Origin of the sequence: Tolypothrix sp. VBCCA 56010 (genome assembly GCF_050875635.1) — a bacterium.
Lineage (GTDB): Bacteria > Cyanobacteriota > Cyanobacteriia > Cyanobacteriales > Nostocaceae > Hassallia.
In genome coordinates, this window is record NZ_JBPAOH010000010.1 from 1 (window position 1) to 57251 (window position 57251).

A 57251-nucleotide genomic window follows, 5' to 3' on the forward strand; every position below is an offset into this window, starting at 1 on the left:
CTTAAAAGACGGGGCGTATGTTTCCCACTGGTTGTTGGGGCTATCTCTTTCCCTACACCCCACACCCCACACCCTACACCCCGCCCCAACGGGGCTTGGTCAGTCCCGACTGCTATGCTGTAGAAGCGCAAATTAATGAAGCTTTAGTCTGGCATCTATTCGATCAAGAGACTTTAGATAGTTTGTTGATGACTGCACACCCAGATTGGCTGTGTGCGCCATCACATATTGATTTAGGACGAAAAATGCTCCTACGCTCTTTTGAGAAAGCGACAGTTACCAAGAGTTAGGAGTTGTTAGTGGGCATTGGGCAATGGGCATTGGGCATTGGGGAGGCAGTGCGGTCTTGGGGATCACCTGCGTGGAGCATCTGCCGTCATTGGTAATTGGTAATTGGTAATTGGTAATTCCTCCTTGTCCCCTTGTCCCCCTTGTCCCCCTTGTCCCCCTTGTCCTCCTTGTCCCCTTGTCAACAAAGTCCCCTCTGAAAATTCCCACTATCCACTAACTACTATCCACCAACCACTAACCAATATCGTCTCATCGTCGCAGATTTAACAATTCTTGGGGAGAAGCTAAAAGTTTGATTTTAGTAAATTGAATTTGCTGTTGTTGGTTGAGGATAAACAGCCACATGACGTTGACACCGCACCAAGTAGTTTGTGCTTTGCCACTGACCTGAAATTCGATTTGATTATTATCCAAATTTTCGGAGATTCCCTGCCGAGGTTCGGCTTTAATGCCTTGAGCTTCTTGTTTTAAATAGGCAGCGATCGCGTTACTCCCCACTATACCAGATTCAAACGGCGGATGCATCACGCCATCAGGAGCAAACAAGCTTGCAGTCTCATCAAACTCTCCTGCGTTTAAACTTTCAAAATAACGCAGTATCACAGGTTCGCTAATTCCCTCAATCTGGAATTTCTCAGCTTCCGTAGTCGCAATAATTGAGTTTTCTGAAAGCATATGTTAAATACGGTATTGATATCAGTGAATATTTCATCAATTTAAAATTAAAAGCTACATAAAACCTGCTACTAAAGAAGTATTTTAGAGACTGAAAAAAGCAGCGCTTCAAAGCACCCCTAGCTGAGGTGTTAGGATATTCTAGTCGGCGCTCTAATTTCCGCTGTAAATGGACAAAGCATTAGATGAAACGCTTTCTATTAAGATTGCTCAAAGCGTAAAAAGCAAGGCTAGAACTCCGTTTGACAATGCTTACAAAGCAGCATTAGCGACTGAGGGAGCAACTTACGTGCAAGGTTTTTTAGTTATTGGTCGCAAATCTTACAAACCGATTGAACATGCTTGGATTGAATTAAGCGATACTTCCGGCAACGACTCCGTAGTACGCATTATCGATCCTACCCTACCGCACCTGAATAAAAACGAGCAAGAATTCTGGTACTTTCCAGCACAAAGCTTGAGCGTGAAAAAACTGAAAGCGATAATCGAAGAATCGAAAGAAGATTATCCAGAAGACGAACCGCTACCAGTTTATGGTGCAGCACCTTATGAATATTATGGTGATGTGATGTTAGGTGGTAAAGACTACTTAGATGCATATCAAGCAGCAGAAGCTAAATCTCAAGAATTCAACCACTCAAACCCTGACCTTAACTAAGCTGTGATGCTTTTAATTTTCTCTTTATCGGCAGAGAGGGGGAGGGGGGGAGGGGGGGAGAGGGAGAGGGGGAGAAAGTTTGAGGCTTTGGTTGCAAATTTTAAGCGCAACAACTTAACCAATTACCAACCACCAACAACCAACAACTAACAACCAACCACTAACCACCAACAACCAACAACTAACAACCAACCACTAACCACTAACCACTAACAAATTTTTAATTCGATTTACCATCACTACCAAAATATTCTCGATAGCCACAAATTTTGTCTCCCCGCACATCAAAAGCAACAGCTATGCGATTTTTATAAGGTTCTTTGTACATCATTCCCTCATCGCGGAACTCAAAAACTACCGTCTTTTCATTGCTGGTAACGCTGTCTAAAGTCAGAGTTAACCCAGAACTGAAGACTTCACTAACATACTCAAAAAAAGCTTCTGCTTTCTGTTTGCCGACATTTAAACCGTGAAATTTTCCCATCGGAAACCAAAAGCTAAAGTCTTCAGTAAGCATATCTAGAAACGAGTTCCACTCCCCCGTTGCCAAAGCGTGTTGAAAGTGGGTAAACGCTTGATGTGCAACTTTCAAAGTATTTTCTGATTTTTCTGTCATTGTCACCACCTATTGACTAAAATCTGACAACTACTTTGCCGTAATTCTTACCAGTAAGTAGATATTGCCTAGCTGCCAAATCTGTAAATTGATTATTTACCGTCATCGAAGTTATGAGCTTACCTACACGGTTCGGTTGCTTCTAATCAAACAACATTTTATAGAAAGATATAGTTAACTTTATGAAAACTTCAATTAATCTTTAATTAATCTTAGTTTAAGTGCAGATTAAGTATGGATTAATAAGAAGTTAAAGCAGGGATTTACTGGACTTATAATTCCAAAAAAATAAAAAAACTTAACAGTGCACTACTTGATCATCTTCTAGAAACGTAAGTTATATTTCCTAGTCCTTAATTTAGAGACTTATTAAAAGGCAGTTGTACTGTGAATTTTGAAATTTCCCCAAAACGAATTGCTCGAATTTTAATTTGGATCACCCTAGGTCTTGCCTTTGCAAGCCTTACTGGTCAGTTTTATATATACTTTTTTGGTAATGAAAAACTTTTAGGATTAGTCAACTTTTTTAATGTAGACTCCGAAAACAATCTTCCTACTTTGTATTCAGCACTCTTGTTGCTGCTGTGCTCAGTTCTTCTTACCCTCATTGCTTTAACTAAGCAAGAAAATAGCAATCGGTACACTCTTCACTGGCAAGGTTTGTCAATTATTTTTCTGTATTTATCTTTTGACGAATGGTTGCAAATACATGAAAAATTTAATTCTAGGTTAAATACATTAATAGAATCGGCTTCAAATAAAAAGTGGGATGTATTAAACTTCATTTTTATTTCTGTTTTTGTCTTAATTTATTTAAATTTCTTTTTTAAGTTACCTGCAAAAATCAAGCGCTTATTTGTTGTTGCTTGTACTCTCTTTGTTATAGGTGCTTGTGTTATTGAAGTAATTGGTGTACATTATTTTCCAAACATTTACCATCAGCGAATATTATTAGCAGAGGTAATCTCAACGATTGAAGAGGGGTTGGAAATGATAGGTATAACGATTTTTATATATGCTCTGCTTACATATATGAGTATGTTCATGAAAAATATCCATATCAATATTGTTGACAATGACAAAAAAACTGTTAATCATTAAAGCACATTTGCCAAAATTAAAGGTAAGTATAAAAAATAACTGTTTGAAATGTGTAAACGCTTGATGTGCAACTTTCAAAGTATTTTCTGATTTTTCTGTCATTGTCACCACCGATTGACTAAAATCTGACAACTACTTTGCCGCAATTTTTACCAGCAAGTAAATATTCTACAGCAGCTGGGATAGATTCTATGCCGTTGAACACAGTTGAGTCAATGGCAACTTTAAGTTTATCTGTGTAGAACAAGTTTAACAGGCGATCGCGTGCCTCTGGTATATATTCTTTATAATGCGGCATCAAAAAACCTCGCACAGAAGCAGCTTTCCACATCAGTTGATGATAAATCCGAGGTTGTAGCACCTGTTCGACATTTTTTGCATATTCGGAAATGTAACCAATAGTAACTAAACGTCCACGAATCGCTAAATTATCAACGCAGCTATCGAAAACTTGTTTACCGACACATTCAAAAATTAAGTTAATGCCGTTGTTAAATTCTTGTTTGAGGATTTGGTTGAGGTTTTCTTTGTGATAGTTGATAATGCGATCGCACCCTAATTTCCTCAGTAAATTTGCTTTTGCTTCAGTGCTACAAGTACCAATGACATGATTACCTGCTAACTTTGCCAATTGCACCGCAATATGACCGGTTCCTCCTGCTGCTGCTGTGACTAAAACCACTTCATTACTTTTCATTTCCCCCACTTGTTCCAATGCAACTAAAGCTGATACACCTGTAGGCATCAGAGTTAGCACTTCAGGTGTAGCTTCGCGCACCTTCACCGCTAAGTTTGCATCGATAACCTGATATTCTCGATAACCACCACCAAGCGCTGTAGTTATGACAGCATCACCCATTTGAAAATCTTTGACATTTTCACCTATAGCGACAACTTTTCCCACTGCTTCCACACCCAAATCAAAGGGAGGGGTTAAGTTAAAGTAAGGAATTTCACCACGACAAACTAAAGTGTCAAATCCACCGTTAATGCCAGCGAATTTGTTTTGAATCAAAAGTTGACTACCAGCAGGTTTGGGAATAGGCAGTTCGACAATTTCAACAGCAGATTTAAAATCTTGGTTAAGTTGCTTTGTTATTAACTTTCTGTAGGTTTTTGTGTTCATTTCCAATTCTTAAATTTACCTTACACCTCAATTATTATTTTTCAATAAGAACTTGTGAAGGGCACAGATACCCGACTTATTTGATAAGTCAGGTATCTTGTTTCATTGTGGAGATTATATTAAGCTTTTAAAGCTTTATCCCACTCTAACTGATGAGTTAAACCATACTTGATAAAATCTTCTAGTTTAGCTTTATCGCTTTCACCAAAAACACCTAAACTGTAAGGATTATCTTGCATACGTTGTGTGACTTGCTCTTTTTCAAATTGCATCACTTCCTCTCTAGGCTTATCCGGTTTAAAAAAGTCTACAACCAAGACGGTTCTATCATAATTGGTGTAATTATGCGGACAGTGTGGATAGCTGTGATCTAAAATCAGGAATTTTCCTTCATGCCAATAAAGCTGCTCATGGCATATTTTCATAGCCACATCTCCCTCTGGTACAATCAATCCTAAATAGCCACGATTCATGTGAGGGTTATAGTTCACATGCAGCTTGATATCCAAGCCGGGATGGAATGTACCAAAATACACATTTCTGATGATATTATCATCGTTCAAGTTAACTTTTTCTATCACCTTAGCCAAATTTGGGAAATATTTCTCTCTTAATGCAAGTGCTTTTTCTGATGCATCATCTGATTCATAATCAGGATATGGTATTTGATGGACTTGAATATATTCTTCAATAAACAAACCTTGAAATAAAATACCAAAAGCACTGTATTTCGCATTCTCCTTGGTTTTAATCGTTTTACTTTTAGGACCCAAAACATCGGAAGTGAATTTTAACTCTTCATTAGATGCATTATTCATAAAGCGTGTAAACTCATCTCTAATCACTTGCCAGTTATCTTGAAAGCTTTTGAGAAAAGGAAATTGCTTTGGATCCATATGATACTCATTAAAACTTTCCATTGTCTTTTCTCCTGAAGATGATTTCATAAAAAACCGTTACATGGTGATGGGATTTGGTCTGCGTCCCGGTACGATGTTGGAATTCCTGACTAAACCAGGGTATTCATCCATCACTAGCTATTTGGGTTCTGTACTTATTTTAGTGTGAGGTCTACTGTGTCTGAAGCTTCTGTATTAGATCAAATTATCAAAAATGTGCTGGTAGTTCGTCCCCATCAGGATGCTGTCGAACTGCTTGACTTGGGAATTAAGGATGGTAAATTTGCTCAGATTGCCCCTAATATTAGCCCAGACAAAGGCAAAAAGGTATTTGATGCCAAAAACCTGCTGGGCTTTCCTGGGGTCGTGGATGCCCATATGCACATCGGTATCTATCAACCCCTCGACAAAGATGCTGTGACTGAAACCAAAGCAGCGGCAATGGGAGGTGTGACTACCAGCTTAAATTACATCCGTACAGGACAGTATTATCTCAATAAAGGCGGCTCTTATAAAGATTTTTTCCCAGAGGTGTTGGCATTATCCGCAGGTAATTTTTTTGTAGATTACAGCTATCACGTTGCACCTATTGCCAGTCAGCATATTGACGAAATACCTTTACTGTTTGAAGAACACGGTGTATCTTCGTTTAAAATCTTCATGTTTTATGGCAGCTATGGGTTGCATGGTTTGTCAGACCAGCAAAACCTCTTTTTGATGATTAATAAAGAGGAAAGGTACGACTTTGCCCATTTTGAATTTATCATGCGCGGTCTAACTCGCTTGATGGCAGAACATCCAGAAGCGCGAGATACTATCAGCTTGAGTTTGCACTGCGAAGTTGCAGAAATTCTCAACGCTTATACTAAAATAGTTGAAAACGATTTCAGTCTTAGCGGACTACATGCCTACAGTGCAGCGCGTCCTCCTCATTCGGAAGGTTTAGCAATTTGCATTGCTTCGTATTTGGCACATGAAACTAACTGTGCAAATATCAATTTATTACACTTGAGTTCGCGTAAGGCAATGGAAGCAGCTTTGACTATGCAAACTGCTTTTCCCCATATTAACTTTCGGCGAGAAGTTACTGTTGGACATCTGCTATTAGATGTTGATACCCCCACTGCTACTTGGGCAAAAGTAAACCCCCCTATTCGTCCTCGTGCTGATGTAGAATACTTATGGCAAGCAGTACTTAACCATCAAGTAGATTGGATAGTTAGCGACCATGCTTGCTGTTCTGCCGAACAAAAAAGAAGTGCTAAAGACCCAAATAATATTTGGTTGGCAAAGTCTGGTTTTGGCGGTACAGAATATTTGCTTTCTGGTGTCTTTAGTGAAGGTAGCAAGCGGGGGATGTCTTACAATCATATGGCTAAATTGCTCTCTTGGAATGCATCCCGGCGCTTTGGTTTGTTAGAAAAAGGTGACATTGCCATTGGCTATGATGCTGACTTGGTGTTGTTAGACCCCAATGAAACTTTTGTGGTACGTGCGGCTGAGTCCAAGTCACAACAAGGTTATACGCCGTTTGAAGGAGTAGAGTTAACTGGAAGAGTCAAAACTACCTTTTTGCGGGGAAATCTGATTTACAATAACGGACAAGTTTTGGGTTCGCCTACTGGACTTTATTTAAAAAGATTTTAGAGCAATTAACTTGAGCATTTGATTACTGCGATCGCGGAACATATTTAGGGCTTGCTGAATAAGTCTCTAACTGGGCGATCGCTGATTTTGAAACTCTAAGTTGAAAAAACCATTTCGGCAGACTCAAAAACCATTTCGGCAGACTCAAAAACCATTTCGACAAACTCAAAAACCATTTCGGCAGACTCAAAAACCATTTCGACAGACTCAAAAACCATTTCGGCAGACTCAAAAACCATTTCGGCAGACTCAAAAACCATTTCGGCAGACTCAAAAACCATTTCGGCAGACTCAAAAACCATTTCGGCAGACTGAAAAACTCAGCACTCAGCACTTTCAAGTCAGGGAGTATAAAAAAATGAACCAACGTATCAAGAGAGCCTTTTTAGACACAGAAGATGGACAAATTCTTTACCATATAGGTGGAGAAGGCGAACCGATACTTTTACTGCACATGACTCCCCGCAGTAGTGATGAATTCCGAGAATTGATGCCTATTTTAGCTCCCAAAAAATTAGTAATTGCAATGGATTTAATGGGGTTAGGTGATTCTGACAAGCCCCCCAGAGTTTATTCAGTTGCAGACTATGCCAAAAGTGCGATCGCGCTTTTGGACGAATTAGGCATAAAAAAGACAAGCATTCTCGGTAGTCTTACAGGGGGTTATATTGCCGGAGAAGTGGCGGCAGCTTACCCAGAAAGAGTTGAAAAACTTATCCTCTGCAATGTATATGGATTTGACGAAGAGGAAAAAGACAAGATTTTCAAGAGTTATTCTCAAGGGTATCAAATTAAAGAAGATGGCTCTCACCTGATGGAAAGATGGTTAGCTCGTGTTAGTTACGCCGGCACAGGGGAGTTAAATCACCGTTGTGTTTTGGATGATTTAAAGGCTTTTAACTCTCCTGTATATCCCGGTGTAGCTGTGGCAAACTACTGTCTTTCTGCCCAAGAAAGATTTCGTTTGATTAAGTGCCCTACTTTGATTTTGTCAGGGGAAAAAGCGTTAGAACCATTAGAAAAAGCTGGTTTAGCCAAAGCTGAGAATCAACTTTGGCTTCAAGAAGCAATTTCTGATAGCCAAAGTGTTGAACTCGAAGGCGGAACCCTTTGGATGATTAATCAAATGCCGGAAGAAATATTAAAAGTACTTACTGATTTTCTGGAAAAGCAGTAAGTACTTGTGGAAAATTAATTAGGCATTTTTGTATAGAGGGACAGAGAACAAAAATATAATTCCCTAGTAAATATACAAATAAATTTGCCTACTTACTTAGGAGGAATATAATGAACGACCAATTACCACTTATTATCGAGTGTCGTTGTAACGAAATAACCTATCGGGAGGACAATCCTGCTTTACCCTACTCTCCAAAAGAGATCATCCGCGAAGCAGTTCGTGCCTGGGAAGCAGGGGCTTCGATTTTCCATTGGCACGGGCGAGATCCAGATAGTGGGAAACCACGCAACGAAGTTGAACTCTATCTCGAAGTGATACAGGGAATTCGCGAACAGACGGATCTCCTAATCCATCCGACGCTTGGCTACATTACACAGAATCAGGTAGAGGATCGCGTCCGGCACATTTTGGCAGTGAACGACGATCCAGTGCTGCGGGTTGACATGGTGCCAGTGGATTTCGGATCGCTCAACGTGGACTTCTGGAATCCCCAGGCGAAACAGTTTACTAGCTACGACCAAGTGTACGTTAATACTCGTGATAACCTCAGGGCGGTGCTTGAAGTATTCAAAAAGCACAATCTCTACGTCAGTTCAGTCTGTTGGGACGTAGGGCAAATGCGAACAGCGCGTTGCTTCCAGGAAATGGGACTTCTGCCACGGGAAACGCTTTGGGAGTTTGTCTTTACTGGGGAAGTGATGCCTGCTGGAGCTGCGGCGACTATACCGGGTTTGCAGGCGTTCGTGGCTGAGGTTCCTGCGGGTAACCAGTGGCTAGCACTTTGCTGGAATGGAGACGTAATGAGGGTGGCAGCCTGGGCAATCACGCTTGGCGGACACGTCGGAATTGGACTTGGAGATTATTCTTACACTCGCTTTGGTAAGCCGCATAATGGCGAGTTAGTAGAAAAGGTTGCGAAGATGGCACATACACTCGGTCGGGAAGTTGCAACGCCAGCGCAAACCCGCGAGATCCTGAAGATGTCGCCGCGAGCTTTTCTGCAAAAAGAACTACAGGCAACTGCTATCTAATAGCATTTCACACAAACCCTGATACACATAGCTTTCAAAGTAGGGGCACATGAGCATTGCTCATTGGTGTCAACTTAAGGTAAAACCCAGTCCCGCAAGGAAATGAATTTCCTTGCTAATAGCTAAAGTCATCTAAAGATGACTAAAATAATGTGAAAAATATAATAGTAAACTTCAGTTTACTTTAGCTATTAGCCCGGAAATTTATTTCCGGGCGGGTGAGAAAGCCAACACAAATGTAGGATGGGCAATGCTTGTCCTACAGAAAAATGTAACTGCGATCGCTCAAAAATCATGAAACAAAAGATTAAACGAGCTTTTTTAGACACAGAAGATGGACAGATTCTTTATCGCATCGGTGGTGAGGGTGAACCGATACTTTTAATGCACATGAACCCCCGCAGTAGTGATGAATATCGCGAACTCATGCCTATCCTTGCTGAACACAGACGAGTCATAGCAATGGATTTAATGGGGTTTGGTGATTCGGATAAGCCACCAAGAATGTATACAATTGCCGACTACGCGAAAACAGCGATCGCTCTTTTAGATGAATTAGGTATAGAAAAAACGAGCATTCTGGGAAACCATACAGGTGCTTTTGTGGCTGGAGAAGTAGCAGCAACTTATGGCGATCGCATTGAAAAACTAATCTTAGGTAACGTAGCTGGTTTTGGTGAGGGAGGACAAGCAGAGCTATTCAGAAGATTTGATGAAGGTTTTAAAATCAAAGAAGATGGCTCTCACCTCATGGAAAGATGGTTAGCCCGTTCTCGATACGTAGGCTCTGCCGAATTAAATCACCGTTGGGTTTTAGACGATTTAAAATGTTTTGGTCATCCTTTGTACGCAGTTTGGGCTGTAGGCAATTACTGTCTAGATGCACCAGAAATATTTCGTGCCATCGAGTGTCCAACTCTGATTATTTGGGGAATTGATGATGTCAAAGAATTTGAAAAACTGAGTTTAGCAAAAGCTGGCGATCGCTATTTTCTTTCTCAAGCAATTCCTCATGGCAAAGTCGTTGAATTTGCACAAGGAACAATTTGCATGATGAATCAGATACCTGAAGAAGTAGCGAAGGCAGTAATCGAATTTCTGAACAATTCGGAATAGTTCAGCCTCTATTCCAAGATTGCTGTACACTTAATCTCTACGATTAGTCCTGGTGTAGATAAAGCAGTTATCCCAAATCCCGTCCAAGTAGGAAAGTTATTAGTGAAATAGCGATCTTTTACTTTCATAAACAGCGGCAGGTGTGGAATGGTAAATTGTTGCTCTGAAGCACCAGAAGACTGAACTTGCAAATTACCGAGATTTCCCCCTGTCACATGGTAAGTAATCATCTCTACCACATCGTCAAAAGTCGCTCCTGCTGCTGAAAGTACCTTTTTCACATTCTCGAAAGTCTGGACAAATTGGGCTTCTATTCCCTCTACTACCTGTAAATTTTCATCGCGTCCTACCTGTCCTGAGATATATAATGTATTGCCTACCTTAATGCCAGGGCAGTAGTGATACTTTTCATATAAAATTTCCATTCCTTTGGGGATAATGACTTCACGGGTCTTCACCATCTAAATAGCTCCACAATTTTTAAACTGAAATTTTAACCTCTCATGGCAGTGACAATCGAGCGTGCAGCATCAGTCAGCAACCAACCATCAGCAGCAGGTATCACGAAATCATAACCCTTAGCGAACAGTTCGCGACCTCCGGCAGCATAACGACTGACACCCCCAAGCCAACAATCGGGGGTGGAGCGAACTATCGCTTCAGCTTCCGCCATCAGTCGGTTAAGTTCTGAATTATCGTAAGTTCCTAATTTAGTCAGTGCAGCAAAATCGTCCACGATGTCTGCCATCAGATCGCCTGCTCCTAAAACTACCATATCGATCCCGTCAACTGCGGCAATTTCCTTAACATTCTCGAAACCCCGACGGGTTTCGGCGATAACGGCTAGAAGTAGGTTCTCTCGATAATTGGCAGGATACTCTAGCTCTGCCAAACCCCAGTTGGCTACTCGGGACTCCGGATAACCAACACCTCGGTGTCCGCCATGAGGTCGATAGCGGGTTGCAGCAACGATTGCTCGCGCTTCATCTGCTGATTCTACAGTCGGAACTAGTATACCTTCCACGCCCATGTCCAAGGCTCGCTTGATATAGACTGGATCGTGTGAAGGCACACGCAAAATGCAGGTGACATCTGTTGCCTGAGCAGCACGGAGTTGCTCTACTATAACGTGCATATCCGTAGCGCCATGTTCGTGGTCGAAGATAAACGCATCGAACCCACACATAGAAAGAAGTTCGATTGAGTCACTATCTGAGAAAAAAATCAAGCAACCGATTGGTTGGGAATCGGTTTGGAGCATTTTCTTCAGCCTATTAGGTCTGAACATAATTCGCTATACTATATATCACCTCTAACGCCTCAATAATTGTATAATAAATATCCACCCAATCTCCTTGATGACGAACCAAAACGGATATTTCTTCTCGGATGAAAGTTGCGATCGCACTTTTTTTATTTACAGTATTTTGTTAATAAATCGTCACTTGCTAAAAGTTAGACAATATTTAGATATTCGCATTACCGAGTCACAATCTGAGGATGCGATCGCTTCTTTCTACTTTTTAGTCTTTCTGCTGTTCGTTCAACAATGTGAAAATCTAAATTTTCGTCTCCTAAAAACTTCAAGAAACTTTCTTCTCCAAATCAGCTTAATCACTGAAGCCTCCGTTTCACTTCTTCAGCCAAATTAGCCAATTCTACTTCTACTTGTTCGCCTGTTTTTAAATCTTTGAGCGAGGATTTTTGCGCTGCGGCTTCTTCAGAACCAATAATTATACAGAATTGAATTCCTTGCTTTTCTGCTAGCTGGAATTGTTTACCCAATCCTCGTTTGTCAAAACTAGTTATAACATTAATGCCAGCCTTACGGAGCATTTGAGACACATTTAAATAAATCGGCATCAAATCCTCTTGCATATTTACTACCATCACTTGTGCTGGTGTGGCAGCTAAGGTATTGAGAATACCAGCTTTTAACAATCTACTAATTAAGCGAGTTAAGCCGATAGAAATGCCAACACCTGGCATTTTCTCACCGATAAATGTCCCGACTAACTCTTCATATCTGCCACCAGAGCAAATACTGCCTAAAGCTTCATGTCCTAATAAAGTTGTTTCATAAACTGTACCCGTATAATAATCAAGACCGCGAGCGATCGCTAAATCTATACAAAACCTATTTTCAGCAACTCCAAGATTACGTACACCTGCAATCACCGTTTCTATTTCAGCAACTCCCAGACTAAATTGCTCGGCTTCTGGCAGATTTTGCGCGAGATGTTTGAGTTTATCTAATACCTCATCAACTGTACCGTCAATTTTAATAAAATCAATTATTTTTTGGGTTTGGTCTGCTAAAATCCCTTCTTTTTCTAATTCTTGCTTAACTTTAACTTCGCCGATTTTTTCTAAATTATCAATGATGCCAATACAGGATTTAATTTTATTCTCTGCAATACCTACTGACTTAAAGAAACCTGTAAGAATTTTCCGATTATTGATGCGAATTAAGAAATCACCGATATTCACAGCTTCAAATATTTCAGAGATAATTGCAGGCATCTGAGCATCATAAAGTAAGCTGAGTTCCCGACGAGCAACTACATCAATATCGCACTGACGAAACTGACGAAAACGCCCATCTTTTGCTCTTTCCCCACGGAAAACTACATCCATTTGATAGCGGGCAAAGGGAAAGGTTAATTCATTTAAGTGACGGGCAATATAAGCCGCGAGGGGGACTGTTTGGTCAAATTTTAATGCTCTGGCTTCTGAACCGGTTTCACCCGCTTTATCCCTCTCTGCTTGTCGATTTGGTGGCAGGATGGGGTCAATCCCATAAATAATATTGTCGCCTTGATTACCTTTGGCTTGCAGAACTTCTAAGCGTTCTACAGCCGGAGTTTCAATAGGTGTAAATCCATAACTTTCAAAAACTCTACGGATGGTGTCTAGCAAATATAATTCCAAGCGCTTTTCGCTAGGAAGAAATTCGGGAAATCCGCTAGGGGTGGAAAAATTTATTTTATCAGCTTTTGCCATGCTTTATCCTTGCTAAATTTAGTTCGAGAGTGAAAAAAATGCTAATAGTTTAAAATATTATCAAGTAGCGATAAGCATTTCTCAATTAAGAATCACAGTTAAAAATATTACATGATTAAGCGGAATTATCTCAGTAGCAACACTCCAAGCGCATATCTACTAACCCAAGTTGAGTTTTGAGCTTTAGACGACTGAGTAAAACTTCTGTTAATCCTTCACCAGCGGGATAACTGGCATTTTCCATTTTTATATCCTAATGAATAAGTTGCTGCTAAGTCATTAATCAGAGTTTTTTTATGATAGTGAATTCCAAGATAGAAGAACAAGCAAAACAAACGGCGCTCCAACCTGAGCAAAATCAAGAGTTTGATTGGAGGCAATGCTGGTATCCTGTTTGCTTTGTGCAAGATTTACCAAAAAACCAACCCTATAGCTTTTCTTTGTATGACGAACCGTTCGTTTTATTTAGGGATCAAGACGGGAAGCTTGTCTGTCTGGTAGATCGTTGTCCCCACCGTGCAGCCAAATTTTCTGATGGACAAATAATTGATGGTAAAATTGAGTGTTTGTACCACGGTTGGCAATTTGGCAGCGATGGTCAATGTTTGCATATTCCGCAGTTACCAACAAATGCCAAAATTCCGGCTAATGCTTGCGTAGAGTCATTTGAAGTTGTGGAACGCCAAGGTATCGCTTGGGTATGGGCTGGAGAATCTGAAACGGCTGCTGATGAGCGCATTCCTACTATTGCGGAGTTGGACAAACCGGAGTTTGTCTCCATAGACTATATGCGTGACCTTCCTTACGACCAAACCTATTTTATAGAAAACGTCATCGACCCAGCTCACGTTAACATCATCCACGATGGGATACTAGGCAAGAGAGAATACGCTCGACCGCTAGAGATAGAAGTCCTAGAAAATTCCCTTGCAGGCATTCGTTCTAAAGTTCGGGGGATAGGAAGATCCGATAGTAGTTTGGTACAATTGGATTTTATTAGTCCCAACTTAGTTCTCTACACATTTAAGGTTGAACTACCGGGTAAGTCTATCGCTGCCGGAACCGCTTTGTATTCAATTCCTCTAAGTAAAGATAGATGCCGTATTCTACACAGGAATTATTCTAACACTTCGAGCTGGTTAAATAAACTCAAGCCTCAGTGGTTAGATCACATTATGGTGAAAAACAGAATATTGGAGGAGGATTTGCAACTTGTTGTCCAACAAAAGGCAGAAATTGAGCGGTTGGGACAAAGTTTGAAACAAGTTTACTTGCCGCTGAAAACATCTGATACGTTAGTCTTGGAGTACCGCAAGTGGCTGGATAAATTCGCGTCATCTTTACCTTACTATCAAGGCTATTCCACCTCTAAAAATATAGGCAAGGATGAGAATTCTGTGAACCTAATGCCACTAGACAGGTTCTCGCAACATACACAACTGTGTAGTTCTTGCTCTGGCGCATATCAAGTAACAAATCGAGTGAAACAAACGTGTGTGGGAGTGGCGATCGCTTTTGCAGCTTTAGCGATACTTTCCGAAGGGTGGATACAAGTCGCGGCAGTTTCGGCATCTCTTGGGGCAGTTGGTTTGGCAGTTGCTGCTAATAAATTCAAAACCTACTTCGAGCGTTCCTACACTCGTCATTAAACGAATCATATCAGTAGGGTGCGTTACACTCCGTTAACGCACCCTACTAATTGAAGATTGATTTTATCAATGATCTGTGAACGCTCAACTTATTATCGTTGCCGTTCTTCTTGGATCAGGGTGCGTTGGTAGATTTGATGGTTCTTAAACCAGTGCCAAGTTCGAGCGCGATAGTTATTGTCAGGGCTAATTTGGATCATTTCATATAAAGACATTTCTGGCATTGTCTTATAAGAAAACCACAAAATCACGGTGGAATCGTCTGCTTCCCAGGCTTTTCCTTGAATGCGTTCTGTATCAAACCAGAGTTTTTTATCTTGGTAGGTTGCGGGAAACTGATGTTCTTCGTATTTACCGTCAGACCACTTGTAGCGATTAACTTGGTAGTAGGGATAAGGACCGGTTTCTGGAAACTCACAGGTTAAGTGAGATTCATGCTTGTTGAGGATTTTTCCTTCTGTATCAACTAGTGTATACGTTCCTACCCAATCTCCTTGATGGCGGAAAAGAACGGGCATTTCTTCTTTGATGGTAGACATCCACTACTCTCCTTCGTATACAACTTTATTGGCTATTAAACCACCAAGGGTCGCTAACAGTGTTAGTTTTCACCAAAAATGCTTTTTTCCGCATGAATCGTGTCAGTGCGGCTGGTCCCATGCGCGAACCTCCCATACCTGAGAATTTAAAGGCGTTTTTTTCTCCCTCGTGCATTAAGGCAGTGAGTGCAGCATCGTTGATACTGATTGCTCCTGCATCTATCTGCTGGGCGACTTTTAATGCTTCTGCTTCCGAGCCAAAGACAGCAGCACTTAACCCATAAATGGTATCGTTGGCTAATGCGATCGCTTCTTCAACTCTAGAAAAAGCCATCACTGGCATAATTGGTCCAAAAGTCTCTTCGGTCATCACTTTCATCGAATGGTTAACACTTGTGAGAACTGTAGGACGACACCACCAACCACCACTCAATTGCTCGACTTCCCCACCGCAGTGAATTACCGCTTTCTTTGACACTGCGTCTTGCAAATGGTCTTTAATAATTGCTGCTTGTCTTTCGGCAATAATCGGACCGATTTCGCCATCTTCAATTTTAGGATGAGCCAACCGCAGGCGATACGCTTTAGTTACAAGTTGATGGTAAAACTTATCAAAAATTGATTCAGCAACATAAATTCTCTCAATCGACAAGCAAGACTGTCCGGTGTTGACGACGGAACCCCACAAAATTGCTGATGTGGCTAATTCTATATCCGCTGATTCTAAAATGATCGCCGGGTCTTTTCCGCCTAATTCCAAAAAAGCAGGAATAAACTGTCTCGCTGCTGCTTCTGCTACTTTTCGTCCGGTGGCTACACTGCCCGTAAAGCACACCAGATCCACATTGTCAATTAATGCGGCTCCTGTTTCGCCGGCTCCCTCAACAAAAGTTAATATATCGCGCAATTTAGGAACAGTGTTAAGTGTCGCTAACAAAGGTGTCACGAAGCGAGGAGCAATTTCACTCGGTTTGACGATGACGGCACAACCCGCTAGCAATGCGGGAATGGTATCAATTGTAGACAGCAATAAGGGAAAATTCCAAGGGCTAATCACCCCAACTAAGGAATAAGGAACCGCTGTTTGTTGCAGTTCGATAAAAGGTATTGCTGTGTCTTTTTCAAAGTCTTGTAATAATTTTGGCGCTAATCCACACCAGCGATCGAGGCTGGAGAGGAATGAGTCAATTTCCAGCACCGAGATTGATAATCTGCCAGTATCAGCAACTAAAGCTTCAGTCAGTTTATCACGTCCAGATAATATCGCTTGCTTCCACTGCTGTAAGGCTTCAATTCGCGCTTCTAGACCAAGTTGCTGCCAGCTTTTTTGCGCCCTCCGCAAGCGGCTACATTGTTGTGCCAGAAGCTTGGCGGGAGGCGGTATAATTACGTAGTCATATTTTCCGGTTCGGGGGTTGCGAACTTCGATTGGTTTGGTCATTGGTCATTGGGCATTGGGCATGGGGCATTGGGCATTGGGCATTGGGCATTGGGCATCGGGCATTGGGCATTGGGCATTGGGCATTGGGCATTGGGCATTGGGCATCGGGCATTGGGCATAGGTAATTCCTCTTTGTCTGCTTGTCTCCTTGTCTCCTTGTCCCCTTGTCTCCTTGTCTCCCATTGCCCATTCCCCAATCTCAAATTATCCCTAATTTGCCTAGACGCTCGATGGTTTCTTGCTGTGTTTGGATAAAATGTTTGCGGTCTACTTCTTTATCCAGCATAGTGTTTGCTGGGTAGAAATGCGACTGGCGGTAACTTTCTGCGTATAGCTCAAATCGCTGCCGTGAAAGTAAATTATTTAACCCAGGTCGCTGGCGATCGCGTCGTAAAGCTGCCAGGTCAATTTCGGCAAAAGCTGCCATGCTCTCACCTGCATCAGCTTGAGTTAAAACAATTCCTCGATAATCAATAATTTTAGAACCACCATCAACGGATGCAATAGGAATCGGGATATTTGCAATGCCTGCTGTATTTGCTGAGACTACGTATGCCATATTTTCTACTGCACGGCTGATTTTTGCGGCGTCTTTAGGCGTTAACATTTTGCTATACACTTCTGATGTCGAATGCAGAAAAATTTCTGCACCGCGCATTGCTAGACACCGCGCTACTTCTGGATATAAAATTTCTTCTGACGCCAGAGCTGCCAAATTACCGATCGCCGTCTTCGCTACCGGAAAAACACCCTCTAACCCGTAGCAATCTAGATACTTATCCCAGACATCGTGGGGTGTGGGAGCAAACATCGAATTCAGCCGTCGATACCGCAAGACAATTGACCCTGAGGGGTCGATAACAAAGCAGGTTTGGAAGTACAATCCTGGAAAGTTCGGATCGAGTTCGTAAGCGTTGCCTGCCAAGAAGATATTATGCTTTTGGGCTATTTTACCAAGAGCTTCATACTCAGCACCAGCCATTTCCAAACAAGCTTTTTCTGCCCAGACAGCTAAAGATTCTCCCATCGGAAAGCCTGTGAGAAAGTATTCCGGCAGGACAATTAAACGGCAGTCAAAGCCAATAAAAGCGATACTGCCAGCGATTTGTTGCGCCAAGCGGTTGATGGTTTGCTGCATGAGCGATCGCGCTTGGGTTCGATCGCTGGCTTGGTTAACTGCGTGGCACGTTACTTGAAGTGCCAAGGCACGAAATGAGTCTGTATTATCCGTATTAGCTGCCATGCTACTTGCTTTGTTCAATATTTCATGACGTTATTTCTTGGATGTGTAGACGTGTAAGGGCTTGTCGTTAGACACCACCCCAAAGCGCCCGAATTAGTTTGTTAGTCAATTCCGTACCCAGCATCTGCGCTGCTAACTTGTTGCCTGGATCGCGTTCAGCGCTGCTACGGCGCAAAAACAAGTCCCGTTCAGCCAAGCTAGCCCGCGCATCTTCTTTTATTGGTTCAGCCTCGTCTACCCACGTCAGCCAGCGATCCAGCATTTCGTGTGCAAGTGTGCGAATCAGGTTGAGTGTGTCATCCGTAGCTGAACAGGTGTAGCAGAGGCTGATAGGCGATTGAAACTGGCGGACATACAAGCTCTTGCTAGTAAATAATGACAGACTGGGATTGTTGTGCAAACTCAGGAATGTTTCATTAATTGGCTCATAGTAGCGATCCAGATATTCCAGGTCAATCAAAATATCAGTTCGGGGGATGTAATCAATGTAAAAAAAAATATTTGGAAACGTGCCAAACTCAAACGCCAGATGAGGAACCCGGATATGCGATCGCAACCAGGTAGTCAGACGCATCGTGCTGAAGCTTGATTGTTCGGTCTTGGCAAACCACCCATGCACTAACCAATCAATTTCTTCTCCAGAGAAGGTATTGAGCGAACCGTGTGCCTCTCCTGTCGTGGCAGAATAGCTCTGTAAGCTTTTCGTAGAAGGTTCTGGATGTAGCGTAAAACGAGCATCCAACTTCTGCTTGAGTTCGTTTGTAATACCCCATAACTGTTCAAATACAGTTGTATTGTCTACATTAGGTTGTTGCGAAATCATTGTTTGTCTTTGCTTTGTTTGTATAAACTTAATGTAAACGAAGAACTCCAGGTAATAGCATGTCAGATGGTGCTACAGAGTCGAAAGTTGGTAAAGTTCTGCTCATCGGCGTGACTGGTGGCACCGGCGGTAATGTGGTCAAAGGATTTCGCGAACAGGAAGTTACTAACCTGCGTGCCATAACGAGAAAAATTGACCTGAACCGCCCTTCGCTGTCGAAAATGAGCGAAGTTGGAGTTGAGTTGGTTGAAGCTAACTTAGACGATGAAAACTCCCTCGCAGCAGCTATGGACGGCATTTCGGCTATTTATTGTCACGCTACTTCAGCGGACTCTGCCAAACCTGACCCGCTAGAAGTGGAGAGGGCAAAGCGCGTTGCACAAGCGGCAAAAAAAGCCGACATTAAGCACTTTGTTTATAACTCCGCAGGTGGTGCAGACAGAAATTCCGGAATTCCCCATATTGAGCAAAAGTACAAGGTTGAGCAAATTCTCTCTTCAGCTGGTTTACCGACAACGATGTTGCGTGCGTGTTTGTTTATGGAGGAGTTTTGGAAAAAGTACACGCGACCGTCGATACTTAAGGGAACTTTCCCATTTTCGATTCAGCCTGACAAGCCTTTACATCTGATTACAACTATAGATATGGGTCGCGTTGCTGCTTGCGTGATGAAAAATCCTGACAAGTACATCGGTCAAGAAATTGAACTTGCTGGGGATGTGCTGACTCCAAAGCAACTTGCCGAGGCATTCTCTAAAGCGCAGGGGACAACTGTTGTTCACAAAGAAACACCCGCGTGGATATTCTTACTTTTATTTCAAAAAGAATTGTACGCTTTGATTCAGTGGTATCGCCGCAAGGGTTATCAAGCTGATGTGCAGCATTTGCGGCAAGAGTTTCCCGGACTTTTGACTACTTTCGATGAATTTCTGCAAGAAACGAACTGGGGAAATAAAGAACTGACTTACGATAGTCTTTCAGGATTGAGGGATGCTTAATCACTCTCGTGATTAAGCAAAAAACTTTTTAATGAGTATCAGCGAAGGTGTTGAAGCGATCGCTGTGGTAAATTTTGAACAGTGCTGTCTGCTTGCCCCATATCATCAATATCCATACTATGGAAATCGAACGATTGCAGGAACTCAAGCAAAAACTGACTAATGAAGCAGACCTTTCTCATATCTGGTCGTTTTATATGGATCATTTTGCGGATCATCCGGAATTTACTGACTTGGGTGAGCCTGCCTATAATCAATACCTAGATACTGTTATCCACAAAACTTGTCAGCAAATCTTTGGCAAGGCAATAAAAATTAATGGTTTTTTCTCGATCTACATTGCAAAGTATCAGTTATTTCATGGACCTTTCCAAGTTGAAGGACGTATTGGAGGTGTAATTTATTTCGAGGATATAAAAATTGGCTTACTTGCAGTGTCGGTAAATTATCCTCTTACTGATGCGGTTAAGTATTCACGTTTTTCTGAGATAATTCAACTTTCGACATCTAATCGCAACGATCGCAATTAAAAGCAGCACAACTCATAAATTAATGAATGAGTTGTGAAAAAACAAGATCCCCGACAACTATATGCGAAGTCGGGGAGTTGACGAATAAAGAAGGTAATAATGAGCGATCGTCTATTATCTAGATGTGATAATTACTTAGAAAGATTCGGTTCTCCAGTTTCCGGAAAACTAGCAAAATTGCGTCTCACCCAATCCATCCCCACTTCATTATTCAGCTTAATTTTCTGTGGCGTATTTGGGTAAATCTTCCCTAAAATATCTGCATCTTGTTCGACAACAACTTTGGCAAAGTTGAGAAACTTCTTACCCAACGCTTTAAATGCTGGATGTTTCGCTTGCCCAAACATTAATACATAAGTGCGTGTCCGCATCTCCGACTCTGGGATAAACAGGTGGCATTGTGCAACTTTAGCTGCCCAGTTTTCAACATGTGAAATTATTAAAGACGGAAAGTGATTTTCTAAGTGCGGTTTCAGGACTTTTGGTAGTAGCAATAAGTCAGGATTGCTGATTTTTTCTCTTAAACTTGTAGGTGCTGTAGGCATATCAAAAAAAGCGTGCGATTCATGCCCGTTGTCGATAAACTTCTCAAATTGCACTTCTTCAATTTTAAATAAAGGGCGATGCGTACCGTTTTGATGGTTGTAATCGTGCATATTTAGCAGCATGGTGAGCAAGTCTGTCTCCACGCTGGTGTCTGCTGTATGTCCAATAAAGTCATACTTAGCAGTTATTTCCTTCAAAATTGTCGGAATTGGTATTTTGGGTTCATATCCGCCATAAGACCAAATAAAATCATCTTGAATAATCAGTTCTAACGGTTGCAATTGTGGTAAAGTTTTCTTATTTGAACCGGGCAAAATAGTACAACCTTCACTGTCAAATTCCAAAGCATGAAATGGACAAACTACAACACTAGTTTTATCTTCACGTTGCTGACACCAACCAGAAGATAACATTGCTCCCATGTGTGGACAAGCATTAGGTAAGGCGCTTATTTTACCTGCTGCATCTTTCCACAGCACGTAATCACAACCGTAGAGGGAAACTTTTCTCGGTTTGTTTACCTCTAACATCGATTTGTGTGCTAACAGCCAAGGTGCGCCAAAAAGCATAGACATTGTTATTTTCTTCCTTTTATGACTACAGCAAAATCTTGTAGATTAAGTGAGCTTACGGGAATTCGCTCGCGTAAGCTTTTGTACTTATAGCAATTATTCTTTCATGGCGAATAAGAGCCTATTTGTAGGGACAATTCATGAATTGTCCCTACATTCGCTGTGATAATCTCTGAAAAATGAGTTAACTAATTTTTTAGTTAGTTATTAATTTAACCAATTTGATTTAGTCTGTCAACTACTAACCAGTCTTGAAAACTTTGATCCCCGGAAGTCGGCGCTCAAAGTTTTCGGTTTTTTCGTTAAGATGATGTTCGTCTCTTTGATGGTGAATTGTGGGTCGTTCAACGAAATCAAAATCTTCATCTAACAAACCTCGACAAGTGCGCGATGCTGAAGCGACGAAAGCGCAGATATTGGATGCAGCAATGGGGGAGTTTGCCAAGCATGGTCTTTCGGGTGCGCGAACTGAGGCGATCGCTTCGGGTAGTGGCGTAACCAAAGCCATGATTTACTACTATTTTGAGAGTAAGGAAAAGCTGTATCAAGCAGTCTTGCATCGGCTTGACTTTCCCATAAACGACATGCTTCGGGAAACTAACTTGGATAATTTGCCACCAGAAGAAGCTTTAAAGCAGGTTATCCAAGCAGCTATTGCTTATAGAGTCCAGCATCCTCACTTAGGCATGATTTTATTTCAAGAAGCGAATCAAAATCAAGGTAAGTTTTACAAACAGACAAACTGGCAACAAGGTTTCGAGCAAGTTATTAATATCTTAGAACGTGGTATAGCGTCCGGTTGCTTTCGTTCAGTCGATCCGTTTCTAACTGCAATTCATATTGCCGCAGTTTGTACTTTTTATTTCGATGCCTACGAAAATCTTAAGTATGCAAAACCGGATTTAGACTTGCGAAGTCCAGAAATGATTGAGGAATACACCCAACAAGCAATTAATTTGATTTTAGCTGGTGTGCGATTTCATACTCAACAATAGCATTTATGCAATCTGACAATATGAACGAAGTTCACAATACAGCATGAAAATTTTTCTTTCAAGCGTCCAAGCGTCCCTATAAAAGCAAATTCATCTTCAACAAATATATATTTTGATTGACATTTTTCCGGAACGACCTACTTCACATGATTAAAAACTTTAAAAATCAAATTTAAACACTTGTGTCGATTCAATAAAGATTTTGTAAAGACGACCGAGAAAATCTGACAATCTGATTATTTCATGTATATATACTGATATAACAGATGTTCTAGTTTCTTTTAACATCAATTATTCTAATTGGATGTATCTACTCTTGACTATTAATTAAATCTTAATCTAGGTGTAATTGATAACTTAACAAATGAAAATAGAGTAAACACTTAAGTGACAGTGTAAATAATATGTCTGAATAAAGCATTAATATTCAGTCCACATCAAATTTTATTGTATCATAAACATGGTCGATCAATAATTACTAAATTGGCATTTATCAGAAGCCATAACTGCGGCAGAAACAAAACACCGTCAAAAGTAACAATCACAGAATGCAAATGTTTAATCAGCACATCAAGAATTTATTTTTGTCAATAAATGATCGGCGGGGTAAGGTTATCAGTTTTTTACTTAGTCTGATAGCTGGAATTATTATTTCAATTGGAATTGCAACATATTTAACTGCTAATGTAGCGTCAGCAACCACCTACAAAACCTCTTGGATAGGTAATACATTTGGCGGTGGCGATAAGTGGGTACAAAACCAGATTGAAGCGATGTATGTTGCCCCAAACGGTACAGTTTATACTAACAGCGGTTGGGATGAAGCCGGCAGAGAAGCCGGAATATACAAGGATGGCGATGTTATTGGTTCTTCTGTGGAAACCCACGGTTGGAGTCGTAGCGGGGGCAAAGCTGTCACAGGAAATAGCAAATACATTTACCTTGCCATGATTCAGGGGTCGATGGGCAACATAAAAGCTGATTATCCCCCAGAAAAAACAACTTGGTACTGTGTAAGACGCTACGATTTATCTGGCAAACCTGCTGCTTTTAGTAAAGGACGCGGCTACGATCGCAGCATGTTAATTGTCAGTACTAAAGGCGAAGTTACTGGATTGGCAACTTCAGGAAACGAGTTGTATGTTAGCGATTCCGCTGACAATAAAATTCGAGTTTACAACAGCGAAACTCTAGACGAAATTCGCAACTTTAGCTTTAGCAATCCCGGACAGATAAGCGTTGACCGTCAAGGAAATTTATGGATTATTCAGCCGAAAAAAAATAGTAATCCGGCAAAGATTCTACATTATTCGCGACAAGGAAAACAGTTACCAGAACAGATTGCCGATGTAGTTGAGCCAAAAGCGATCGCCATCGATAATCAAAATAGACTTTTAGTAGCAGAAAATGATTCGCGCCAGCAAGTATTAATTTACAATATTAAAAAAAAGCCAGTATTAACCGGAACTTTCGGCAGCAAAGGTGGTATATATCAAGGTACGGCTGGGGAAATCAGTGATTTGAAATTTTACGGTATTACTGGAGTCGGCACAGATGCCGCAGGTAATATCTATATAAATAGTAATGGTTTCAATTATTCAGGCACGGATTTGCGGAAGTTTTCACCTACCGGAAAACTACAGTGGCAATTGTTAGGTTTGCATTTTGTCGATAATGCTGATACTGACCCAGCTAGTGATGGAGTTGAGGTATTTACGAAGCAAGAACAATTCGTCATGAATTATAACAAGCCTGCTGGTCAGCAAGCGACTTACAAAGCTTACACAATAAATCCTTTCAAATACCCACAAGATCCGCGTTTGCATACAGCGCCGACTTCAGCCTTTTTTCGGCGCATTAAAGGCAAGCCTTTTATGTTTCTCACAGATATCTTTGCCAGCTTTATAGAGATTTATCGTTTCAATCCGAACAGTGATGGCAAAATTGCCATACCAGCGGGAATGTTTTGGGGAACACCAGAAAAAGATGGAAAACCAGTAGCTGTAAGTTGGCTTCCTAATATACCCAAAGAAGGAGAATGGATTTGGGGCGATCGCAATGGTAACGGCGCCTTTGACAAAGGCGAATACGATTCTTTACCAAAAGATTATCCCTACCTGGGGGGATTGTGGGTAGACAGCAAAGGAGATGTTTGGAAAACCTTGCGAACTCTAGATGGTATCGGCATTCGGCATTATCCGTTACAAGGACTAGATAAAAACGGCAACCCAATTTATACTTCTAGTTCGCTCCAAAAACAAAACACACCAAGTATATTCACTGATATCAGGAGAATCGAATATTTCCCGGAAACAGACACTATGTATTTGTCTGGCTTCACTAAAGATCACCCCGCAGTCGGCGACGATGCCACAAATGCTGGATCGGAAATTGCCCGTTTTGACAATTGGAGCAAAGGAAATGGCACTCCCCGTTGGCGAACTGTGATTCCCTACGACACGACTGGCAAACGCGAAGTGTCTACAGCCGCAATGAGTGTGGCAGGAGATTACGTGTTTGCCGTCACAGTGAAAACCGCAGAAGTATATGTCTACAATACAGCAACGGGAGCGGAAGTTCAAAAGTTAAAACCTGGTGCAGAAGTCAAGGGCGAAAGTGGTTGGATTGATATACCATACGGTATCCGCGCTTTTCGCCGATCAAATGGTCAGTACTTAGTGTTTGTTGAGGAAGATGCGAAAGGAAAAGTGATTGTGTACAATCTACCAAAGTGATTTATAACACATTTAAAAAATACATAATCTGCTACAGTATTATAAGTGGGTATTCGGAGTTTGAGAAGAATAATTTTCACCTCAAGTCTGTTGGATGAAAGTTGACAATCGGCTAGCTTGACACCGAATGCCTGACTTATATCAATAGTTTAATTTCAAGTATGTTTTTAAACATTTTTGGTATCATTAGGGGATACTTATTACGCACAGTAGTGGTATTTTTCAATCGCAAGATACAGTCTAACCTTTAACCTCTAATGGCGTAGTACTGCTAATATCAAAAATTGGGTAGCGATCGCATCTGAAAATTTGCCCTTATTTTCTGTTGTCAAAGCAAACAAATGTAATCTAGAAGACAATTATTCGAGATTATGTAAATGTAGATAAAGTAAGTTTTAACTAATACTTATTCACTTAAGATTATTAGAAATAAATCTTACTATAAACTTTGTATAGACGGAAAAAATTTCCAGTTAATAATTAAATTTAAATTAGTCACCAAGCAAATAACTAACATTGCTAGGCAGATTTATAAGTTAAATTACTTAAATTTCCTCATAGGTAAAGTGATTGTTAAACTTAGATATTGTTTTTTTAACAAAAAGAAAAACATGAAACTGTTATTAATAAAAGTGGTATTATGTAAAAGCCAGAAATAAAACTCAGACAAATATGCATGAAAGAAAGAAAAACCTTCTAGAAGGTTTTCTCAGATTATATTGAGTAAAAAAGTGACTATGAATTATAAAAAAATTCTCCAAAGGGTAGAAAAATTACTTCCAAATACCTGGCTTTATCAAGTGCAATATATGCACTCTAACTTACTAGTTCGGTGGATTTTGCGTCGTGGAAGTATGCCGCTAACATTTAGCAAAAAATCAGCAATGGTGTTTTCTCCGCATCAAGATGATGAAACTTTTGGTTGCGGTGGGATGATTGCTTTAAAAAGGGAACAGGGAATACCAGTAGTAGTAGCTTTTCTGACGGATGGACAGGGTTCAGTTGGCGAGGATTCGGAAATTAAAGATAAAATCATCCAAATTCGCAAACAAGAAGCCGTAACAGCATTGAATATTTTAGGAGTTGAACCATCAGAAATTTACTTTTTGGATAAGGTAGATGGAACATTACGAGATTTAGAAGCATTGCAACGACAACAGACGATTGAGCAGATAGTTGAACTGCTTCAAAAGTATAAACCAGGGGAAGTCTACGTTCCACATCAAAAAGATTGCCATAAGGATCATGAAGCTGCATATACCTTAGTAAAAGAAGCGATCGCTCAAGCCAAAATCGAAGTTGAACTGCTAGAGTATGCGATTTGGTTATTTTGGAGAGCGCCACTATTTATTATGCTGAAGTTGCAGGATATAGCAGATGCTTATCGGCTATCAATTGCAGCAGTTCAAGACAAAAAAAATAGAGCGATCGCCTCATATTCTTCTCAAATTGAAGGTTTACCCCCTGGCTTTATCAAGCGATTTTTGGGGTCTTATGAAATATTCTTCAAAGTAGAATCCTAGTAGCTGAAACTTCTTTATTATTAAGAGTTAAGCAGAGGTTGCGTCTCAAGTTTTAAAGTTAATCAATTTAATCTCGGCGACCCTGTGGAGAAATAAAAATGCGTATACTACATCTTACTAATCATATACAACAAATTGGTAACGGTATTGTCAATGTGGCAGTAGACCTAGCTTGTTTGCAAGCAAAAGATGGTCACGATGTTGCGATGGCATCTGCTGGTGGCGAATATGAAGGATTATTAGCAAATTATGGCGCTCAACACTTTCAATTAAATCAGTCTAGAACACCGCCAAATTTAATTAAAGCAGCTGGGCATTATCAAAAAATCATACAAAAGTTTCAGCCGGATATTGTCCATGCACATATGATGACAGGATCTGTGCTAGCAGGGCTGTTTAAAAAGAACTTTGGATATAGTTTAGTTACCACCGTACACAATGAATTTCAGCGTAGTGCAGTACTGATGGGATTAGCCGATCGCGTAATTGCAGTTAGTAATGCAGTCGCAGATTCGATGGTGCGACGCGGTATACCGAAGAAAAAATTGCGAGTCGTCGCTAATGGTACATTGGGTAGTCCCCGGCATCGCAGTATTCTAGACTACGAACCCTTACCCCTACACCGTCCGGCGATCGCCACCGTAGCAGGAATGTATCAACGCAAAGGAATTGGTGAATTAATCGACGGCTTCGTAATAATAGCTGCCGACTTTCCCGATGCTCATCTATATTTAGTGGGAGATGGTCCGGATCGGGCAATGTTTGAGGCAAAAGTGCAAAATACAGCTTTCGCTTCGCGCATTCATTTTGAAGGCTTCCAAAGCGAACCGCAACGTTATATGTTAGCAACTGATATCTTCGTCCTCGCTTCACACCACGAATCTTTTGGTTTGGTTCTCACAGAAGCGCGGGAAGCTGGTTGCGCGATTATTGCCAGCGACGTAGACGGCATTCCTGAAACTTTAGATAATGGAGAAGCTGGTGTTTTGGTGTCACCTAAAAATAGCTTTGCTGTCGCAACTGCTATGAAGAAATTACTTAGTAACCCTTGGGAAATGCAAAAATGGAAATACAAAGGGAAACAAAATATAGAGCGGTTTAGTGCTGCACGGGTAAATAAAGAAACACTCAATGTTTATCGTGAATTAGTACCAAACTACAATCTATGTCACAGTAGTGTGAGCGTTTAATTTTTCTGTCATGAAGAGTAGTGGAATTATAGGCGATCGCGTTTCTTTTAGTGTTTGGCTTGGGGAATGCGATCGCCTTTCTCATGCCATTACTAAAGACTTATCTACACCATAAAACGAGAGAATTCCCCAGATTTTTCACTACCTAACTATCCTAACTTTTCCCTCACCCAAGCGCGAAACGATTTCAGCAAAGCAATTTCTCCCATAGTTTTACTTTGCTGAATAAATCTGCTTATATCACTCACCGATACTATCGGAAAAGCAATACTAAATTCACATTCAACATATTGCCCTTCTATTAACTGATAAAATTTCAAATTTCGTCCGTTATATCTCCATAGTTCAGCGATACCAAGTGCTGAATAAATTTCTAATTTGTTAACTGAACTGCTAGTTATATCAATCTCAATTGCTAAATCAGGTGCTGGATCTGTTTCTAAATCTAGAGTTTCTTTACCTCTAATAGCTAATTCATTCTGGATATAATAGCAGTTATCTGGTTCTATGCCTCTTTTTGGGATTCTTCGCTTCAGTGTTGTCGAACCAGCACTTTTAATTTCAATTTCTAGTTCTTCTGCTAAAGCAACAATAAAATTACCAAAGTTACTTTTAGGATTTTCGTGTTCAAAAAGTGGAGTCATAATTTCTAAAGTGCCATCTTCATAAGCAAATCGGGAACCTCTATCCTCACCTGTTTCTGCTAGCAAGGCTTCAAAGGTTTCCCAGCTAATGTTGTGTAGCACTGTTCTTTGTTCGGCAATGCTTGAAGATATAATCATCTTTAAGTACTCATTCAGTCAGAATACTAGATAAAATTCCCAAAATTTTACCTATATTATTAATATAGTATTCGCTCAAGTCAATCTCAACTACTTGCCCAATAAGTTTAAGAAACTTCCAGTTAGTTCCAGTAGTGACAGTTCCATAAATTGTTTGAATATTATTTCCCTCGCGTTCATTAAACAATTTAGCTGCGATCATTTCTGCAACACACTCTCTTGAAAAGCTTTGATCGGAGGAAACCTCCGCTCAAACTTTTCGCTGACCTAATCCGGCATTAATATTTTCCTTTTTAGCTTCAACAATCGTTACTACTGGGGCACTGACAATTAATAATTCTGGTGAACGGCTAATCAGAAAATCACAATTTCCATTTAGTCCTTGTGATGGTTCAACTGTAAAGTCAATTCCCGAAAATAAACTTACTTGATAATTTAAATATTTTCTGACTGCAATTAAAATAGGGGCAATAATCATTTCCGAACGGGATTTTTCTGTATTACTAGCCAAAGCTAATGGTATATTTTCCCTAATAATATCTGATAGTAATGGCGGTAATTATAACTCTAATACAGAAGAAAATATATCAACTTTATCGGAAATAGTTAAGCCAAAGCTTCTCCTCACTCTATCTAAAGTAAAGTCACTGTATGACACTTTAGTTACTCCTGTTCATAAACCCATATATTAAAATTGTGCCAATTACAAGCATGATTCGTTGCTAATAATTGACACAATCAGTATTCAAATATTTTCTATTAACCAAACAAACCACCGAAAAACTCAAGGGTTTCCTTCAACGCTTTGATAAAAACATCAATTTCTTCGCGGGTGTTGTAGAAAGATAAACTTGCTCTTGCGGTTGCCGGAAGACCCAAAAAACGGTGTAATGGTTGAGTACAGTGATGTCCAGAACGAATCGCTACGCCTTCTTGATCTAATAATGTAGATAAGTCATTAGCGTGGACTTCTCCAGCGGTGAACGCAGCCAAAGCAGCTCTACCTTCACCATCAGCATCGGGTTTGGGACCATAAATTCTGATTTCGGGAATTTGCAGCAATTGTTCAAACAAATAAGCAGTTAATTCCGCTTCATATGCGTGGATTTTATCCATGCCAATACTACTAAGATAATCTACCGCAGCACCGAGAGCGATCGCTTCCCCAATTGCCGGTGTACCAGCTTCAAATTTATGCGGTAATTCTGCGTAGGTCGAATGGTCTAAAAACACCTCCGCAATCATTTCCCCACCACCAAAAAACGGCGGCATTGATTCCAACAAATTCAACTTGCCATACAAAAAGCCTATCCCAGTTGGGGCGCACATTTTGTGACCGGAAGCAACTAACCAATCACAATCTATTTCCTGCACATCAACAGGCATATGAGGGACACTTTGACAAGCATCAATTAACACTTTTGCACCGTATTCATGCGCTAAAGCGCAAATTTCTTGCACCGGGTTAATGCAACCCAAAGTGTTAGAAACATGCACCGTTGACACCAATTTAGTTTTTTCCGAAAGCAGAGTTTTGAACTGTTCTAAATCAAAAGTTTCTTCAGGTGTCAATTCAACAAACTTCAAAACTGCACCCGTCTTTTGCGCCACCAATTGCCAAGGTACAATATTACTGTGGTGTTCCATCACCGAGAGAATAATTTCATCTCCCGGTTGCAAATTGCTCATTCCCCAACTGTAGGCTACCAGATTAATCGCCTCAGATGCGTTGCGGGTGTAAACAATTTCTTGACGAGATGCAGCATTAATAAATTTAGCAACTTTGTCTCGCGTCGCTTCATAAGCATCAGTAGCTTTCGCGCTGAGAGTATGCGCTCCGCGATGCACGTTAGCGTTATACTGCTCGTAATAATCTCGCAAACGATTAAGTACCAGCAAAGGTTTTTGCGAGGTAGCAGCATTATCCAGGTAAATTAGAGGTTTGCCGTTGACTTCCTGATTCAATATTGGGAAGTCAGCGCGAACTTGATCGGCGAGGGTTTTTGTTGGTGTAAAAGTCATACTATTTTGGATTTTGGATTTTGGATTTTGGATTTATGATTTTGGATTAAAAATGAGAAATTGTTAGTTCAGCATTAACCACTATTCAATACCCAATCTAAAATCCAAAATCTAAAATCTAAAATCTGTTGACTGTTTGCGTGAGAGTTTCGCGCAAAGAAGGAATCGGTATTTGGTTGATAATTTCAGCCGCGAAAGCATTAATTAATAAGTTGCGAGCATCATTCGCATCAATACCTCGGCTTTGTAGATAAAATATTTCATCATCTTCCAACTGACTAACAGTCGCACCGTGAGCGCATTTAACATTATCCGCCGTAATTTCCAACTGCGGCTTAGTATCAACCCTAGCTTTAGATGATAGTAGCAGGTTGCGATTTAATTGCGCCGCATCAGTTAACTGTGCAGGTTTCGGGACAAAAACTTTGCCATTGAAAACTCCATGAGCGCGATCGCCTACAATACACTTATGCAATTGCCGACTCACACTGTGCGGATAATTGAGAGCAATTACACTGTGAGTATCAGCCAGTTGCTTATCCTTAATCATCGTCAACCCATTTAAAGTAGTTTCCGTTTGCTCACCAGTTTGGAAAATCTCTAAATTGTGACGCGAAAACCTTCCACCCAAACTTACAGCATTACAACTATACCGACTGTAACGAGCTTGCATCACCGCAGTCTTCCCAACATGAAAAGTCTCAGCACCATCACACTCAACCCGAGTATGACTAACCTCAGCATTCTCCTCAACCCAAATCTCCGTCACCGCATTATTAAAATAAACCCTCTCCCCCTCTGCGTTCTCTGCGTCTCTGCGGTTCGTATACTCCTCCACCAAACTAAAGAGCGAACCACATTCAGCCACCACCAAACAACGCGGTAAAGCAATCCTCCCCTCACCCAAAGCAACAAACACCAAATAAATCGGTGTTTCCACCACCACATTCTTCCCCACCCATACCACCGCCGCATCAGTCATACCAGCAGTATTCAGAGCAGTAAACACCTCGCGATCGCCTGACGCTTGTGCCAAATATTGCCGCACCCGCTCATCATAACCCCCAGGTAAATTAGCCAAATTGCTAACCACCACCCCATCAGGTAAACCAGAAACAGCAGATAACTCAGGTGCATAAACACCATTCACAAAAACCAAACAGCTCTTATTCGCTTCCGGTAAACTAAAAGGCGTAATATTTGGTAAAAACGTCTCTACATTGAATTGCACCTCACGCAAAGATGACAAATCAGCAAAACGCCATTCTTCATCGCGGGTAGTAGGAAGTCTTGATTGACGCACCCAATCAGCAGCACGTTGACGCACATCTTGCAACCAACCCTCTGACTTTGATGCAACTACTTTATCTAACAACCCAGTTAAATAAGCATCTTTATCCACCAAAGTGTTAGAAATCGGACTTGGAGAAACTTCAATAGACATTACACACCCACCTCAGCTTCTTCCAACACCCAGTCATAACCGCGAGACTCCAACTCCAGCGCCAAATCCTTACCACCACTGATAAGAATCCGCCCTTGAGCCATCACATGCACAAAATCCGGCACAATATAATTAAGTAACCGCTGATAGTGAGTAATCATAATCGTCGCATTTTCCGGACTCGCCAGCTGATTTACTCCATTCGCGACAATCTTCAGCGCATCAATATCCAAACCCGAATCAGTCTCATCCAGAATCGCCAACTTTGGTTCTAACAATGCCATTTGCAGAATCTCATTCCGCTTCTTCTCACCACCAGAGAAACCCTCATTCAAACTACGATTCAGAAAAGCCGGATTCATCTTCACAACATCCAGCTTTTCCTCTATCAAATCATCAAAATCAAACGCATCAATTTCTTCTAAACCCTGCGCTTTCCGGCGAGAATTATAAGCCACCCGCAAGAAATCCAAATTACTCACACCCGGAATTTCCAACGGATACTGAAACGCCAAAAATACACCACTTCTTGCGCGTTCTTCCGGTTCCATTTCCAGCAGATTTTGCCCCATAAAGGTGCAACTACCACCAGTTACCTCATAAGCTGGGTGTCCAGCCAAAACCTTAGAAAAAGTACTTTTACCAGAACCATTCGGTCCCATAATCGCATGAACTTCGCCCGATTTCACCTCAATATTCACACCCTTGAGAATCGGCGTCCCATTAACATTAGCCGTCAAATCTCTTACTGACAGCACGACTTCACTATTTTCAATAATCATCTTCTCTCTCTCTTATTTCTTTCGTAGTAAGCGCTTCAGCGCTTAATAAAAGCACTGAAGTGCTTACTACAGTTAACCAACACTACCTTCCAACTTCAAACTCAACAGCTTATCAGCTTCCACCGCAAATTCCATCGGCAACTGATTAAACACATCCTTACAGAAGCCACTAATCATCATCGAAACCGCGTCTTCACTAGAAATGCCGCGCTGTGCAAAGTAAAATAATTGGTCTTCCCCAATCTTGGAAGTAGAAGCTTCATGCTCCACCTTTCCAGTATTATTTTGCACCTGGATATATGGGAAAGTATTCGCATGAGCATTATCCCCAATTAGCATCGAGTCGCACTGCGAATAGTTTCTAGCTCCTTCTGCCTTCGGATTTATCTTCACCAAACCGCGATAGCTGTTACTAGAATTACCAGCAGAAATTCCCTTAGAGATAATCGTGCTGCGAGTGTTTTTACCAACGTGGATCATCTTGGTTCCCGTGTCGGCTTGCTGCATATTATTTGTCAGCGCTACCGAGTAGAACTCACCCACAGAATTATCGCCCACCAACACGCAGCTAGGATACTTCCAAGTAATCGCAGAACCGGTTTCTACTTGCGTCCAGGAAATCTTGGAATTTACACCCTGACACAAACCGCGTTTGGTGACAAAGTTGTAAATACCACCTTTGCCTTTTTCATCGCCGGCGTACCAATTCTGTACTGTAGAATATTTAATTTCCGCGTTGTCCAGAGCAACAAGTTCAACCACAGCCGCGTGTAGTTGGTTGCTATCGTACATCGGCGCGGTACAGCCTTCCAAGTAGGAAACATAGCTGCCTTCTTCAGCAACAATCAAGGTACGCTCAAATTGTCCGGTATCGCCGCTGTTAATCCGGAAGTAGGTAGACAATTCCATCGGGCATTTTACGCCTTTAGGAATATAGACAAAAGAACCATCGCTAAATACAGCCGCATTCAATGCCGCAAAGTAGTTATCGGCGGCAGGAACAACGCTACCCAGATACTTTTGTACTAGTTCGGGGTATTCCTGCAACGCTTCGGAAATTGAGCAGAAAATAACGCCGTCTTTGAGCAGCTTTTCTTTAAATGTAGTGGCGACAGAAACACTATCGAAAATGGCATCTACAGCGACGTTTCCCAGACGCTTTTGTTCTGATAGGGGAATACCTAGCTTTTCAAAGGTTTCCAACAGAGTGGGATCTACTTCATCCAAACTGTTAAGCTTTTTCTTCGCTTGTTTCGGTGCGGAATAGTAGATGATATCCTGATAATTAATTGGCGGATACTGAACGCTATGCCAAGTCGGTTCTGTCATTTTTAGCCACTGGCGATAGGCTCTGAGGCGAAACTCCAACATGAATTCCGGCTCGTTCTTCTTGCTGGAGATCAAGCGGATAACATCTTCGTTTAGCCCACGCGGTATGGTGTCTGCCTCAATATTGGTGACAAAGCCATATTTGTAGGGCTGGTTGACTAAGGTTTTGACAGTGGCACTCATCAGTTCTTTTCTCTCGTGTTCTCTTTTAGGTGTCTCTTTCACAGATGGGAGACGGGCGGTAAGCCGATTTCCCTTCATCGTTAACCCAGAGTGGTTACGCGGGTGTTACAATAAGGATGGAGAGTAAAACAACAAGTTAGTTGTTTAAGTTATCTCCATTTTACGCTACATTAACAACAAGAATGTTGTCAAAGTGAAATTTCCTAATTATTTTTCAGGACTAAGATGGCGACTACCCAGCAGTCCTCAACCAAGCAAGAGATTCTAGAATATCTCCTGAAACACTCACGGGCAACAGCTTTTGAGCTAGCCGAGATTTTAAATATTAGCCCGCAAGCGATTCGTCGCCATCTCAAAGATTTGGAGGCGGAAAAGCTAATTTTGTATTCATCGATACAAGAAGGGATGGGGCGTCCGCAGCACGTTTATCATTTGAGTCGTGAAGGACGCGATCGCCTGCAACGAGGTGATAGTTATGGGGAATTTGCTGTTTCTCTGCTGGATACATTAGCAGAAACGGTAGGACGTGACCAAGTAAGCACGATTTTAAGAAAACAGTGGGAACGTAAAGCTCAAGAATATCGCGATCGCTTGGGTAAAGGTTCGCTCAAAGAACGGGTGGAAAACTTAGTTGAGTTGAGAAAAGCTGAAGGCTTCATGGCAGAGTGTCACCCGGTAGAATCGAATGAATCAGAAGGCGATCGCTTTATCTTAATGGAGCATAACTGCGCCATTTCCAACGTTGCCGAGTCTTTCCCCAGCATTTGCGGTCATGAATTAGAAATGTTTGCCGCCGTTCTCCCAGATTGTACAGTAGAGCGGACTCATTGGATTATCAACGGCGAACACCGTTGTGGCTATTTGGTACAAGCGCGAAAACCTTGCGCCGAATTAGATTAAGAAATTTATATTTACATTAACTTTAAGTCATAAATAAGAGCTACGTCGTAATCTGTTTTACAAATTACAAATTAGCAATTGTCCGTTAAGTTTTAGTTAAAGGTTATGAATTTACCCCCACAACAGCAGCCGTCAACACAATTCTTAACTTTAGAAGAGTCAGCCAAAGTTGACGCTGCCTTGCTTTCTTCCCCAGAAAAGTTTTTAACGAGATTAACAATTTCATCTCTCAAACTTTTGAAGCACATCGCCCAAGAGTATGATGTGAGAATTGAAGATTTAACAACACAGCAAGTGATTGCTTGGTTTGAGAAAGATGGTAAGATTCGCCGAGAGCAAGGAACAGAGTCTGCATACCTGAATTGGTAAATTATGAAAAAATCGTAGAGACGTTCCAGCGGAACGTCTCTACAATAAATAATCTAAACAAACAGCAAAAAGCACCTTTTTCGAGGTGCTGTCTCATGCGATGTAAATTAATTTTACAGACCACATTTTAAGTGTAAGTATTAGTACGCGGACTGCGAGCACCTGTAACCGCTCCAATCATTGATGCAACTAAACCCAGCAAAGAACCGAATACAAACCACCACAAACCTCTAGATGTAGCACCAGCAATATTGCGAGCTTCTTCAGCACTTACATTAGTTCGGGGTACGTTCACACCACCTTGTTGTTGCACTTGGTTAATCACTTCCCCAGCGTTAGAAGCAGCAACACCAAAAGCACCAGATACCCCACTAGCCAAGAGCCAAGAGCTAACTGCTAAAGTGGTAGCCCAGAGAATTGCCCCATTGAGAAGAGCGGTGCTGCGGTTCATCGGACCACAAGCGCGAGCAGTCACCCAACCACCAGTAAAAAGGGAAATTAACAAACCAATAGTTGACCAAATTCCCACATTTCCAGCAACATCAGGAGCATTTGTTCTGGGTGCGCCAGAATTTGCAATACTACCTGCGCCGATCGCTGCAAATAAAGCGCTTAAAATTAATTGCGTAGCTAGGGAAACTAACAAACCAGAAATAATCGGACCCCAACGAACGCGATCGTGATAATCAGCAACTCTACCCACTACCGCCGGCTCATTAATTACATCATCACCAACTCTATTTACGTATGACATAGCTTATCTTTTTCCTCACTTTTTTAGCAGTTTTTTCAGCTATATTCTTGCTTGTGTATTAAGATTAAATTCCTCTTGCTGAATTTTTATATCTATCAATAGAAATACTTATTAACTCTATCTTTAGTAATAATTTTGAAAAGGCTTTAATACTATTTAATATAACTGTTGAAGTCTGTTGAGATTATGAATTAATCATTAATTTTGGCAGAGATGAATTATTAAGTTAAAATCCAGTTATTCCACGTTAAAAATAATTCAAATCATAATGCGGAAATATTTCCCAGTATGTTAAGAATTTTAAATTGTAGAGTGCGAAGCGCCGAAAGTACGACACCCTACTGATTATATTTGTCTGATGAGTATTAAGCAGATTAACGTAATTTAGGCAAAATAGTAAGTTAAGGTAGATAAATTTTTATTAATAATAACAATTCATGAAGAGGGGTAAAGGGGAAAGGGGAGGCAGTGCGTTGCGGAGCCAGCGCTGTGCGGAGGTCACGAACGCCCTCGGCGACTGGCGTGGGGTACCAAGCGTTGTAGCACCTGCCTATGATTGGGTAAAGGGGGAAGAAAATGTATTGGTATTGCACTATCCCAATTAAAGACCACTTCATAGTTGTGGGGGTCTTAAACCCGCGCAGGGAATAGAATTGGAAAAAAGAATTCGGTTGGGTTTTTAAATGACTTCTTCCCCTTTGCCCTGTCTTGAAAAAGTCTGATGCCTTCTCCTGTCGGAGAGGCTTCGCCAACGGCAACTTTGCCTTGGGCGAACGGAGGAAACCTCCGCTCAGATTTTCCGCTTTTTTCCTTTTCCCTTTCCCCCTCCCTGATAAATTTTTGGCAATACGTTTTCAGCTACATTGGGATGTGCAGCTAACTTTTTCAAGTTCTCTTAGATAAAAAGGGAACAAAAATTATTGCTGCACATCAAGTAATCAAGGCATTCTTCAATTACGCAGCTTGATAGCGGTGCCTGTCGCGGTAATCAGCAACAAAACCCCTGACTGGTCAACATTAATCGTACCAGTATCAAATTCAATCCCGACAACAGCATCTGCCCCCAAACGCGATGCCCGCTGTTCTAACTCTTGTAGTGCCTTACGTTGACCTTGCTCAAATAAGCGCTCATAGCTGCCGGTGCGTCCACCAACAATATCCCGAATGCTAGCGAAAAAATCCCGTAGGAAATTGCTGCCGTAGACGACTTCTGCCGTCACAATACCTAAATATGACTGAATGACAGACCCCTGAATTACATCGGTCGTGGTTAAAATCATAAATTAGCCTCTTGAGCGTTACGTCTGTTGTGTGCTTCTAACCGGATTTTAGATTTGGAATAGGTATTTAGATATAGTGATGACGATATTGTTTGCCACCATATGTAACTTTTTCTTTCTCAAAATGGTATCAGCCAAGACAAACGCTACGGCGCTGACCTTAACGGATGAGTGTAATGCATCAATAATAAATATGAAAACAGAATAAATACAGTTTTCAAAACTCAAGATTTTTGTTTTAATGTACATGCAATTACACGACATGTGAAAAAAATTGCCAAATACTTCAGGATAATTACGGTGTACAAGCAGACATCATTTCTACTAAGTGTTATTTTATTAGGTAGTTTTGCAGCTACAATCCCCTCGGTGGCTCAGGCTCAGGTAACAGTAGCGCAAGCTAGAAGCGCAGAGTTAAAGCAATTGCTAGAAGATGGGCGGCGGTTGGTGAATTCTGGAGACTATAACGGCGCGATTTCTGTTTATCAACAAGCAGTAGCGATCGAGCCAAAGAATGCCAAAATTCATTCTGGCATGGGCTATTTATACGCTATACAAGGAAATTTCCCAGCAGCGTTAGCGGCTTACCGTCGCGCTCTTGGTATTGATCCTAACAATGGCGATTTTTTCTATGCTGTAGGTTATATCAAAGGAAATTTGGGAGATACTGCTGGGGCAAAGGACGCTTATCGTAAAGCGATACAGCTCAACCGCAACAATATTAATGCTTACTTGGGATTGGGTGTGACACAATCCCGTCTGGGAGATTATGAAGCAGCTATGTGGGCTTACGACCAAGCGATTAATATTGATAAGAATAATGCCCAAACTTATGAGTTGATGGGTTCAATGTTCAAGCAACGGCGAAAAGCCAAAGAAGCGAGTAATGTACTTAATAAAGCGCGTGACTTGTACCAACGTCGCAATGACTCAGATGGCGTGGCAAGGGTAGAAGCTTTGCTGCGAGATTTGGGAGGCTGATTAAACTTTAGAATACAGTCACCACCTCACAATGATAGCTGCATGTACTGGTAAGATAACCTGATTATTATCAGCCAGACTTGCAGCTATATTATATTAGAAACGAAGCAGGCAAACGTAATATTAAGTTGTTGGCGATTTTGTGCTACCTGCGGCTTTTCCAATATCCAGGTTCTCGACTGCAATACATAACAGCCAAAATCAAAATATAGTCCTGCTCAATTGTATAAAGAATTCCATAAGGAAACTTTTGAGTCAAACATCTGCGAACGTCCTCATCAAGCACAGCCCAACGAGTCGGAGACTCTTTTATTCGATAAACTGCATCCTCAACAGCATCAATAAAAGCTTGCGCTACCTCAGCACGTTGCTTTGCATAATACTGCACAGCTTCAGTATATTCAGTGAGTGCCTCCGGGTGAAATACATACTTCATTGCCCAAGTAGTCGCCTCACTTGAGCCAAAGCTTCTTCTCCTGGAATCGATTGGACATCTCCACTGCGAACCTCAGAAAGTCGCCTATGGGCTTCAGTAATCCAAGCAGCCTGAATTGTTAGGTCTGTATCGAATTCCAGGCTTTCCACTATCTTTTCTGCCAAGAGCGCCCTCGACGCACTAGGCAAAGATAAAATTTCTTCTGTCAGTTGCTCAATTGACCGCATAGCTAGCCGCAGAATGTTGAATGCTCACAGTGTAACAACAATTTGACCTCCACAATTATTGTAGTGACAGGATGCGGTCACTACTGGGTATTTTCACTCTTTGCGATCGCTATGAACTCACCATTAAATGCTTTGTGACGCGAGCATTTTTACAATTTGACTTTAAGTATTCTATCTTTTCAACTATAGGGTATCCAACACCAATTAAAATACCATGATGGTCTTCGCCAAGTAGCCACTCAAACTTCTTAGAAACAACATAGTATTCAAAACCATACATTTCTCCAAGCAGTTCAGTAACTGCTACAACCTTTCCCTCATAAAGCCAAAACTTGCCATGTAGTTTCGTACTGAGCCAATCTTCAGCAATAAACCAAACTGTTTCTTCTGGAGGAACAAGTTCTGTCAAAACTGCGGGTGCATATTCCATCTGAATCGAGGAAATGGGTTTTTTGAGTGAATCCCACCAACAAGAATAGCCTAATCCTTTTTTACCAAGGGTTGTAAATTTGTCGAGAATTGCTATCAATATACGTTCGTATTCGTGGAGACTAACTAACCTGAAGTCGTTTTCGGACAGGTTTAGTGCTTGCTTTGCTTCTTCAATGTCTATTCTAAAGTCTGAACGTTGAGTCACAAATAACATATGCTTTGGTGCAGTTGTTTTTTCAATCAACTTTCCCAAAATAAAATAAACTTTTATTTTTAATTTTAAATTATTAAAGGTGGGCAATGCCCACCCTATAATTATGCAGCGTGTTGACGATACCACTCGATGGTATTCTTCAGCCCCTGCTTGAAGTCTACTTGAGCGGTGAAACCAAAGGCTTGTTTTGCCCGTTCGGTATCCAAACAGCGACGGGGTTGACCATTCGGTTTGTCGGTTTCCCAGACAATTTCGCCGTCAAACTCCATCAATTCGCAAATAAGATTAATCAAATCGCGGATGGAGATTTCATAACCGGTGCCCAAGTTAACCGGTTCAAAATCGTTGTAGAATTGAGTGCCCATGACAATACCCCGCGCTGCATCTTCAGAATAAAGAAACTCGCGGGTAGGACTACCATCACCCCAAACCGGAAGTTTCTTTTGTCCCTGAATTTGCGCTTCATGAACTTTGCGAATTAACGCTGGGATGACATGGGAACTACTGGGGTCAAAGTTATCTTCTGGTCCATATAAATTTACCGGCAGAAGATAAATGCCATTAAAGTTGTACTGCTGGCGGTAAGCTTGCAGTTGCACTAAAAGCGCTTTTTTGGCAACTCCGTAAGGGGCGTTAGTTTCTTCTGGGTAGCCATTCCAAAGGTCATCTTCTTTGAATGGTACTGGAGTAAATTTGGGATAGGCGCAAATAGTGCCAACACAAACAAATTTTTCTACTCCAGCTTGGTAAGCAGCGTGAATTAACTGCGTACCCATCATCAAGTTGTCGTAAAACAACTCTGCGGGTTTTTCCCGGTTGAGACCGATACCGCCAACGTGAGCTGCTAGGTGGATAATAATGTCTTGTTGGTCAGCTGCGCGTTGGCAATTTTCCCAGATACGTAAATCGCAATCACGCGATCGCGTAACTGTAATTTTTTGGCGATCGGCTCCAGCCTTACACAGCTTCTCTATTACCTGACGCCCCAAAAACCCAGCTCCACCTGTAACGAGAATCCGTTTATTTTTTAGTTCTAAGGCGGTCATATTTTTCTCCTCATCGGTATGTTAATCACAAGTGGAGAACACCCAGTTCTTGACGAATAGTAGCAATATCACGAGGCATTTGCGAACCATGTCCATTCGGTGAAGTGCAACCGAGTGCTTGCAAATCTGCTTCTACCATCAGCGCTACCAACTGGTTAAATGTTACCGATGGTTCCCAGCCTAACTTTTGCCGCGCTTTGGTAGAGTCGCCAATTAACAAGTCTACTTCAGCCGGTCGCAGATAACGTTGGTCGAACTCAACATAATCTTGCCAATCGAGATTCACATAACCAAACGCTAAATCCAAAAATTCCCGTACTGTATGGGTTTCATTAGTAGCAACCACATAATCGTCTGGCTCGGACTGTTGTAACATGAGCCACATCGCCTTGACGTAATCTTTGGCGTAGCCCCAATCCCGTTTGGAATCAAGATTGCCCATGTAAAGTTTTTTCTGCTTACCAGCAAAAATCTTGGCGACTGCCATTGTAATCTTGCGCGTCACAAATGTTTCACCGCGTCTCGGCGATTCGTGGTTAAATAGAATGCCATTACAAGCAAACATTCCGTAAGATTCGCGGTAATTCACCGTTTGCCAGTGAGCGTAAACCTTAGCGCAAGCATAGGGACTGCGGGGGTAAAACGGTGTTGTCTCGCTTTGTGGCACAGCTTGTACCAAACCATACATTTCCGAAGAACCTGCTTGGTAGAATCGCACTTGAATCCCGGTGCGATGTTGATAGTCACGAATCGCTTCTAACAAACGCAGAGTTCCCATTCCGACTGCATCCACGGTGTATTCCGGTGAATCAAAACTTACCCGTACATGAGATTGAGCGCCCAGGTTGTAAATTTCTACCGGCTGGACTTCTTCTAAAATGCGGCGCAGTGTGGTACCGTCTGTCAGGTCTCCGTAGTGAAGAAATAACCGCACTCCTTGTTTATGAGGATCTTCATAAATGTGATCGATGCGGTCTGTGTTGAAAGTAGAAGTCCGACGGATAATACCATGAACTTCATAACCTTGTAAGAGCAGAAATTCACTCAGATATGAACCATCTTGACCAGTAATACCAGTAATTAACGCTCGCTTTTGTTGGGTCATGCTCAATTATCCCTTGTCGTTTTTGATTAAATAAATACAGGCAAACTGATACAACCTAGCAGCTAATTGCTCAATTGCCCAATGGGAAACCTACGAATTTTGCTGGCATGTGTGCTATCAACTTAAGTACTAGTACTTAAGTTTAAGTATTATTACGTTATCGCCTTACTTTTATTCGGCAGACTTGACCTAATTCTGTATAATTTTTTCATCTTTACCAGAATTTTATGAAAACCTAGTTTTTGTTAAGATAGAATAAAGTAGAAATTTTTGATAGATATAGCAATCCTATATGATTTGTGAAGATTCACCGTGCTCAGAAACCCGACTTCTTTAAGAAGTCGGGTTTCTAAAGAAGAATCTATTAAAAATCCCACGGCTATCAGCACATGGGATTTCTCGGTTTGTGAACCGTCGTTTACTTTTGGGCTGAAGAAACAATTAGGTTATCAATATGCACCGTTATTTTTTGGGATAACGACAACACCAACAGTTTTCAAGATGATCCATAAATCGAGCCAAAGATTGCCAAATTTGACATAATGCAGGTCTATTTGAACTCTCCGAGGGTAGGGAATGTCATTGCGCCCTGAAACTTGCCACAATCCCGTAATTCCTGGTCGGATAGTTAAAATTTGCTCGATCGCAGACCCGTACTTTGGCAGTTCTTCTTCTACTAAAGGTCGCGGACCAACAACACTCATATCCCCTTTTAAAACGTTCCAAAATTGGGGAAACTCGTCCAAGCTGGTAATTCGCAAGAATCGACCAATTTTTGTGATCCTGGGGTCATGTTTGAGCTTAAAACTAGTCTCAAACTCTTGTCGCAATTCTGGGGAAGTTTCCATCATTTGCATGAGAACTTCGTCAGCATTGCTCACCATTGTTCGGAATTTAATACAATTAAATGGCTTATAGTTTTTGCCGACTCGTTCCTGTATATAAAAAATCGGACCTTGCGAGCTGGAAGCAATCAGTAAGGTCAAAACCAAATAAACAGGCGAAAACAATATCAGTACTAACAGCGAAAACAAAATGTCGAACAGTCGCTTGGCAAACTCTCCGTTTAAACCTTGTAAAGTCAATGCTTTGGGTTTAAATCTAGGTGTCTTGGTTTTTTGACCACCTTTTAAGAAAGTACGCACAGACGCGCTAGCATCTTGCCGTAGGCTTCGCCGCTTGCCGGAGAGGAGTGAGCTCTGGGCAGTCATCATACTCCTAAATAATCCACACCACACATAGTCCCAATCTTAAAGCCTTTCGGAGGTGCTTCTGGGGGTAATTTTCCAAAAGCCTAGAAAACTATTGCAAAAATTAAGACCGTTACTCCAAAAATGGTCTTTTTTCGTTGCACGTATTTATAAAATCTAGATAACGTTTTGCAAATGTTTGCACATCAAATTGGGCAGCGTGCGAGCGCGCATACTCTGGATTAAACTTACCCTCATACGCTTCAAAGGTTTCTACTGCTTCTACAAGGTCTGTCTGAGTCTGATTTTTGAAGAATATACCCGTCCCTGTACCCACTTCAACTGTGCGAATATCCCGCACAGTTTCTAAAGCACCACCTGCACCATAAGCTATCACCGGCGTACCACAAGCTTGTGCTTCTACCAAAGCAATGCCAAAGTCTTCACAAGCTGCATACACAAACGCTTTGGCACTAGCCATATATCTTTTTACTACATCATCTGGTTGCCACCCCAGTATTTGTATATGAGAATCCGCTATTTCCTGAATTTTTTTCATCTCTGGTCCTGTACCAATTACTACTAAAGATCGTTGCAGCTGATTAAAAGCTTTGACAATTAAAGATACTTGTTTATAACTTACTAACCGGGAAACTATTAGGTAAAAATCCTCTTTTTGAGGAAAAAATGGCAAACCTTCAATATTCACCGGTGGATAAATTACTTTTGCTTCTCGTCGATAGCAGCGCCAAATTCGACGAGCTGTATGCTGTGAGTTAGCAATAAAATAATCAACGCGATTTGCCGTTAACACATCCCAAAAGCGCAAACGATGCAGTAAATACCGCGTTGCCCACCCAGGTAAACCATTGCCTAACTTACTTGCTTTTAGATAATCAAAAGTCAAATCCCAGGCATAACGCATGGGACTATGACAGTAGCAAATATGCAACTGATCGGGAGTGGTGAGGATGCCTTTAGCAACGGCATGGGATGAAGACAAAATTATGTCATACTCCCGTAAATCTAATTGTTCAATCGCCAGCGGTAAAAATGGCAAGTATTTTTGAACACCATCGCGGGCGAAGGGAAAGTGCTGAACAAACGTTGTACCAATTCGACGCTTGTATAAATAACTTTCAGGATTAGTAGATTCAAAGTCGATGAGGGCATACAAGTCAGCATCAATGTGATTCAGAATCTCCCGGACAACGAGTTCTGAACCGCCTGTGGCTTTGGGTGTAAGCCATTCATGAACTAAAGCATATTTTAAGGGCACTGCTAACTGTAATTGGTAGAAAACACGCTTGGGAAGTTATGAGATTAACTGAAAACTTTCCGGTTGCAATTAATTCATGGACGATCGCCCCACATTCATCACAAGACGTAATTATCAGTGAAAGAGTTTCCGCAGGATACCGCAACCTGATAACCTCAAATTGGGGGCTAGGGGCTAGCCCCTACTACTGAGATAAAATAGGGAATTTATGCGAATTTTAATTATGGGTGGTACTCGGTTCATTGGTGTCTATCTCACGAAGATGCTGGTGGAATCCGGACATATTGTGGTACTGTTCAATCGTGGCAATCGTCCAGCACCCCAACAAGTAGAACAAATTACAGGCGATCGCACTGACGCGGCACAGCTTAAAGAAAAGTTATCACAAGAAAACTTTGATGTCATTTTTGACAATAACGGACGGGAACTTACTGATACTCAACCATTGGCGGAAATTTTTCAAGATCGCGTGCAACATTTTGTTTATATGAGTTCGGCTGGGGTGTACCTCAAATCCGATCAAATGCCTCATGTAGAAGGAGATGCAGTCGATCCAAAAAGCCGCCACAAAGGTAAGCATGAAACGGAAGCATTTTTAACACAATCGGGATTGCCTTTTACGTCGATTCGTCCAACTTATATTTATGGTCCGAGTAATTATAACGAGTTGGAAAGTTGGTTTTTTGATAGAATTGTACGCGATCGCCCGATTCCCATCCCCGGTAATGGGATGCACATCACCCAATTTGGTCATGTGAAAGACTTGGCAAAGGCAATGACTAAGATTGTAGGTAACAAACAAGCCATAGGGCAAATTTATAATGTGTCAGGCGATCGCTTTGTCACTTTTGATGGTTTAGCCCGTGCTTGTGCTGTTGCTGCGGGTAAATCACCGGATGATGTGAAAATCGTTCATTATGACCCGAAAAAGTTTGATTTTGGCAAACGTAAAGCTTTCCCGATGCGGGTGCAGCATTTCTTTGCATCGGTGAATAAAGCGATGAAAGAGTTAAATTGGCAGCCTGAATATGATTTAATTTCTGGGCTACAAGATTCTTTACAGAATGATTATCTTGCTTCAGGGCAAGATAAGGCTGAAGTTGATTTTTCTACGGATGAGGAGATTTTGAAAGTGGTTGGTAGTTAGTTAAAGCGTTGGTGCGATCTGCCAAGGGCAGCAGCGCTTCCGCAGAGCGGACGAGGGGCGCGAACGCTATCGCGTTAAAGTGTTCCGGTATTATTTCCATTATTCTGGGCGATCGCATTGGCAGACCAAATCCACCTGTTGTTCCTGTGACAATTGGAGAAGGCTTTTACAGAAAGTCGGCGCAGGAATTGCCCACTCCTTCCAAGGGTGGGATGAGCTTAAGCTGCTATGAGAATTTTATGTGGAAGGTTTCAGAGTTTGGCGAGTTAACTGGCGTATCTGCATCCACGTTAAGGCGATGGGAATCAGAAGGAAAGCTGATTCTGTGAGCGTACAATGGGGAATCGTATGCTGATTAATCACACTGGGCGACATAATGGCTATCCAAAATCAAATTCGCCGCTTTTTGAGCATAGAGAAGAGTATTGAGTGCGTAACCGAAAAAATAGCTAACTGTAGGTGGGGAAACTCTAGTCTAGCCGCCATACTACTGTGTTTTCTTCCGGTTGGAACTGCCACCGCAGCTACTAAAGTGATGTCTTTAGGAGACTCTCTATGTGCAAGCAACATTGCCGCTCTGCGTAGTCAGGTAGCACACACCAAATTTGGGTCTGCCATAGACTGGGTGGGAACTAAAAAAGACGGCGCATATACTGACCCCGATAATGAGTGTCATGGTGGTTGGTCAGCAGCGCAGGTGTTGCAACAACCGAAATCAAATGTTCGTCTTCCCTCGTGGGAGAAAAACCCAGGAGGCATTCGAGACTGGGTTCAAGCGACCAAGCCTGATGTGGTGCTGATAATGCTCGGCACTAATGATTTCTTTGGTAGTGATGCACGAGGCGATAACACCTCAGGCTTTCTTACAAAATCCCTTCAAGGGATTATCGATGATATCTTGTTATTACGTCCCAACGCCAAAGTTATAATCGCCTCAATTCCCCCGTTTAAATGGGATATTCAGAAGGGCGCTGATGCTAATCAAACTAAAACTACTGCCAACGCATTCCTTAAGCAACGTGTCACAAAGCTCTCCGCACAGGGTAAGCGAATCTTCTTCCTTGATATGCACGCTTCAATACTTGCTCGAAGCAAACAGGGCGATATTTTTAGCAGCGACGGTCTCCACTTTAACGAGCAGGGCAATAGGTTTATAGCACAAGAGTGGACTCGTGCCCTTAAAACGGTACTCCAAAGGGCGCAAACGCCCATTATTCCGACAACTTCTAAAAACTATTAACATCTGTGAAGTGTTTTTGTAGATAGGCAAAGAAGCCACGGCATTTCAAAGTAGCTTTAGTATTATATAGAGCGCGATCGCCTTTTTCTTGGCTAGTATTATTCCCCTCAGGTTGGCGATCGCCTTTTATCAAGCACCAATACCCCAGGCTATTTTAGTGTTGGGAAGTGCTTCTGAAAGAATCGAGTTTGCAGCGCAGTTTTGGCAGTCTCACTCTAATTTAGATATTTGGGTTTCCGATTTGAAAATTTATAATCCACCTGACTGGGATGATAAACAAGGATAAACTATAAAAATGTACTTTCATGACAAACCCTCAAACCGAATTTGATTCACCGAGTAAGGACATTTTACAAATCTATGGGATTAAAGCTCAAATTTGGGGAGTCAGGTCAAAATTTGTTACCTGAAATTGAATCTATTGGAGATGTTAACTTGTTGTCAGCTATTTTAGAAGCGATAGAAACTGCGGATTCGGTGGACGAATTGCGGCAAATTTACCAACCAGCAAGCGAGTAGTTTAAAAGCAGCGACACTCCCTCCAGAAGTCACTTTGTGGTTGATTGTGTCATAACACATCATAATTATCTATCTAATTAAAATTAGGACTTACGCAAAAAGTTGTCAAAAGCTTGAATTTACGTAGGGGCAATTCATGAATTGCCCCTACAAGACTTTAGTGGGTGCGTAAGTCCTAAAAATGTTCTCCAAGATATGCGTACTCGTTATCCTCAAATAGAGTCGCGACTCGATTGCGGGTTTACGAGATATTCTTGCTCATACTTATTTTCTTTCCTGATGTATCGACTTAGTAAATGGCTAGCTTCTACAAAATAGTATGAAACGCAAAGTCTCTAAACGCGATCGCCTGAGATTGGTAAGGCTAGTAAGTGCGATCGCATTTATATTAACTGGTATTATTCCTGGTAGGATAGCGATCGCCTTTCATCAAGCCCCAATACCCCAGACTATTTTAGTCTTGGGGAGTGCTTCCGAAAGAATGGAGTTTGCTGCCCGATTTTGGCAATCTCACACCAATTTAGATATTTGGGTTTCTGATTACGCTTGGAATCTGGATGTTAATCGTCGCATTTTCCAACAGTTTGACGTTCCGAATCAGCGGTTGCACTTGGATGGTAGAGCAACGGATACTGTGACTAATTTTACGACTTTGGTAGAAGATTTTGTCAGGCAGAAGTTACAGCATATTTATCTGATTACGTCAGATTATCACATGAAGAGGGCAAGAGCGATCGCATCCATAGTTTTGGGCAGTCACGGAATTGCGGTTACACCTGTGGGGGTTCCTTCGCGAGGAGATAAGTCAGAAACCCTGGTGCGAGTGCTGCGAGATTGTGGGCGTTCTGTGGTATGGATTTTTACTGGGAGGACGGGAGCAAGTTTGAACCCGCATTTGATGCTTTAAAACAACTGCTCCAATTAAATCGTCATGTAGTTACTGCTGATAAATCTAAATGGGAAAAAGAGCAGCAATCATATCATGTTCGACAAATTACTTGCGATATGTCCGAAGCGAGGAACGTTCTTTCTTGGTGTCGCAGACAAGCAATCGCAAGATTTTGAGATTACTTCTCTTCTCCTGTCGGAGACGAAGATCGCGAACGAGACGCTCCTTTGAGGACTACGCGCTTCGCAAAGCCAGATGATAAGCGTTGCGCGGCAATCGCTTCGGACAAGTGTTTAGTCGTTATATTGTTATTGCTACCACAAATGTTAAGCATTTGAGTCGCTTTGCTGAGTCTAAAGTATGGAGAGATATTAATTTCTAATTCAATCAACTACATCTGGCTTTATTACTTCTTGTTCTGTGGCAGAAGTTACAGCATAAAATTGTGAAATTTGCACCAATATCGATTTGAAGTCAAAAGTACGAAAATTTATCTTTGCTTTATTTAGTCCGACCTAGTTATTGTTCGCGGTTACACCGTTTTTATTTTGCGCTGTGGTCAATGACCATTTAGTCCCAGATGCACCGTTTGTATTATTTCCAGTGATTACACAATAATCAAAAGAACCAGTTGAGGTAGCGATATGAATGCCATTATTACAGCCTTCTGCTATCAAATTATTGATAACTGATGTTCGGCGCATCGGAGCGGCAGAGGTAATGTCTGAAATACTTATACAATATCCAGTTACCTTGTTGAAAACATTCCCGCTTATCACACAATCATTAATTGATTGTTTTACCAATATGCCAGCCGCACAACTCACAAAACTGTTGTTGTAAGCAGAAAACGATTTTGCTCCTGCACCATTGGCTTGATAAATACCAGCCGTTGCTAGCCCCGAAAATAAGCAATTCCTTATCATCCATCGAGCAACACTGAAATAACCTAAAGAAATACCATAAATCAGATTGCCAATACCATAAAACGAGCAGCTATCAACGATGCAATCAAGGCTTTGATAATTATCACTGTCGCATCGTAACCCTACACCATTCCAATCGGTAAAGATACAGCCTAAGAATTTGTTCCTAGCGAAAAGCCCCGATCCTCCTGTAACTGCAAATCCTTTCCTGAAATTGCAATTTTGAAAGATACCATCTGCCATTGCAACTACTTTAGCTGTACCATAAAATATGCAAGCATTAGCTATAAATCCACATCCTGATTTTGTTTGATAGTATTCGAGCAGATCGGTAATACTTTTAAATTCACAGCCAATTATTCTAAAGTCTAATGCTCCCGCCGCTCCTCCCATCGTCAAATCTGAGACAATGCTAGTGGCAAAATTACAGTTTTGAACTAATAATCCTTGAGTTGCTCCGTATGTAATCCCATAATAGCAGCGATCAAATCGCGAATTGATAATGCTAATATTTACCGAATTATTACTTGTAGCGATCCCAGCAAGTAATCTATAAGAAGCTCCGTATGCGGATACAGGATTAAAATAAGTTTGATCGTTTCCACAGGCATAAAAAGTGCAACCATCAATCAAAACCTCGTATCCATCCTCAATATCTAATCCATCGAGAGCCGCTTTTTCAGCATAGCAATTGATGATTTTAATACCAGATGGAATTGTCTCACCACTGCCACCAGCAACCGTGTAGCAATGCCTGCCGCAAGTCGATACCCAACAATCACGAATCACTACATCTGTATGAGATAGACCCACCCCTTTCGCATATCCGGCAATGTATATTCCATCACCCGAATTCATCCCACCACCTGCAATATTATTTATGGTGCAATTAGAGATGCGAATATTTTGAATGCTGCCATAACGAGCCTCAACAATAATTCCGAAACCCCCTGAATCACTGTCTATTGTTGGTTTTACTTGGTTCGAGACTCCCATTTTTTGAATTACTACATTATTGATTTTGAGGTTAGAAATGCGCGTAGCGTAAATACCTACGCAACCACGAAATCCTGTAGAAATAGTAGAGGTCTGCCCTCCTCCATCAATCAGTAAATTATGAATAAAGATATTTGAACTGTCGCTAGAATTTCCTGTACTAAAAGCAGTGATTGAATTTGCCGCTAGCTGAATAATTGTCCCAGCCCCATCCCCAAATATCTCTCGATTAGATGGAATCGTAATCCCTTTGGTTATTTTGTAAGTGCCCGCAGGAATATAAACCTTGTTTGATGCTGTAACCGCAGATTGAATCGCGCTAGAATCATCCGTAATGCCATCACCAACCGCACCAAAATCTTTAACCGAGACAAACTCTTTTAATGTCATAACTTTGCTAGAAACTGGTTGGATTGCAACCGCAAATCCGCTAGTAAGCATAGTAATAGCAGCAAACTTACGACGTGTCATTTTGGTCATTTTTCTTCTCTCTCAGATTGGGATATAACAAGTAAGTAGCCATCATGAGCTTCGCATACAAGTAAACATGAAAATAGGTTTTTCCCCCTTTACCATATTTTCAAGTCAGCCAATCACGGGATATGCGGTAATATCTGTTGCAGTGTCTTTAAGGGGTGAGAAGTCGGAGTCTTTGGTGCGGATGGTAAGGGATTTGGGCGATCTGTTGTGTGGGTTGTGACTGGGAGGACGGGAGCAAGTTTGAAGCCGCGTCTTGAAAAACTATGATTTTGCCTACCAAGCACTAAATGCCATAGTAGGACTTGAACCAGGATGTAAATTTTTCTAATCCTACCTCAATTGGTGTATTTGGTTTGAACCCGACATATTGAACGAGATCGTCAACATCGGCATATGTGATTTCAACATCACCCGGTTGCATTGGCAAAAAATTTTTCTGTGCTTTTTTACCCAAATGACTTTCTAGCACTTCAATAAAGTGTAGTAGTTCTACGGGTTGATTGTTGCCGATGTTATAGATTTTGTAAGGAGGAATGCTCGCATCTAAATCTGGTGTAGGGATTTTATCAATAACCCTCACCACACCTTCAATAATATCGTCGATATAAGTAAAGTCTCGTTGCATCTTGCCATAATTGAATACGTTAATTGGTTCACCTGCCAAGATTGATTTTGTGAAGGAATAGTAAGCCATATCAGGACGACCCCAAGGCCCATATACCGTAAAAAAGCGTAGTCCTGTAGCTGGAAGGCAATACAGATGACTATAGGTGTATGCCATCAGTTCATTAGCTTTTTTTGTGGCGGCATAGAGGCTGATGGGGCGATCGACATTGTCGTTTACGGAAAAGGGGATCTTCGTATTGGCTCCGTATACCGAACTTGAAGAAGCAAATACTAGATGTTTGACTTGGGAATGACGGCAACCTTCCAGAATATTAATGAAACCGTCTAGATTGCTGTCTGTGTAGGCATGGGGATTTTTGATGGAGTAGCGCACGCCTGCTTGAGCAGCTAGGTTGACTACAATATCAAACTGATGAACTGTAAATAATTTAGCTATACTTTCTCGATCTGCTAAGTTTAATTTATAAAAGCTAAAGTTCTCATTTTCCTGTAGTTGCTGAAGGCGATCGCATTTGAGTTTAACATCGTAATAGTCGTTTAAATTATCTAAGCCAACAACGGTATCGCCTTTAGATAGCAGTTTTTGACAGAGGTAAAAACCAATGAAACCTGCTACACCTGTAACTAGAACAGAACTCATAGTCTTACGTGTTTTTTTTTATTTTGTCTGCTAGTACGCGATCGTAGATTGCTTCGATTTGTTGCACCATTAAATTAGCATCAAATAGTTGCCGTGTAAGTTGACGGGCATTGTTCCCCAGTCTTTCTCTTTCTTCTGGATGTTGCAATAAGTAGTTTAAATGTTCAGCTAGCTGTTCTATATTCTTTGCAGGAAAAAGCAAGCCTGTTTCATTGTGATGCACAATTTCGGGAATGCCATAGATGTTAGGAACAACAACGGGCTTTCCGATTAGCATAGCTTCAGTCATGGCGCGTCCTAAGCCTTCCCATAGAGAGGATAAAGCAAAAACATCGGAAACTTTCAGAATTTCCGGTACATCTTCTCGTGAACCTAAGAATCTTACTTTATCTGCTATACCAAGTTGTTGGACTTGACTTTTTAGACTATTAAGAAGTTTGCCATCGCCAACTAACAGTAACAGAGTGTTAGGATGATGTTCTAGAACTTTGGCAAAGGCATCTATAAGAAAGTTAGGAGCTTTTTGTTTGTCTAAGCGACCTACTACAGAAATTGTTTGCCAATTTTCCGGAATTTTGAGGGTATGTCGAGTATGTTGAAGATTAAAGGGACGATCTAATTTGGCAAAGTCGATGCCACTGTATACTGTTTGTGAATTGTCTAAGCTGAGAATGTTAAGCATTGCTGCTTCTTGACGGTTAAGTTCGCTAACAGTGATAAATAAATCTGTAAAAGAACGAACGCTGCGTTCTATATTGATATAGAATTGGCGTTTCCATTTAGGCATAAAGTCATGAAATGGAAAACCATGAATAGTATGTACAACAGGGATTCCTACTATTTTGCCAGCCCAACGCCCCAAGATTCCTGCTTTGGAACTGTGGGTATGGAGGAGGTCAAATTTTTCTTGTCGAAGTAAGCTTACAATTTCGATTAGCGTCGCAATATCTTGTAAGGGACTGAGCGGATTAACAAGATTGGGAAGGGGGTGAAAAACATCTGCTGCTTTTTGTGCCCGTTCTTGCCAGAAACCATTGGGATTAGAGGCGAGGTGAACTTCAAAAGATGAGGGATTATGTTTCTCTATAGTTAGGAGCGTATTGTCTTGTGCCCCCCCGATAGTGATACTAGTAATCAAGTGTAGAACTTTCATCGTTTAAACATAAGGAGAGTCCAAAGATGCTATTGCCAATTGCAATTTCCCGATAGATGTTCTGCCCATTTACTTCTAATAGGCTGATTGTTTCAAGTTCCGATTCTATAAATGGTTCTGCAATACCAATTCATTCGTTCTTTTGCAGACCAGCAGGCAAAGGTTCAGGATGAGTATTCGTACCATTCCAGGTGAGAAAACATTTCTTGGACAAGTCACTACAGCCCAGGTAATCTGCGTTGGAGGGTAGCTTTAAAGAAAAATGGCAGTTCCTTAAATATCTTCAGCAATTTTAAATAAAGCTTGCCCTTTATGGTGATGCCACGATAGCAGTTAAAACTTTTGACGATTTCTCCACCAAATTTCTCTTTAAACTCGTTAATCCCTAGTTTTTCCCGATCTGTATTACCAACATACCAACCTCCCCAATCATAAATCCCAATTCCTGAATTTTTAAATCTCACCATATCCTGCCAGTGATGGTAACGATTTGCCCTTCCTAAGATTGACTGATAAGAAGTATCGTCATTTTTTTTAAGAGACGCAGAATACGAAAGACACACTCTATTTTTACTACGATAGTAAACATGCCAAACCAGAGGACTACCATCTTTTAACTTGACACATGAAATATCGAGAACTCCAGCTTCTGCGCGTCTTTTTAGCCTACTTCTGTTCATCTTGGACAAATCTTTTTGTAAAGCAAATAAATCATAGAAATCAGAAAAAATCTTGATAATATCAGAGTCAGGTTGTTCCCAATATTCATAAACAACATCATCTTTTTGCTCTGCTCGCCTAATCTTATATCTGTCATTCTTACCTATACTTTCATAGAGTTCATCATGACTTTTAGTTAGGTCTATCAGTCTTGTGTGAAATTCATCAGACTGAACACTCTCAATTGGGTGCGTCCATTGCATGTAATGGAGTGCATCTACATCATGTATTTCCCCTGGTTCTTCATCAAACCAGACTTCCCCTACTGAAAAAATCAGTTTCTTTGTGACAATAAGCATATTTTGTTTCTCCTATATCATTGATTAAACTCATTGAAACCGTACTCAACAGTAACAGTTTTGATCTCAAATTGACTGAAGATGAACCGATTAAAAAGCAAATTATTCCTAGGATTTAACCTCGACCATCTACACAAGCAATCCATTTTCCGTCATGGATGAAATGAGGGTCGATGTGGTGCATACCACCACTATTCCAACCATAACTACTCGGTTTCAACACTAAACTTTGTTCAATTTCTCTTTCTTGATAACTTGTAGTCGTTAACTCGATAATCTCAAATGCTCTTACCTGAGTACCATAAGCAGGCTGACAGTCTTGAGTAAAACGAAAAATTTTATCATTCATCATCAAAACTCTACCAGCTGGTCTAGCTATATGTGCATTGTTGTTGACAATTGGACTCTTTGGGTGTTCCAACCAAGAACCGAGCAAATCCTCTGCATAGTAAAGACGCAGGGTGTCATGTTTGTGATCGGAATTAGTTTCAGCAAATATCCACCATTTGTCAGCGTAACGGAAAATAGAGGAATCTACAAAGAATCCATCATTAAGGAGATTGCCAACGAAACTCCATTCTGTGGGAAAATTTGATGCCTTATAAAGTCGGATTGAGTTTGCTTGATGACTTTCTGGAATCAAGTAATATTCATTTTTCCATTCAAAAACGTAGGGATAAGATAAGTGAAATGGTTCGGCAATTACAATCTGTTGATACTTCCAACTAGCTCCATCTTCACTAGTTGCAAATGCAATTTCTCCTCGACGTGTACTTTGATTCAAAACCTCAAAAAACATGAACCAGGTTAGCCCAACTTTAATCATAAAGGGGTCTGCAACACATGCGGCTCTGACATCTGATACATCTCTACGAGTCAGTACGGGATTTTTCGCGCTTGTAGAACTGGCTAAATCAAAAGGAGATTTACCAGAATAAATGCCAATTGACCACCTTCCCTTTTTATTTAATGCTCCTAATGGCAGTTTATTTACTATGGGAATAGGCAGACTATTCACTAATGTATAGTGCAGTTCTTTGATGCTCTTTTTCAAGAATTTCATCTGTAAATTCCGCTGTGAATAACTGGAAAATTTTGACGATTTTAAACTTATTGTCATCTGACAAATAGAGAAAGTGATTAGCATGAAAAATTACGTTTTCACCTCCATTAAAAACATTGTAATAATTTATTTGGTTTTTTTTTAAGTATTTCCTCGTATACTGCTTTAGTCTCATTTATCATTCGCTCAACTGTAAATTCTTGCTCAAATTTTTGTCTACCTGCTTCACCCATTTGCTGACGAAGGTCAGGAGACTGAATGAGAGTTTGCAATGCGTTAGCCAGTGCTTGTACATCTTTACGCGGTACTAGTAAGCCTGTTTTACCATGCTCAACTTCTTCAGGAATACCATTGACGCTAGTTGCCACAACAGGTAGACCAGCACGCATAGCTTCTAGAATACTGATAGGCAAACCTTCATAATGGGTACTGAGAATAAAGATTTGAGATTGGGCTAATAAATTGGGTACATCTGTTCTGTCACCTAAAAAAGAAACTTTTTCTGCAATTCCAAGAGAATGTGCTAAATCTTTGCAAAATTCCAGAGATGAACCACTACCAACCAAATCAAGGTGGTAGTCGTGGTTAGACAATTGAGCGATCGCTTTCAGTAATGTAGTTTGGTCTTTTTGTTCGTTAAAACGTGCCACCATAATCAGTTTAGGTGGCTGTTGTGAAGAATTAGCAATAGGCACAGGATTGTTAGCAATACCATTGCGAATAGTGCAGAGTGAATTTTGATTACCAACTCCAAGACTTAGAGCTAGTTGGCGATCGCTCTCACAAACGCAGATCAGTTTTGCTGTTAATGGTGTCAATAATTTTTCAGATATCAATGCAATGAATCCACGAAGTTTTGGGCTTCCAGGAGTAAATCCCCAACCGTGAGCGGTGAATACAACAGGTATTTTGCAAACCCATCCAGCGATACGTGCTACCACACCAGCTTTACTACTGGCTGCATGGATGATATCTGGTTTAATTTTTTTGATTAATGAAATACATTCTTTGATAGCTAGAAAATCACTTGATAATTTAATATCACGATTCAAATTTGAAATTAAATATACAGAAACGTCTAAACTGCTAACAACTTCTGTTAGAAAACCGAATCTGCTTGTTGCCAAATTAAATTCATAATTTTTATTAAAATTTGCGATCAAATCGTAAACATTTTTCTGAGCGCCACCAAGTTCAGACTTTGTGATGATGTAGAGTATAACATGTTTTTTTGAATATTTCATACACAGCAATTTCAGCTTATTTAGTTGGTGTAAAAGTGGAAAGGTTATTAACTAACATTTTTTTGGTACAAATCTATATATTCTGTTACTGTTTGCTTGATATCAAATCTAGATGCTCGAAGTTGAGCATTTTTGCCCATCGTTAAACGTAGGTTTTGGTCTGCAAGTAACTTGCTCAATTTTTTAGCAATATCATCTTCAGACAGAGGATCAACAAGAAATCCAACTTCAGATGTTTCAGTTGATTCTTCTGTGACCACCTCTCTAACTCCAGGGACATTGCTGACAATTACGGGCAGTTCTGCTGCCATTGCCTCAACCACAGCTAGACCAAATCCTTCCCATAATGAAGTTAGAAGAAAAATATCGGCTTGGTGAAGTAAATCAGGAACATCGGTGCGGAAACCTAAAAATTTAACTTTAGAT

61 protein-coding genes and 2 pseudogenes (1 of these 63 running past the window's edge) are annotated in these 57251 nt (G+C 41.1%); 25 read left to right on the top strand and 38 right to left on the bottom strand.

Annotated elements, in window-relative coordinates; all coding sequences use genetic code 11:
• Nucleotides 1-98: 98 nt before the first annotated feature.
• Nucleotides 99-290, top strand: a pseudogene (locus tag AABK37_RS05290) (hypothetical protein); the annotation flags it as partial.
• Here AABK37_RS05290 and AABK37_RS05295 read toward each other — a convergent pair.
• Both AABK37_RS05295 and AABK37_RS05300 read right to left on the bottom strand, forming a co-directional pair.
• Nucleotides 277-498, bottom strand: a complete 222-nt coding sequence (locus AABK37_RS05295) for a hypothetical protein (protein ID WP_432550552.1) — start codon at nt 496-498, stop codon at nt 277-279. The pseudogene AABK37_RS05290 and the gene AABK37_RS05295 overlap by 14 nt on opposite strands.
• Nucleotides 499-540: 42 nt before the next feature.
• On the bottom strand, nt 541-966 hold the full coding sequence (locus tag AABK37_RS05300; RefSeq protein WP_432550553.1) for a nuclear transport factor 2 family protein: 426 nt from the start codon (nt 964-966) through the stop codon (nt 541-543).
• A 169-nt stretch (nt 967-1135) separates the two neighbouring features.
• Here AABK37_RS05300 and AABK37_RS05305 point away from each other — a divergent pair, with 169 nt between their 5' ends.
• Entirely contained in the window at nt 1136-1624 is a 489-nt protein-coding gene (locus tag AABK37_RS05305) for a hypothetical protein (protein WP_432550554.1), read from the top strand.
• On the opposite strand, the gene AABK37_RS05310 is transcribed toward AABK37_RS05305, so the two are convergent.
• Both AABK37_RS05310 and AABK37_RS05315 read right to left on the bottom strand, forming a co-directional pair.
• Complete coding sequence (locus AABK37_RS05310) at nt 1621-1746, bottom strand: hypothetical protein (RefSeq protein WP_432550555.1); 126 nt, start codon at nt 1744-1746, stop codon at nt 1621-1623. The genes AABK37_RS05305 and AABK37_RS05310 overlap by 4 nt on opposite strands.
• Before the next feature lie 98 nt (nt 1747-1844).
• Complete coding sequence (locus tag AABK37_RS05315) at nt 1845-2240, bottom strand: nuclear transport factor 2 family protein (RefSeq protein WP_432550556.1); 396 nt, start codon at nt 2238-2240, stop codon at nt 1845-1847.
• A gap of 387 nt (nt 2241-2627) precedes the next feature.
• On the opposite strand from AABK37_RS05315, the gene AABK37_RS05320 reads away from it, so the two are divergent.
• Complete coding sequence (locus AABK37_RS05320) at nt 2628-3341, top strand: hypothetical protein (RefSeq protein WP_432550557.1); 714 nt, start codon at nt 2628-2630, stop codon at nt 3339-3341.
• Between the two features lie 118 nt (nt 3342-3459).
• On the opposite strand, the gene AABK37_RS05325 is transcribed toward AABK37_RS05320, so the two are convergent.
• Both AABK37_RS05325 and AABK37_RS05330 read right to left on the bottom strand, forming a co-directional pair.
• Entirely contained in the window at nt 3460-4467 is a 1008-nt protein-coding gene (locus AABK37_RS05325; RefSeq protein ID WP_432550558.1) for a zinc-binding dehydrogenase, read from the bottom strand.
• Nucleotides 4468-4586: 119 nt separating this feature from the next.
• Nucleotides 4587-5387 (bottom strand): aspartyl/asparaginyl beta-hydroxylase domain-containing protein, encoded by an 801-nt coding sequence (locus AABK37_RS05330; RefSeq protein ID WP_432550644.1) that lies wholly within the window; start codon nt 5385-5387, stop codon nt 4587-4589.
• Between the two features lie 156 nt (nt 5388-5543).
• On the opposite strand from AABK37_RS05330, the gene AABK37_RS05335 reads away from it, so the two are divergent.
• Nucleotides 5544-7013, top strand: a complete 1470-nt coding sequence (locus AABK37_RS05335) for an amidohydrolase family protein (RefSeq protein WP_432550559.1) — start codon at nt 5544-5546, stop codon at nt 7011-7013.
• 95 nt (nt 7014-7108) lie between these two features.
• Here the strand turns inward: AABK37_RS05335 and AABK37_RS05340 are convergent, their stop codons facing one another.
• Nucleotides 7109-7315, bottom strand: a complete 207-nt coding sequence (locus AABK37_RS05340; protein ID WP_432550560.1) for a hypothetical protein — start codon at nt 7313-7315, stop codon at nt 7109-7111.
• Between the two features lie 56 nt (nt 7316-7371).
• On the opposite strand from AABK37_RS05340, the gene AABK37_RS05345 reads away from it, so the two are divergent.
• The 3 genes from AABK37_RS05345 to AABK37_RS05355 all read left to right on the top strand — a co-directional run bounded on the left by AABK37_RS05345 (nt 7372) and on the right by AABK37_RS05355 (nt 10340).
• The gene (locus AABK37_RS05345) at nt 7372-8190 is read left to right on the top strand and encodes an alpha/beta fold hydrolase (protein ID WP_432550561.1); all 819 of its coding nucleotides are present in this window, start codon (nt 7372-7374) and stop codon (nt 8188-8190) included.
• 110 nt (nt 8191-8300) lie between these two features.
• A complete protein-coding gene (locus tag AABK37_RS05350; protein ID WP_432550562.1) occupies nt 8301-9224 on the top strand; it encodes a 3-keto-5-aminohexanoate cleavage protein in 924 nt (307 codons plus the stop codon).
• A 294-nt stretch (nt 9225-9518) separates the two neighbouring features.
• A complete protein-coding gene (locus AABK37_RS05355; protein WP_432550645.1) occupies nt 9519-10340 on the top strand; it encodes an alpha/beta fold hydrolase in 822 nt (273 codons plus the stop codon).
• An 8-nt stretch (nt 10341-10348) separates the two neighbouring features.
• On the opposite strand, the gene AABK37_RS05360 is transcribed toward AABK37_RS05355, so the two are convergent.
• Nucleotides 10349-10801, bottom strand: coding sequence for a RidA family protein (locus AABK37_RS05360; RefSeq protein WP_432550563.1), 453 nt, complete (start codon nt 10799-10801; stop codon nt 10349-10351).
• A gap of 32 nt (nt 10802-10833) precedes the next feature.
• Entirely contained in the window at nt 10834-11601 is a 768-nt protein-coding gene (locus tag AABK37_RS05365; protein ID WP_432550564.1) for an HpcH/HpaI aldolase family protein, read from the bottom strand.
• A 97-nt stretch (nt 11602-11698) separates the two neighbouring features.
• On the opposite strand from AABK37_RS05365, the gene AABK37_RS05370 reads away from it, so the two are divergent.
• Nucleotides 11699-11992, top strand: a complete 294-nt coding sequence (locus tag AABK37_RS05370) for a hypothetical protein (protein ID WP_432550565.1) — start codon at nt 11699-11701, stop codon at nt 11990-11992.
• Here the strand turns inward: AABK37_RS05370 and hisS are convergent.
• Entirely contained in the window at nt 11955-13343 is a 1389-nt protein-coding gene (gene hisS / locus AABK37_RS05375) for a histidine--tRNA ligase (RefSeq protein ID WP_432550566.1), read from the bottom strand. The two genes, AABK37_RS05370 and hisS, sit on opposite strands and share 38 nt — an antisense overlap.
• Before the next feature lie 296 nt (nt 13344-13639).
• Between hisS and AABK37_RS05380 the strand changes: the two genes are divergently transcribed.
• Nucleotides 13640-14992, top strand: a complete 1353-nt coding sequence (locus AABK37_RS05380; RefSeq protein WP_432550567.1) for a Rieske 2Fe-2S domain-containing protein — start codon at nt 13640-13642, stop codon at nt 14990-14992.
• Nucleotides 14993-15084: 92 nt separating this feature from the next.
• On the opposite strand, the gene AABK37_RS05385 is transcribed toward AABK37_RS05380, so the two are convergent.
• The 5 genes from AABK37_RS05385 to AABK37_RS05405 form a co-directional block, all read right to left on the bottom strand.
• The gene (locus tag AABK37_RS05385; protein WP_432550568.1) at nt 15085-15531 is read right to left on the bottom strand and encodes a DUF3598 family protein; all 447 of its coding nucleotides are present in this window, start codon (nt 15529-15531) and stop codon (nt 15085-15087) included.
• A gap of 25 nt (nt 15532-15556) precedes the next feature.
• Nucleotides 15557-16972 (bottom strand): aldehyde dehydrogenase family protein, encoded by a 1416-nt coding sequence (locus AABK37_RS05390; protein ID WP_432550569.1) that lies wholly within the window; start codon nt 16970-16972, stop codon nt 15557-15559.
• On the bottom strand, nt 16926-17162 hold the full coding sequence (locus tag AABK37_RS05395) for a hypothetical protein (RefSeq protein ID WP_432550570.1): 237 nt from the start codon (nt 17160-17162) through the stop codon (nt 16926-16928). Before AABK37_RS05395 ends, AABK37_RS05390 begins: the two co-directional genes overlap by 47 nt.
• Nucleotides 17163-17171: 9 nt before the next feature.
• Nucleotides 17172-18215: a nitrilase-related carbon-nitrogen hydrolase gene (locus AABK37_RS05400; RefSeq protein ID WP_432550571.1), complete on the bottom strand. Its 1044-nt coding sequence runs from the start codon at nt 18213-18215 to the stop codon at nt 17172-17174.
• A gap of 67 nt (nt 18216-18282) precedes the next feature.
• Complete coding sequence (locus AABK37_RS05405; RefSeq protein WP_432550572.1) at nt 18283-19038, bottom strand: red chlorophyll catabolite reductase; 756 nt, start codon at nt 19036-19038, stop codon at nt 18283-18285.
• A 59-nt stretch (nt 19039-19097) separates the two neighbouring features.
• On the opposite strand from AABK37_RS05405, the gene AABK37_RS05410 reads away from it, so the two are divergent.
• From AABK37_RS05410 to AABK37_RS05420, 3 genes are read left to right on the top strand one after another with little or no spacing between them, the layout of a single operon-like run.
• The gene (locus tag AABK37_RS05410) at nt 19098-20036 is read left to right on the top strand and encodes an NmrA family NAD(P)-binding protein (protein ID WP_432550573.1); all 939 of its coding nucleotides are present in this window, start codon (nt 19098-19100) and stop codon (nt 20034-20036) included.
• A 31-nt stretch (nt 20037-20067) separates the two neighbouring features.
• Complete coding sequence (locus tag AABK37_RS05415; RefSeq protein WP_432550574.1) at nt 20068-20199, top strand: hypothetical protein; 132 nt, start codon at nt 20068-20070, stop codon at nt 20197-20199.
• Entirely contained in the window at nt 20156-20566 is a 411-nt protein-coding gene (locus tag AABK37_RS05420) for a hypothetical protein (RefSeq protein WP_432550575.1), read from the top strand. The genes AABK37_RS05415 and AABK37_RS05420 overlap by 44 nt, the downstream gene beginning before the upstream one ends.
• Before the next feature lie 131 nt (nt 20567-20697).
• Here the strand turns inward: AABK37_RS05420 and AABK37_RS05425 are convergent, their stop codons facing one another.
• Nucleotides 20698-21681, bottom strand: coding sequence for a Rieske 2Fe-2S domain-containing protein (locus AABK37_RS05425; RefSeq protein WP_432550646.1), 984 nt, complete (start codon nt 21679-21681; stop codon nt 20698-20700).
• A 338-nt stretch (nt 21682-22019) separates the two neighbouring features.
• On the opposite strand from AABK37_RS05425, the gene AABK37_RS05430 reads away from it, so the two are divergent.
• From AABK37_RS05430 to AABK37_RS05445, 4 genes are all read left to right on the top strand, one after another.
• On the top strand, nt 22020-22679 hold the full coding sequence (locus AABK37_RS05430; protein WP_432550576.1) for a TetR/AcrR family transcriptional regulator: 660 nt from the start codon (nt 22020-22022) through the stop codon (nt 22677-22679).
• 554 nt (nt 22680-23233) lie between these two features.
• Entirely contained in the window at nt 23234-25414 is a 2181-nt protein-coding gene (locus AABK37_RS05435) for a hypothetical protein (protein WP_432550577.1), read from the top strand.
• A gap of 737 nt (nt 25415-26151) precedes the next feature.
• Nucleotides 26152-26937 (top strand): PIG-L deacetylase family protein, encoded by a 786-nt coding sequence (locus AABK37_RS05440; RefSeq protein ID WP_432550578.1) that lies wholly within the window; start codon nt 26152-26154, stop codon nt 26935-26937.
• A gap of 98 nt (nt 26938-27035) precedes the next feature.
• Nucleotides 27036-28127: a glycosyltransferase family 4 protein gene (locus tag AABK37_RS05445; RefSeq protein WP_432550579.1), complete on the top strand. Its 1092-nt coding sequence runs from the start codon at nt 27036-27038 to the stop codon at nt 28125-28127.
• Nucleotides 28128-28276: 149 nt separating this feature from the next.
• Here the strand turns inward: AABK37_RS05445 and AABK37_RS05450 are convergent, their stop codons facing one another.
• The 6 genes and pseudogenes from AABK37_RS05450 to sufB form a co-directional block, all read right to left on the bottom strand.
• Nucleotides 28277-28909, bottom strand: coding sequence for a Uma2 family endonuclease (locus tag AABK37_RS05450; protein WP_432550580.1), 633 nt, complete (start codon nt 28907-28909; stop codon nt 28277-28279).
• 10 nt (nt 28910-28919) lie between these two features.
• Nucleotides 28920-29567 (bottom strand): annotated as a pseudogene (locus AABK37_RS05455) (hypothetical protein).
• Between the two features lie 101 nt (nt 29568-29668).
• Entirely contained in the window at nt 29669-30931 is a 1263-nt protein-coding gene (locus AABK37_RS05460) for a cysteine desulfurase (protein ID WP_432550581.1), read from the bottom strand.
• A 118-nt stretch (nt 30932-31049) separates the two neighbouring features.
• The gene (gene sufD, locus AABK37_RS05465; protein WP_432550582.1) at nt 31050-32375 is read right to left on the bottom strand and encodes a Fe-S cluster assembly protein SufD; all 1326 of its coding nucleotides are present in this window, start codon (nt 32373-32375) and stop codon (nt 31050-31052) included.
• Nucleotides 32375-33157, bottom strand: a complete 783-nt coding sequence (gene sufC, locus AABK37_RS05470) for a Fe-S cluster assembly ATPase SufC (protein WP_432550583.1) — start codon at nt 33155-33157, stop codon at nt 32375-32377. The genes sufD and sufC overlap by 1 nt, the downstream gene beginning before the upstream one ends.
• Before the next feature lie 72 nt (nt 33158-33229).
• Nucleotides 33230-34669, bottom strand: coding sequence for a Fe-S cluster assembly protein SufB (sufB, locus tag AABK37_RS05475; protein WP_432550584.1), 1440 nt, complete (start codon nt 34667-34669; stop codon nt 33230-33232).
• A 225-nt stretch (nt 34670-34894) separates the two neighbouring features.
• Here sufB and sufR point away from each other — a divergent pair, with 225 nt between their 5' ends.
• Both sufR and AABK37_RS05485 read left to right on the top strand, forming a co-directional pair.
• On the top strand, nt 34895-35569 hold the full coding sequence (gene sufR, locus AABK37_RS05480) for an iron-sulfur cluster biosynthesis transcriptional regulator SufR (RefSeq protein ID WP_432550585.1): 675 nt from the start codon (nt 34895-34897) through the stop codon (nt 35567-35569).
• Between the two features lie 105 nt (nt 35570-35674).
• Complete coding sequence (locus tag AABK37_RS05485) at nt 35675-35938, top strand: hypothetical protein (protein ID WP_432550586.1); 264 nt, start codon at nt 35675-35677, stop codon at nt 35936-35938.
• Nucleotides 35939-36065: 127 nt separating this feature from the next.
• Here AABK37_RS05485 and AABK37_RS05490 read toward each other — a convergent pair whose 3' ends face one another.
• Together AABK37_RS05490 and AABK37_RS05495 are read right to left on the bottom strand one after the other, a co-directional pair.
• Complete coding sequence (locus AABK37_RS05490; RefSeq protein WP_432550587.1) at nt 36066-36692, bottom strand: hypothetical protein; 627 nt, start codon at nt 36690-36692, stop codon at nt 36066-36068.
• Between the two features lie 950 nt (nt 36693-37642).
• Nucleotides 37643-37972 carry a YbjQ family protein gene (locus AABK37_RS05495; RefSeq protein ID WP_039741135.1) on the bottom strand — a complete coding sequence of 110 codons (330 nt, stop codon included), beginning with the start codon at nt 37970-37972 and terminating at the stop codon, nt 37643-37645.
• Between the two features lie 300 nt (nt 37973-38272).
• Here AABK37_RS05495 and AABK37_RS05500 point away from each other — a divergent pair, with 300 nt between their 5' ends.
• Nucleotides 38273-38953 carry a tetratricopeptide repeat protein gene (locus AABK37_RS05500; RefSeq protein WP_432550588.1) on the top strand — a complete coding sequence of 227 codons (681 nt, stop codon included), beginning with the start codon at nt 38273-38275 and terminating at the stop codon, nt 38951-38953.
• A 145-nt stretch (nt 38954-39098) separates the two neighbouring features.
• Here AABK37_RS05500 and AABK37_RS05505 read toward each other — a convergent pair whose 3' ends face one another.
• The 7 genes from AABK37_RS05505 to AABK37_RS05535 all read right to left on the bottom strand — a co-directional run bounded on the left by AABK37_RS05505 (nt 39099) and on the right by AABK37_RS05535 (nt 44882).
• Entirely contained in the window at nt 39099-39389 is a 291-nt protein-coding gene (locus AABK37_RS05505) for a type II toxin-antitoxin system RelE/ParE family toxin (protein WP_432550589.1), read from the bottom strand.
• The gene (locus AABK37_RS05510; protein ID WP_432550590.1) at nt 39386-39616 is read right to left on the bottom strand and encodes an addiction module protein; all 231 of its coding nucleotides are present in this window, start codon (nt 39614-39616) and stop codon (nt 39386-39388) included. Before AABK37_RS05510 ends, AABK37_RS05505 begins: the two co-directional genes overlap by 4 nt.
• Nucleotides 39617-39725: 109 nt before the next feature.
• Complete coding sequence (locus AABK37_RS05515) at nt 39726-40349, bottom strand: DUF6756 family protein (RefSeq protein ID WP_432550591.1); 624 nt, start codon at nt 40347-40349, stop codon at nt 39726-39728.
• Between the two features lie 14 nt (nt 40350-40363).
• The gene (locus tag AABK37_RS05520; RefSeq protein WP_432550592.1) at nt 40364-41308 is read right to left on the bottom strand and encodes a GDP-L-fucose synthase family protein; all 945 of its coding nucleotides are present in this window, start codon (nt 41306-41308) and stop codon (nt 40364-40366) included.
• Between the two features lie 25 nt (nt 41309-41333).
• Entirely contained in the window at nt 41334-42413 is a 1080-nt protein-coding gene (gene gmd, locus AABK37_RS05525) for a GDP-mannose 4,6-dehydratase (RefSeq protein WP_432550593.1), read from the bottom strand.
• 449 nt (nt 42414-42862) lie between these two features.
• Nucleotides 42863-43624: a sugar transferase gene (locus AABK37_RS05530; RefSeq protein ID WP_432550647.1), complete on the bottom strand. Its 762-nt coding sequence runs from the start codon at nt 43622-43624 to the stop codon at nt 42863-42865.
• Nucleotides 43625-43736: 112 nt separating this feature from the next.
• Nucleotides 43737-44882, bottom strand: a complete 1146-nt coding sequence (locus tag AABK37_RS05535; protein WP_432550594.1) for a glycosyltransferase — start codon at nt 44880-44882, stop codon at nt 43737-43739.
• Nucleotides 44883-45090: 208 nt separating this feature from the next.
• Here AABK37_RS05535 and AABK37_RS05540 point away from each other — a divergent pair, with 208 nt between their 5' ends.
• The 6 genes from AABK37_RS05540 (at nt 45091) to AABK37_RS05565 (ending at nt 48695) form a co-directional block, all read left to right on the top strand.
• Entirely contained in the window at nt 45091-46029 is a 939-nt protein-coding gene (locus tag AABK37_RS05540; RefSeq protein WP_432550595.1) for an NAD-dependent epimerase/dehydratase family protein, read from the top strand.
• Nucleotides 46030-46040: 11 nt separating this feature from the next.
• On the top strand, nt 46041-46358 hold the full coding sequence (locus AABK37_RS05545) for a MerR family DNA-binding transcriptional regulator (RefSeq protein ID WP_432550596.1): 318 nt from the start codon (nt 46041-46043) through the stop codon (nt 46356-46358).
• A 47-nt stretch (nt 46359-46405) separates the two neighbouring features.
• Nucleotides 46406-47269, top strand: a complete 864-nt coding sequence (locus AABK37_RS05550; protein ID WP_432550597.1) for a GDSL-type esterase/lipase family protein — start codon at nt 46406-46408, stop codon at nt 47267-47269.
• Between the two features lie 88 nt (nt 47270-47357).
• Nucleotides 47358-47555, top strand: a complete 198-nt coding sequence (locus tag AABK37_RS05555) for a hypothetical protein (protein WP_432550598.1) — start codon at nt 47358-47360, stop codon at nt 47553-47555.
• A 74-nt stretch (nt 47556-47629) separates the two neighbouring features.
• Complete coding sequence (locus AABK37_RS05560; protein WP_432550599.1) at nt 47630-47788, top strand: hypothetical protein; 159 nt, start codon at nt 47630-47632, stop codon at nt 47786-47788.
• Between the two features lie 319 nt (nt 47789-48107).
• The gene (locus AABK37_RS05565) at nt 48108-48695 is read left to right on the top strand and encodes a YdcF family protein (protein WP_432550600.1); all 588 of its coding nucleotides are present in this window, start codon (nt 48108-48110) and stop codon (nt 48693-48695) included.
• A gap of 497 nt (nt 48696-49192) precedes the next feature.
• Here AABK37_RS05565 and AABK37_RS05570 read toward each other — a convergent pair whose 3' ends face one another.
• From AABK37_RS05570 to AABK37_RS05600, 7 genes are all read right to left on the bottom strand, one after another.
• Entirely contained in the window at nt 49193-51079 is a 1887-nt protein-coding gene (locus AABK37_RS05570; protein WP_432550601.1) for a glycosyl hydrolase family 28-related protein, read from the bottom strand.
• 283 nt (nt 51080-51362) lie between these two features.
• Nucleotides 51363-52346 carry an NAD-dependent epimerase gene (locus AABK37_RS05575; protein WP_432550602.1) on the bottom strand — a complete coding sequence of 328 codons (984 nt, stop codon included), beginning with the start codon at nt 52344-52346 and terminating at the stop codon, nt 51363-51365.
• Nucleotides 52347-52350: 4 nt separating this feature from the next.
• Complete coding sequence (locus tag AABK37_RS05580; protein WP_432550603.1) at nt 52351-53484, bottom strand: glycosyltransferase family 4 protein; 1134 nt, start codon at nt 53482-53484, stop codon at nt 52351-52353.
• Nucleotides 53485-53717: 233 nt separating this feature from the next.
• A complete protein-coding gene (locus AABK37_RS05585; RefSeq protein ID WP_052324834.1) occupies nt 53718-54518 on the bottom strand; it encodes a hypothetical protein in 801 nt (266 codons plus the stop codon).
• A gap of 115 nt (nt 54519-54633) precedes the next feature.
• Nucleotides 54634-55581 (bottom strand): glucosamine inositolphosphorylceramide transferase family protein, encoded by a 948-nt coding sequence (locus AABK37_RS05590; protein WP_432550604.1) that lies wholly within the window; start codon nt 55579-55581, stop codon nt 54634-54636.
• Between the two features lie 107 nt (nt 55582-55688).
• Nucleotides 55689-56825, bottom strand: a complete 1137-nt coding sequence (locus tag AABK37_RS05595; protein WP_432550605.1) for a glycosyltransferase family 4 protein — start codon at nt 56823-56825, stop codon at nt 55689-55691.
• Between the two features lie 47 nt (nt 56826-56872).
• Nucleotides 56873-57251: the end of a glycosyltransferase family 4 protein gene (locus tag AABK37_RS05600; protein WP_432550606.1), read on the bottom strand. 707 nt of this gene lie beyond the right edge of the window; the window shows 379 of its 1086 coding nt (coding positions 708-1086); the start codon falls outside the window, past its right edge; its stop codon occupies nt 56873-56875.

What these genes read in the sequence shown, in the direction of transcription:
- AABK37_RS05300 (WP_432550553.1), bottom strand. Translation starts at nt 966, where the DNA reads ATGCTTTCAGAAAACTCAATTATTGCGACTACGGAAGCTGAGAAATTC.
- AABK37_RS05305 (WP_432550554.1), top strand. Translation starts at nt 1,136, where the DNA reads ATGGACAAAGCATTAGATGAAACGCTTTCTATTAAGATTGCTCAAAGC.
- AABK37_RS05315 (WP_432550556.1), bottom strand. Translation starts at nt 2,240, where the DNA reads ATGACAGAAAAATCAGAAAATACTTTGAAAGTTGCACATCAAGCGTTT.
- AABK37_RS05325 (WP_432550558.1), bottom strand. Translation starts at nt 4,467, where the DNA reads ATGAACACAAAAACCTACAGAAAGTTAATAACAAAGCAACTTAACCAA.
- AABK37_RS05330 (WP_432550644.1), bottom strand. Translation starts at nt 5,387, where the DNA reads ATGGAAAGTTTTAATGAGTATCATATGGATCCAAAGCAATTTCCTTTT.
- AABK37_RS05340 (WP_432550560.1), bottom strand. Translation starts at nt 7,315, where the DNA reads ATGGTTTTTGAGTCTGCCGAAATGGTTTTTGAGTCTGCCGAAATGGTT.
- AABK37_RS05345 (WP_432550561.1), top strand. Translation starts at nt 7,372, where the DNA reads ATGAACCAACGTATCAAGAGAGCCTTTTTAGACACAGAAGATGGACAA.
- AABK37_RS05350 (WP_432550562.1), top strand. Translation starts at nt 8,301, where the DNA reads ATGAACGACCAATTACCACTTATTATCGAGTGTCGTTGTAACGAAATA.
- AABK37_RS05355 (WP_432550645.1), top strand. Translation starts at nt 9,519, where the DNA reads ATGAAACAAAAGATTAAACGAGCTTTTTTAGACACAGAAGATGGACAG.
- AABK37_RS05360 (WP_432550563.1), bottom strand. Translation starts at nt 10,801, where the DNA reads ATGGTGAAGACCCGTGAAGTCATTATCCCCAAAGGAATGGAAATTTTA.
- AABK37_RS05365 (WP_432550564.1), bottom strand. Translation starts at nt 11,601, where the DNA reads ATGCTCCAAACCGATTCCCAACCAATCGGTTGCTTGATTTTTTTCTCA.
- AABK37_RS05370 (WP_432550565.1), top strand. Translation starts at nt 11,699, where the DNA reads ATGACGAACCAAAACGGATATTTCTTCTCGGATGAAAGTTGCGATCGC.
- hisS (WP_432550566.1), bottom strand. Translation starts at nt 13,343, where the DNA reads ATGGCAAAAGCTGATAAAATAAATTTTTCCACCCCTAGCGGATTTCCC.
- AABK37_RS05380 (WP_432550567.1), top strand. Translation starts at nt 13,640, where the DNA reads ATGATAGTGAATTCCAAGATAGAAGAACAAGCAAAACAAACGGCGCTC.
- AABK37_RS05385 (WP_432550568.1), bottom strand. Translation starts at nt 15,531, where the DNA reads ATGTCTACCATCAAAGAAGAAATGCCCGTTCTTTTCCGCCATCAAGGA.
- AABK37_RS05390 (WP_432550569.1), bottom strand. Translation starts at nt 16,972, where the DNA reads ATGACCAAACCAATCGAAGTTCGCAACCCCCGAACCGGAAAATATGAC.
- AABK37_RS05395 (WP_432550570.1), bottom strand. Translation starts at nt 17,162, where the DNA reads ATGGGCAATGGGAGACAAGGAGACAAGGGGACAAGGAGACAAGGAGAC.
- AABK37_RS05400 (WP_432550571.1), bottom strand. Translation starts at nt 18,215, where the DNA reads ATGGCAGCTAATACGGATAATACAGACTCATTTCGTGCCTTGGCACTT.
- AABK37_RS05405 (WP_432550572.1), bottom strand. Translation starts at nt 19,038, where the DNA reads ATGATTTCGCAACAACCTAATGTAGACAATACAACTGTATTTGAACAG.
- AABK37_RS05410 (WP_432550573.1), top strand. Translation starts at nt 19,098, where the DNA reads ATGTCAGATGGTGCTACAGAGTCGAAAGTTGGTAAAGTTCTGCTCATC.
- AABK37_RS05415 (WP_432550574.1), top strand. Translation starts at nt 20,068, where the DNA reads ATGAGTATCAGCGAAGGTGTTGAAGCGATCGCTGTGGTAAATTTTGAA.
- AABK37_RS05420 (WP_432550575.1), top strand. Translation starts at nt 20,156, where the DNA reads ATGGAAATCGAACGATTGCAGGAACTCAAGCAAAAACTGACTAATGAA.
- AABK37_RS05425 (WP_432550646.1), bottom strand. Translation starts at nt 21,681, where the DNA reads ATGCTTTTTGGCGCACCTTGGCTGTTAGCACACAAATCGATGTTAGAG.
- AABK37_RS05435 (WP_432550577.1), top strand. Translation starts at nt 23,234, where the DNA reads ATGTTTAATCAGCACATCAAGAATTTATTTTTGTCAATAAATGATCGG.
- AABK37_RS05440 (WP_432550578.1), top strand. Translation starts at nt 26,152, where the DNA reads ATGAATTATAAAAAAATTCTCCAAAGGGTAGAAAAATTACTTCCAAAT.
- AABK37_RS05445 (WP_432550579.1), top strand. Translation starts at nt 27,036, where the DNA reads ATGCGTATACTACATCTTACTAATCATATACAACAAATTGGTAACGGT.
- AABK37_RS05450 (WP_432550580.1), bottom strand. Translation starts at nt 28,909, where the DNA reads ATGATTATATCTTCAAGCATTGCCGAACAAAGAACAGTGCTACACAAC.
- AABK37_RS05460 (WP_432550581.1), bottom strand. Translation starts at nt 30,931, where the DNA reads ATGACTTTTACACCAACAAAAACCCTCGCCGATCAAGTTCGCGCTGAC.
- sufD (WP_432550582.1), bottom strand. Translation starts at nt 32,375, where the DNA reads ATGTCTATTGAAGTTTCTCCAAGTCCGATTTCTAACACTTTGGTGGAT.
- sufC (WP_432550583.1), bottom strand. Translation starts at nt 33,157, where the DNA reads ATGATTATTGAAAATAGTGAAGTCGTGCTGTCAGTAAGAGATTTGACG.
- sufB (WP_432550584.1), bottom strand. Translation starts at nt 34,669, where the DNA reads ATGAGTGCCACTGTCAAAACCTTAGTCAACCAGCCCTACAAATATGGC.
- sufR (WP_432550585.1), top strand. Translation starts at nt 34,895, where the DNA reads ATGGCGACTACCCAGCAGTCCTCAACCAAGCAAGAGATTCTAGAATAT.
- AABK37_RS05485 (WP_432550586.1), top strand. Translation starts at nt 35,675, where the DNA reads ATGAATTTACCCCCACAACAGCAGCCGTCAACACAATTCTTAACTTTA.
- AABK37_RS05490 (WP_432550587.1), bottom strand. Translation starts at nt 36,692, where the DNA reads ATGTCATACGTAAATAGAGTTGGTGATGATGTAATTAATGAGCCGGCG.
- AABK37_RS05495 (WP_039741135.1), bottom strand. Translation starts at nt 37,972, where the DNA reads ATGATTTTAACCACGACCGATGTAATTCAGGGGTCTGTCATTCAGTCA.
- AABK37_RS05505 (WP_432550589.1), bottom strand. Translation starts at nt 39,389, where the DNA reads ATGAAGTATGTATTTCACCCGGAGGCACTCACTGAATATACTGAAGCT.
- AABK37_RS05510 (WP_432550590.1), bottom strand. Translation starts at nt 39,616, where the DNA reads ATGCGGTCAATTGAGCAACTGACAGAAGAAATTTTATCTTTGCCTAGT.
- AABK37_RS05520 (WP_432550592.1), bottom strand. Translation starts at nt 41,308, where the DNA reads ATGACCGCCTTAGAACTAAAAAATAAACGGATTCTCGTTACAGGTGGA.
- gmd (WP_432550593.1), bottom strand. Translation starts at nt 42,413, where the DNA reads ATGACCCAACAAAAGCGAGCGTTAATTACTGGTATTACTGGTCAAGAT.
- AABK37_RS05530 (WP_432550647.1), bottom strand. Translation starts at nt 43,624, where the DNA reads ATGACTGCCCAGAGCTCACTCCTCTCCGGCAAGCGGCGAAGCCTACGG.
- AABK37_RS05540 (WP_432550595.1), top strand. Translation starts at nt 45,091, where the DNA reads ATGCGAATTTTAATTATGGGTGGTACTCGGTTCATTGGTGTCTATCTC.
- AABK37_RS05550 (WP_432550597.1), top strand. Translation starts at nt 46,406, where the DNA reads ATGGCTATCCAAAATCAAATTCGCCGCTTTTTGAGCATAGAGAAGAGT.
- AABK37_RS05560 (WP_432550599.1), top strand. Translation starts at nt 47,630, where the DNA reads ATGGGATTAAAGCTCAAATTTGGGGAGTCAGGTCAAAATTTGTTACCT.
- AABK37_RS05565 (WP_432550600.1), top strand. Translation starts at nt 48,108, where the DNA reads ATGAAACGCAAAGTCTCTAAACGCGATCGCCTGAGATTGGTAAGGCTA.
- AABK37_RS05570 (WP_432550601.1), bottom strand. Translation starts at nt 51,079, where the DNA reads ATGACCAAAATGACACGTCGTAAGTTTGCTGCTATTACTATGCTTACT.
- AABK37_RS05575 (WP_432550602.1), bottom strand. Translation starts at nt 52,346, where the DNA reads ATGAGTTCTGTTCTAGTTACAGGTGTAGCAGGTTTCATTGGTTTTTAC.
- AABK37_RS05585 (WP_052324834.1), bottom strand. Translation starts at nt 54,518, where the DNA reads ATGCTTATTGTCACAAAGAAACTGATTTTTTCAGTAGGGGAAGTCTGG.
- AABK37_RS05590 (WP_432550604.1), bottom strand. Translation starts at nt 55,581, where the DNA reads ATGAAATTCTTGAAAAAGAGCATCAAAGAACTGCACTATACATTAGTG.
- AABK37_RS05595 (WP_432550605.1), bottom strand. Translation starts at nt 56,825, where the DNA reads ATGAAATATTCAAAAAAACATGTTATACTCTACATCATCACAAAGTCT.